This window comes from Actinacidiphila epipremni, from assembly GCF_012034175.1.
GTDB lineage: Bacteria > Actinomycetota > Actinomycetes > Streptomycetales > Streptomycetaceae > Actinacidiphila > Actinacidiphila epipremni.
In genome coordinates this window covers 57,672-114,712 of the sequence record NZ_JAATEJ010000023.1, presented here as the reverse complement: position 1 = coordinate 114,712, position 57,041 = coordinate 57,672, and the positions used below count along the sequence as shown (strand labels likewise).

The following is a 57,041-nucleotide window of genomic DNA, read 5'->3' as shown; positions in this document are numbered from 1 at the left end:
GGTCGCGCCAGTAGTGCTCGGTGAAGACGTCGCCGGGCTCGAAGCGCACAAAGCCGAAGTCCCGGGTGTGCGGCAGCGACCAGGGCGCGGTGACGGTGACGCGCACGCCGTCGTCGGCGGTCACGGTGGCGGGGTAGCGGACCTTCTCCCGGCCGGCCTTGACCAGGCGGACGGACGCCGGGGTGCCGGGCGGCAGCGGGGTGGCGGAGGCGGCTGAGGTGGTGGGCATGGCCCCACCCTGGCCGATGCCGCGCGCCCGCGGCCACCCCATTACCGGCGTGCCGCCCGGCTTCCCCGGCCGTGCGCGCCGCCGGTCAGACGCGGGCGATGAGGTAGCGGAAGACGTTGTCCATGCGGATGGTGCCGTCAAGGCGCCGGTAGGGGTGCAGGGCCTCGGCGATCTCCTTGTCCACCTGCTGCCGGTCGGTCGCCGCGACCGCGGCGTCGAACAGCCCGGTCGCGACCAGGCCGCGCACCGCGGCGGCCTGGTCCGGGTAGCCGAACGGGCAGGACACGCGACCCGAGCCGTCGGGCCGCAGCCCCGCGCCGGCGGCCAGCTCCTCCAGGTCGTCACGGCCGCTGAGCCGCGGCAGCGGGCCCGTGGCGCCGCGCGGTTCGGCGAGCCGGGCGGCGACCCGCAGCACGCTCGCGGTGGCGCAGCGCTCGGGCGGGCCCCAGCCGGCCAGGACGACCGCGCTGCCGGGGCGGGCGGCCTCGGCGACGGCGGCAAGAGCCGGCCGCAGCGCGTCGGCGGGCGCCGCCGGGTCCAAGGCGGTGACCAGGTCGTAGCCGCGCAGTTCCGCCGCCGCCGGGATGCCGAGCCGCAGCCGTACCGGCGGGGCCTGGGGCATCGGCGTGGCCATGTACGACGTGCTCGGCAATGTGCCGAGCCGCGCCTCGGCCAGCCGCAGCCGGTCGCGGTCGGTGTCGTACCCGGTGACGGCTGCGCCTCTTGCCGAGGCGAGCAGCAGCGCCAGCCCTGTGCCGCAGTTCAGGGCCAGCAGGCGGGTGCCGGCGCCGACGCCGAGCCGGTCGAGGACGCTTGCGTAGAGCGGGACGAGCATGCGCTCCTGGATCTCCGCCCAGTCGCGCGCCCGGTCGTCGGTACGGGTACGGTCGGGCCTGGTCCCGCGGTAGAGGGTAGGTGCCATCGAAGCCCCAATCAGCCACGCTTCGCCGTGTGCCCCCCGTGGGGAGGACGGGTGTGCCGCTTTCGTCCCCGACAGCCAGACAACTGCGGTTCGCGGGCCGCGTCCAGGGGCCGGGGAGGCCGTTTTCGGCTTGTTCGGCGGCCCGTCGGGCGCAGGTAACCGATTCACGCTGCGGGGGCCTCGCCACGTACCATCGCCTTCATGGCAAAGGCTCCCGTTCTCACCCCCCAGGCGGACGACTTCCCGCGCTGGTACCAGGACCTGATCAACAAGGCAGAGCTGGCCGACAACGGCCCGGTCCGCGGCACCATGGTCATCCGGCCGTACGGCTACGGCCTGTGGGAGCGGATGCAGCAGGGCATGGACGCGCGGATCAAGCAGGCCGGGGCGCAGAACGCGTACTTCCCGCTGTTCATCCCGCAGTCCTACCTGACGCGGGAGGCCGAGCACGTCGAGGGCTTCGCGCCGGAGCTGGCGGTCGTCACGCACGCGGGCGGCAAGGAGCTGGAGGAGCCGGTCGTGGTGCGGCCGACCTCCGAGACGATCATCAACGAGTATTTCTCCAAGTGGGTGCAGAGCTACCGGGACCTGCCGCTGCTGATCAACCAGTGGGCGAACGTGGTGCGGTGGGAGATGCGGCCCCGGCTGTTCCTGCGCACCAGCGAGTTCCTGTGGCAGGAGGGCCACACCGCGCACGCCACGCAGGAGGACGCGCGGGACTACGCGGCCAGGATCCACCGCGAGGTCTACGAGGGCTTCATGACCGACGTCCTGGCCATGGACGTGGTGCCGGGCCGCAAGACCGCCAAGGAGCGCTTCGCGGGCGCCATCAACACCCTCACGCTCGAAGGCATGATGGGCGACGGCAAGGCCCTCCAGCTGGGCACCAGCCATGAGCTGGGCCAGAACTTCGCGAAGGCCTTCCACACGCAGTACCTGTCGGCGGACGGCGAGCAGGAGTACGTCTGGCAGACGTCGTGGGGCAGCACCACCCGCATGATCGGCGCGCTGGTGATGATGCACGGCGACGACAACGGGCTGCGGGTGCCGCCGCGGCTGGCCCATGTGCAGGTCGTGGTGCTCGCGATCAAGGGCGACGACGAGGTCGTGGCCAAGGTGCGCGAGGTCGGCGAGCGGCTCAAGGCGGTCGGGCTGCGGGTCGTGGTCGACGACCGCACCGACACCCCGTTCGGGCGGCGGGCGATCGACTGGGAGCTCAAGGGCGTGCCGGCGCGGGTCGAGATCGGCCCGCGCGACCTGGAGGCGGGCACCGCGATGCTCGCCCGGCGCATCCCCGGCGGCAAGGAGCCGGTGGCGCTGGACGCGCTCGCCGAGCTGCTGCCGAAGCTGCTGGAGGAGGACCAGGCGCAGCTGCTGCGCGAGTCCCACGAGCGCCGGGTGTCCCGCACTGTGGACGTCGCCACCGTGGGCGAGGCGGCCGAGGCCGCGGCCACCGGCTGGGCGCGCATCCCGTGGGCCGACCTCGGCGTGGCGGGCGAGGCCAAGCTCGCCGAGCAGGGCGTCACCGTGCGCTGCCTGGTCGGTGAGGACGGCGGAGTGCCGGACGCGGACGACGCCCCGGGCGCGCTGGCGATCGTGGCGCGGGCCTACTGACCCGGCCCCCGGTGTTCGCCCGGCGTCCATCGGGCGTCCGCTGACCGAAAACGCACGTTCGTTATACGAGGTTCGTCCGTCCGTGGGGCGGGTGCGGAGGTTCTCCGGAGTTCACCGGTGTCCTCCGCACCCGCCCTGCGTCATGCCCATCCCATGCGCATCATCCGTCATCATCCGCACATCAACCGGAACTGACCGATCAGTGCAAATTAATTGGGCTGGCCCGGAATCGGAACACCGGGAGCGCCCGGCTCGTTGTCACGGCGTGAGCACGACACCACCTGTTCTCGCCGCCGAGCTGGCAGTCGCATGGGCCGATATTCAACGGCACCACCCCGAGCTGCCCGATCTGGCCGCCCCCGAGTCCCTCATCGGAGAGTCGTCGTCCGCCTGCGGCAACGAGCTCTCGTTCGAACGGCTGCTGCACGAGGCGGTGCACGGCGTGGCCGCCGCGCGCGGCATCCGTGACACCTCCCGCGCGGGCCGCTACCACAACCGCCGATTCCTGGCCATCGCCGACGAAATGGGGCTCGACCACGCCGACGAGCCCCATCCCAGCAGCGGCTTCTCGCTGGTCGTGATGCGCCCCGACACCCGTAAGCGCTACCGGGCGACCATCGACCGGCTGCAGCGCGCCCTCAAGGCGCACACGGTGGCGACCACGGCGGACACCGCGCGCTCCTTCCGGGGCCCTGCCGCGCGGCACGGCTCGTCCGGCGGCGGGGTGCGCGTCAAGGCGGTCTGCGACTGCGGGCGCAATGTACGCGTGGTGCCGTCCGTGCTGGCCCAGGCGCCGATCATGTGCGGCGCGTGCGGGCAGCCGTTCCGCATTCCCGAGGTCGTGGGCGCCGCCTGAGTGTGGCAGAATGGCCAGCTGAGAACTCGACAGCCGTGCAGGAACCCTCTCTCCTTCGGCTGACGCGTCCACCGGGCGCGCGACTCCCACAACCCCACGTGGAAGCCTGCCGTGCCCAAACACGTCAACACCAGGAGAACCCACTCCCGTGGCAGTCAAGATCAAGCTGAAGCGTCTGGGCAAGATCCGTTCGCCTCACTACCGCATCGTCGTCGCCGACTCCCGCACCCGCCGTGACGGCCGGGCGATCGAGGAGATCGGCCTGTACCACCCGGTGCAGAACCCGTCGCGTATCGAGGTCGACTCGGACCGCGCCCAGTACTGGCTCTCCGTCGGCGCGCAGCCGACCGAGCCGGTGCTCGCCATCCTCAAGCTCACCGGCGACTGGCAGAAGTACAAGGGCCTTGAGGCCCCCGCGCCGCTGCTGGTCGCCGAGCCCAAGGCCGACAAGCGCGCCCTCTTCGAGGCCGCGGCCAAGGACACCGCCGACGAGCCGAAGGGTGAGGCGATCACCCCCAGGGCGAAGAAGGCCGACAAGGCGGAGAAGAAGGCCGACGACACCGCCGAGGCCCCGGCCGCGGCTGAGTCCACCGAGGCCTGAGCGTGCTTGAGGAGGCTCTTGAGCACCTCGTGAAGGGCATCGTCGACAACCCCGACGATGTGCAGGTGGACATGCGCACCCTGCGCCGCGGCAACGTGCTGGAGGTCCGGGTCCACCCCGACGACCTCGGCAAGGTGATCGGCCGCAACGGCCGTACCGCCCGTGCGTTGCGTACGGTCGTGGGCGCGCTCGGCGGGCGCGGCATCCGCGTCGACCTGGTCGACGTCGACCAGGTGCGCTGACCGCCGGCCAAACCGCACGGAACACCGGCTCGGGCCGGGGGTGGCGCTGCCGCTCCCGGCCCGAGCCGTCTGACGTACAAGAGACGTACAAGAGGTGAAAGGGCTCCATGCAGCTGGTAGTCGGCAGGATCGGCCGCGCCCACGGCATCAAGGGCGAGGTGAGCGTCGAGGTGCGCACCGACGAGCCGGAACTGCGGCTCGCGCCGGGCGCGGTGCTCGCCACCGACCCGGCCTCCGCAGGGCCGCTGACCATCGCCACCGGGCGGGTGCACAGCGGACGGCTGATGCTGCGCTTCGAGGGCGTCGCCGACCGCAGCGCCGCCGAGGCGCTGCGCAATACGCTGCTGATCGCCGAGGTGGACCCGGACGAGACGCCGGAGGACCCCGAGGAGTTCTACGACCACCAGCTCATCGACCTGGACGTCGTCACCGTCGACGGCGAGGAGGTCGGGCGGATCGGCGAGATCAGCCATCTGCCGTACCAGGACCTGCTGGTGGTGGTCCGGCCCGACGGCAGCGAGGTGCTTGTGCCGTTCGTCGCCGAGATCGTGCCGGAGATCGACCTGGAGGAGCAGCGCGCGGTCATCGACCCGCCGCCGGGGCTGCTGGGCGAGCCGGAGTCCGGCGAGGGGCTTGGCGATGGCGAGAGCGGGGGCCCGGGTGCGGCTTCCGGCGGTGCGGCGGACGGCGGCTGAGATGCGGATCGACGTCGTCACGATCTTCCCCGAGTACCTGGAGCCGCTGAACGTCTCGCTGGTCGGCAAGGCCCGCGCGGCCGGCCGGCTCGACGTGCGCGTCCACGACCTGCGCGACTGGGCCCACGACCGGCACAACACCGTCGACGACACCCCGTACGGCGGCGGCCCCGGCATGGTCATGATGACCGGGCCCTGGGGCGAGGCCCTCGACGACACCCTCGCCGACGGCTACGAGGCCGGCGCCGGCCGGCCCGCGCTCGTCGTCCCCACCCCCAGCGGGCGGCCCTTCACCCAGCAGCTCGCCGGTGAACTCGCCGAGCGGCCCTGGCTGGTCTTCGCGCCCGCCCGCTACGAGGGCATCGACACCCGCGTCACCGACGAGTACCGCACCCGGCTGCCGGTCTACGAGGTCTCCATCGGCGACTACGTGCTGGCCGGCGGCGAGGCCGCGGTCCTGGTCGTCACCGAGGCCGTCGCCCGGCTGCTGCCCGGCGTCCTCGGCAACGCCGCCTCCTACCGCGACGACTCCTTCGCACCCGGCGCGATGGCCGACCTGCTGGAAGGCCCGGTCTACACCAAGCCGCCCACCTGGCGCGGCCGTGGCATCCCCGAGGTGCTGCTCAGCGGCCACCACGGGAAGATCGCCCGCTGGCGCCGCGACGAGGCCCTGCGCCGTACCGTCGCCCACCGCCCCGACCTGATCCGGCGCTGCGACCCCGCCGCCTTCGACAAGCGCGACCGGGAGATGCTCAGCATCCTGGGCTGGATGCCGGGCCCGGACGGGCGATTTGGGCCGAGCCCCCACGTCATGGAAGAATGAGCGGCTGCTGCCGGTCCGGCCCGCGCCCCTGCCACAGGGGGAACGACGCCCGCCGCCCCCGGCCGCGCACCCTGACACCCGACCTCATGTTCCGTCGATGACCTGTGGCATCGGCGAGGAAGCAGACACCGATATGACCAACCTCATCGAGAGCGTCAACAGCGCGTCGCTGCGCACCGACGTCCCGGCCTTCCGCCCCGGCGACACCGTCAACGTCCACGTGCGCGTCATCGAGGGCAACCGCTCCCGTGTGCAGCAGTTCAAGGGCGTCGTCATCCGCCGCCAGGGCGCGGGCATCAGCGAGACCTTCACGGTCCGCAAGGTGAGCTTCTCCGTCGGTGTCGAGCGGACCTTCCCGGTGCACACCCCGATCGTGGAGAAGATCGAGGTCGTCACCCGCGGCGACGTGCGCCGCGCCAAGCTCTACTACCTGCGCGAGCTGCGCGGCAAGGCCGCGAAGATCAAGGAGAAGCGCGACAACTGAGCGCTTCCCGCGAGGACTCCCGGCGCCGGGCCCGTGGCGAGCGCCTCTCGCGGGGCGCTCGTCGCGGGCGGTCCGCAGCGGCCGGATAAGCTCTGGCCCCGATGGACACCGAAGCAGCAGCCGTACCGGAACGCGACCGTTCCCCCGACACCGCAGCCGAGCAGGCGCGGCCGGAGGAGCGGTCGCGTTCCGCTGTGCGGTCGCGGTCGGCCGTGCTGCGCGGGCGGGTCGCGGACACCGCGGCCGTCGTGTGGGCCGAGTGGCGGCGCACGATCCTGCTGGTGGCCGCCGCGGTGGCCGCGCTGCTGCTGGTCAGTACCTTCGTGGCGCGGCCCTACCAGGTGCCGAGCCGGTCGATGGAGGGCACGCTGCGGGTCGGCGACCGGGTCCTGGTCGACAAGCTCGCCTACCGCTTCGGCGGCACACCGCGGCGCGGGGACGTGATCGTCTTCGACGGCGAGGGCTCCTTCACGCAGCAGAGCGGCACCGACTTCGTCAAGCGCGTCATCGGCGTCGGCGGCGACCGCGTCACCTGTTGCGACGCCCGCGGGCGGCTGATGGTCAACGGCCACCCGCTGGACGAGACCTACCTTTATCCCGGGGACACACCGTCCCAGGTACGGTTCGACATCGTGGTGCCGGACGGAAAGCTGTGGGTGATGGGCGATCACCGTGCCGACTCGCGTGACTCACGCGACCACCTCGGCGACCCCGGCGGCGGCAACGTGCCCGTCGACCGGGTGATCGGCCGTGCCGACGCGGTCGCCTGGCCGGTCGGCCGCTGGACCCGGCTGCGCCGCCCGGCCGCCTTCGCCGACGTGCCCGCCCCGGCCGGCGCGCATGGGTAACCGCGGCAGGGCCCGCAGGACGCTGTTCGGCGGTGTCGTCGGCGTCGAGCCGGCCGGCGAGCAGGGCGGCGCCGATCTCGGCGAGACCCCGCGGCTGACCGGCAACACCCGGGTGGAGCGGCGCCGGCTCGCCCGCAAGGTCCGCCGCAGACGGCGGCGCTCGCTGGCCAGGGAGGTGCCGCTGCTGGTCATGGTGGCGCTGCTGATCGCCCTGGTGCTCAAGACGTTCCTGGTGCAGGCGTTCGTGATCCCGTCCGGATCGATGGAGCAGACCATCAAGATCGGCGACCGGGTGCTGGTGGACAAGCTCACCCCGTGGTTCGGCGCCGAACCGCACCGCGGCGACGTCGTCGTCTTCAAGGACCCCGGTGGCTGGCTGCAGGGCGAGCCGCCGCCCAAGAAGGACCCGGTCGTCGTCAAGCAGGTCAAGCAGTTCTTCACCTTCATCGGGCTGCTGCCGGCCAGCAGCGAGCAGGACCTGATCAAGCGGGTGATCGCGGTCGGCGGCGACACGGTGCAGTGCTGCGACGCCCAGGGGCGGATCCTCGTCAACGGCACGCCGCTGGACGAGCCCTATCTGTACCCCGGGAATCCACCCTCAATGATGAAATTCACCGAGCACGTGCCGCCCGGCCGGCTGTGGGTGATGGGCGACCACCGCTCGGATTCCGCGGACTCGCGGTACCACACCGACAAGCCGGGCGGCGGCACCATCCCGGAAAGCCTGGTGGTCGGACGGGCTTTCGTCATCGGCTGGCCGCTCGGTCACTGGCAGCGGCTCAAGGAACCGGCGACCTTCGCCGGCGTGGCGGATCCGCGGTCCGCCGCAGCGGCGGACACAGCGACGCCGACTAGTGTGGGCTCGGCCAAGAACGGTCAAAGGACGGACCGGCCCACGACCCCCGCGGAACTCTCGCTCGTTATGGGTGTGGCAGGCCTGCGCCGATGGCGTGGCAGACGGCGGTCCGAAGTGAGGAGTGGATGTGGGGGACCTGGTGGTCGGCGCACGATCTGGACCCGGCGAGCCCGAGAAGCGGAATGCCGAGGTGCCCCAGACCGATGCCTCGGCGGCAGATGCCGCGGTCCCCGGACGGAGCCCGGCGCCGCCGCCGTACGCGGAGGGCCCCGGCGTGACGCAGCCCTACGCGGACGGGCCCGGGCTGCCGCCGTACGCAGACGGTCATGGCGGGCCGGCGGCGGGCGAGCAGGGCACGGCACCGGGGCACCCGGGCGTCGCGCCCGGCACGGTGCCCGTGGCGGGCGGCATCCCGGCGATGGCCGGTGGCGCCCCCGGCGACCCGGTGGGCCCGGTGGGCCCCGCCGGTCCTGACCCGGCCGACGACGAGGAGGACGCCGACGAGCGGCCCGGCCACGGCGGCCGGGGCAAGCCGCGGTCGTTCTGGAAGGAGCTGCCGCTGCTGGTCGGCATCGCGCTGGTGCTGGCGCTGCTGATCAAGACCTTCCTGGTCCAGGCGTTCTCCATCCCCTCGGACTCGATGAACAACACCCTGCTCAAGGGCGACCGGGTGCTGGTCGACAAGCTCACGCCCTGGTTCGGCTCCGAGCCGTCCCGCGGCGAGGTGGTGGTCTTCCACGACCCGGGCGGCTGGCTGCCCGAGAACCCGCCGGCGAGCAACAATGTGCTGGTCAAGGGGCTGCAGAAGGGCCTGAGCTTTATCGGCCTGATGCCCTCGGCCGATGAGAAGGACCTGATCAAGCGGGTCATCGGGGTGGGCGGCGACACGGTGTCGTGCAAGGGCACCGGCCCGGTGATGGTCAACGGCAAGCCGCTCGACGAGCCGTACGTCTATCCCGGCAATACGCCCTGCACCCCCGAGGTGCCGTTCACCGTGCATGTGCCCAAGGGCCGCATCTGGGTCATGGGCGACCACCGGCAGGACTCGCTGGACTCGCGCTTCCACATGACGCTGCCCGGCGGCGGCACCGTGTCCGACGGTGACGTGGTGGGGCGCGCCATCGTGGTGGCCTGGCCGGTGAACCGCTGGGACGTGCTGTCCATCCCGGGAACGTTCTCGCAGCCCGGCATCAACGCCGCCGGTGCGGCGGCGCCGGTCGCGGCCGGGTTCGCGGGCGCGCTGCCCCTGGTGATGTGGCGCCGGCGCAGGCTGCTGACGGCCGCGGTGGAGCGGGCGGCCTCCGCCGTGCCCACCGAGCCGCCGGTGCGGGGCGGGCCCGGCCGGGAGAGCGCGGAGCAGGGCTGACCGGCGCGCGTACCGCCCGGTAGGGTTCCGGTCCATGAGCAGCAGCAGCGGTGCGACGACCACCGGCACCACGGGAAGCGGAAGCGGCGCCGGAGCCGGGCGGCGCGGTGCGGGAGCCGGTGGCGGCGGGCTCGGGCACCGGCTGTCCGGCATAGCCGTCGCTCTCGGCTGCGTGCTCTTCCTCGGCTCCTGCGTGTGGGGCGCGCTGGTCTACCGCCCCTACAGCGTGCCGACCACGTCCATGGTGCCGACCGTGCAGTCGGGCGACCGGCTGCTCGCGCAGAAGGTGTCCGGGTCGCAGGTGCACCGCGGTGACGTGGTGGTCTTCAAGGACCCGCTGTGGGGCGACGCGCCGCTGGTCAAGCGGGTCGTCGGGGTCGGCGGGGACACGGTGGCCTGCTGCGACGCGCAGGGCCGGCTGACCGTGAACGGCACCCCGGTCGACGAGACGTACCTGAACGGCGGCGCGCCCTCCGCGCAGGGCGGGGACCAGGCGTCGGCGGAGCGGTTCAGCACGAAGGTGCCGGCGGGCAAGCTCTTCCTGCTGGGCGACAACCGCGCGATCTCCGAGGACTCCCGGGTCCACCTCGCCGACGCCGAGGGCGGCGCGGTCCCGGCGAGCGACGTCAAGGCCCGGGTGGACGGTATCGCCTGGCCGTCGTCCCGTATCGGGCTGCTGCACCGCACCTCGGCCTTCGCCGCGATCCCGGGCGGCGGTTCCCCCGGACGGGGGCCGCTGGGCCTGCTGGTGGTCGCGGCGCTGGCCGGCGTGGTGCTGATCCTGGGCGGGGCGGCCTGGGACCCGCTGGCCAAGCTGCTGCGGCGCCGGTGATCACGGTGGGCGTGCGGGGCGGTTCCGCAGTGCGGGCGGACCGCGTGACGCACAATGGGGGTCACGTACGGCTGAAGGGGAACACACGATGAGCGCCGAGGACCTCGAGAAGTACGAGACCGAGATGGAGCTGAAGCTCTACAGGGAGTACCGCGACGTCGTCGGGCTGTTCAAGTACGTGATCGAGACCGAGCGGCGTTTCTACCTCACCAACGACTACGAGATGCAGGTGCACTCGGTCCAGGGCGAGGTGTTCTTCGAGGTCTCGATGGCCGACGCATGGGTCTGGGACATGTACCGGCCGGCGCGCTTCGTCAAGCAGGTGCGGGTGCTCACGTTCAAGGACGTGAATATCGAGGAGCTGAACAAGGCGGATCTGGATCTGCCCTCGGACGACTCGGGCTTCAACGGCTGAGCTGAGGCTTGGGCTGGGGCTTGGCCTGAGGGTGGCTGCGGATGGCCTGCGGCTGGGCCGGGGCTCGGGGGGTCGGGGCTCGGGGGGTCGGGGCTCGGGTGCCGGGCTCGGGGGTCGGGGCTCGGGTGGGGCTCGGGTGGGTCGGTCGAGAAAGTTATCCACAGGCCGGCGAGCAAGATCATCGGCGGTGGGCCGCGCTCTGTCACAGTGAGTGACGGAGGTGGTACGCATGAACGAGCGAAGTGCGCTGGGGCGGTACGGCGAGGACGTCGCGGTCCGGGCGCTGCAAGCCGCGGGCCTGAAGGTACTGGGGCGCAACTGGCGGTCCGGCCGCCGCGGTGAGATCGACATCCTCGCGTCCGAGGGCGACGCTCTGGTGGTGTGCGAGGTCAAGACCCGGCGGGCCGGGCCCTTCCAGCACCCGCGGGAGGCGCTGCCGGAGGCCAAGCTGGCCCGGCTGCGCTCGCTGGCCGAGCGATGGACCGCCGAGCACGGCGGCGCCCCGCCGGGCGGGGTGCGGATCGATCTGGTGGGCGTCATCCTGCCCGACCGCGGGGCCCCCGAGGTCGACCATGTGCGGGGGGTGGCGTGATGGGCTTCGCCCGTACGTGCTCGGTCGCGCTGGTCGGCGTCGAGGGCGTGGTGGTCGAGGTCCAGGCCGACCTGGAGCCGGGCCTGGCCGCCTTCACGCTGGTGGGGCTGCCCGACAAGAGCCTGGTCGAGAGCCGGGACCGGGTGCGGGCCGCGATCGTCAACAGCGGCGAGGTGTGGCCGCAGAAGAAGCTCACCGTGGGGCTGAGCCCGGCGTCGGTGCCCAAGGGCGGCTCCGGTTTTGACCTGGCGGTGGCCTGCGCGCTGCTCGCGGCGAACGAACGGATCGCCCCGTCCTCCATCGCCGACCTGATGATGATCGGCGAGCTGGGCCTGGACGGCCGGGTGCGTCCGGTGCGGGGCGTGCTGCCCGCGGTCCTGGCCGCCGCCGACGCCGGGTACCGGCATGTGGTGGTGCCCGAGCGCACGATGGCCGAGGCGTCGCTCGTGCCGGGTGTCGCGGTCCTGGGGGTGCGCAGCCTGCGCCAGCTGGTGGCGGTGCTCAACGACGAGCCGGTCCCCGAGGAGGAGGACGACTCGGCGGCGGCCCGCGGCCGGCCCGACCCGATGCTGGCCGGGCTGACGCTGCCGGGCGGCGGGGCGGTGGGCACCGGCTTCGCCGCGGGCCTGGGCGGCGCCGCGTCCGGGGAGGGCGGCGAGGCGCACCCGCCGCTCGCGCCGGACATGGCGGACGTGGCCGGGCAGCGCGCCGCCCGGCTGGCCCTGGAGGTGGCGGCGGCGGGCGCCCACCACCTCTACCTGAAGGGTCCGCCGGGCGCGGGCAAGACGATGCTGGCCGAGCGGCTGCCGGGCATCCTGCCGCCGCTGAGCCGGCAGGAGTCGCTGGAGGTCACCGCGGTCCACTCGGTGGCCGGCATCCTCCCGGCCGGCCGCCCGTTGGTGGACGCCCCGCCCTTCTGCGCGCCCCACCACTCGGCGACGATGCCGGCGCTGGTCGGCGGGGGCAGCGGGCTTCCCCGGCCGGGCGCGGTCTCGCTGGCGCACCGGGGCGTGCTCTTTCTCGACGAGGCGCCGGAGTTCTCCGTGCAGGCGCTGGAGGCGCTGCGGCAGCCGCTGGAGTCCGGCCATGTGGTGGTGGCCCGGGCGGCGGGCGTGGTGCGGCTGCCGGCCCGCTTCACCCTGGTGCTGGCCGCCAACCCCTGCCCCTGCGGGCGGTATTCGATGCTGGGCGCGGGGTGCGAGTGCTCGCCGTCGGCGGTGCGGCGCTACCAGGGCCGGCTGTCGGGTCCGCTGCTGGACCGGGTGGACCTGCGGGTGGACGTCGAGGCGGTCGGCCGGGCCGAGCTGGTCGGGCGCGAGCGCGGGGAGTGCACCGCCGTGGTCGCCGCCCGGGTCCGGGAGGCCAGGGAACGCGCCGCCGCGCGCTACGCCGGTACGCCCTGGCGGGCCAACGGCGATGTGCCGGGCCATGAGCTGCGCACCCGCTGGCCGGTCGCCCCCGGCGCCATGCACGCCGCCGAGCGCGACATGGAGCGCGGCCTGCTCACCGCCCGGGGCCTGGACCGCGTCCTGCGCGTCGCCTGGACCCTCGCCGACCTCGCCGGCCACCCCCGCCCGGACGCGGACGACGTGCGCACCGCCCTCCAGCTGCGCACGGGCGTCGCCCATGGCCTCACCTCGGTGGGGAGGGGCTGATGGCCACCGGCGAGCGGGAGCCGCGGCCTGCGCTGCCGCGGCCGGAGGCGGAGGTGGGGGCGGCGCGTCCGCCGGGCACGGGGGAGCGCGCTGATGGCCGCCGGTGAGGGTGAGCTGCAGCCCGGGCCGCCGTGGCTGGGGGCGTGGGAGCCGCAGCAGCCGCCGGGCGCGGGGGAGCGGTGCCAGCCGCCGCCGGGCTTGCCGCCGGGGCCGGGTGGTGGGGCGCCGCCGGGACGGCTGCCGGGACCGCCGCCCGGGCCGCCGCCGGGACCGCTGCCCGGGGCGACGCCGGGGGTCGATGAGGAGGCGCTGAGGTGGGCGTACGAACCCGGCGGGGCGGGGGATGTCACGGCGGGGCTCGGGGAGTGCGCCGGGTGGGGCGAGCGGCTGGCGCGGGCCGCGCTGACGAGGGTGGCGGACCCGGGGGACGAGGTGATGGGCCGGGCGCTGCGGGAGCGGGGTGCGCAGGCGGCGCTGCGGGCCGTACGCGCCGGGCAGGTGCTGCCGGGGGCGAGCGCGGACCGGACGGCGCGGTACGCCCGGCGGTCGGCCCGCGCGGACCCGGTGGCCGATCTCGGCGCCGCTTACCGGGCGGGGGCCCGCTTCGTCTGCCCGGGGGACGGCGACTGGCCCGGCCAGCTCGACGACCTCGGCCTGCAGCGCCCGCTCGGGCTGTGGGTGCGCGGGCGGCCGTCGCTGCGGCTGTGGGCGCTGCGCTCGGTCGCGGTGGTCGGGGCCAGGGCCTGCACCGACTACGGCTCCCATATGGCGGCGCTGCTGGGCGCGGGGCTCGCGGAGGCCGGCTGGGTGGTGGTCTCCGGCGCCGCCTACGGGGTGGACCGGATGGCGCACCGCGGCGCGCTCGGCGCGGGCGGCGCGACGATCGGGGTGGTGGCCTGCGGGGTGGACGTGCCGTATCCGCCGGGCAACGCCGAGCTGATCGGGCAGATCGCCGCGTGCGGGCTGCTGGTCGGCGAGCTCCCGCCGGGCGACCATCCGACGCGCAGCCGCTTCGTGCTGCGCAACCGGGTCATCGCCGCCCTGACCCGCGGCACGGTGGTGGTCGAGGCCCGTTACCGCAGCGGTTCGCTCATCACCGCCCGCCGGGCGGCGGCGCTGGGCCGGATCACGATGGGGGTGCCGGGCCCGTGCACCAGCGGGCTGTCCGAGGGGGTGCACGAACTGCTGCGCGGCGGGGCCGCCGTGGTGACCGACGCGGCGGAGGTGGTCGAGCTGGTCGGCGAGATCGGCGCCGACCTCGCGCCGCCGCGCCGCGGCCCGGTGCTGCCGCGTGACCTGCTGGCTCCCGCCGCGGCCCGGGTGCTGGAGGCGCTGCCCGGGCGAGGCGCGGCCGGCGAGCGGGAGATCGCCGACGCCGCCGGGACCGGCCGCGACGACACGCTGAGCAGGCTCTACGAATTGCAGGCCCTCGGCTTCGTCGAACGGCTGGACGAGAGGTGGCAGTTGGTCCGTACCGCGGGCGACGGCCCGGCACAGCGCGCCGGTTGACGCCGGCGGCACACCATCAGGTGACAGCGCGGGCCCATGACCTGGGGCGATTGCGGGGTGGGCCGAGCGGGGCGCGGCGGCGGCCCATCATGGCCGGTGCGGGCGCGAGGCGGCGCCTGTGCCGGACGCCGCGACCGGCCCGGCGTCCACGTACTCGCAGAGGAACGTATCTGCGTATGCCCGATCACGACGATGTAGCAATAAGCGACAGCATGGTCACGCTACGCTTTCAGGGGGCCTCCTTTTCAGCCATGGCTCCTTCGCCGCCCACCTCCCCGCAGCCTCCGTCCCCCTCCCCACCGCTCCCATCCACGTCACGGCAGAACGGCGCACCACGACGCATGCCCCAGTACACCCCCGGGTCCGAACGGGCGACGGCGACCACCGCCCCCGCCACCGCCCGGCCCGCCGCTCCCACGTCGCTCGACGAGCTGTGGCGGACCTACAAGTCCACGGGGGACGCCCGGTTGCGCGAACAGCTGATCCTGCACTACTCGCCGCTGGTCAAATACGTGGCGGGCCGGGTCAGCGTAGGGCTGCCGCCCAACGTCGAGCAGGCCGACTTCGTGTCCTCCGGGGTCTTCGGGCTGATCGACGCGATCGAGAAGTTCGACCCGGACCGCGCGATCAAGTTCGAGACCTACGCGATCACCCGGATCCGCGGCGCCATGATCGACGAACTGCGCGCCCTGGACTGGATCCCGCGCTCGGTCCGGCAGAAGGCCCGGGCGGTCGAGCGCGCCTACGCCACCTTGGAGGCCCGGCTGCGCCGCACCCCCACCGAGCCGGAGGTGGCCGCCGAGATGGGCGTCGGCCTGGAGGAGCTGCACGGCGTCTTCAGCGCGCTGTCGCTCGCCAACGTCGTCGCCCTGGAGGAGCTGCTGCACCCCGGTACCGACAGCGGCGACCGGCTCAGCCTGGTCGACACCCTGGAGGACACCGGCGCCGACGACCCGGTCGAGGTCGCCGAGGACCGCGAGCTGCGCCGGCTGCTCGCCCGCGCCATCAACACCCTCCCCGAGCGCGAGAAGACCGTCGTCACCCTCTACTACTACGAGGGCCTGACGCTCGCCGAGATCGGCCAGGTACTCGGCGTCACCGAGAGCCGGGTCAGCCAGATCCACACCAAGTCGGTGCTTCAACTGCGGGCAAAGCTCGCCGACGTCGGCCGCTGACGGCGGTCCGGCAGTGTCTACAGTGGTGTGATGCCCAGGATTCGAGCGGCCTCGGTGGCCGAACACCGCACGATGCAGCGCCGGGCCCTGCTGGACGCCGCCCGCTCGCTGCTGTCCGAGGGCGGCACCGACGCACTGACCTTCCCCGCGCTCGCCGAGCGCACCGGGCTGGCCCGCTCGTCGGTCTACGAATATTTCCGCTCGCGCGCCGCGGTCGTCGAGGAGCTGTGCGCCGTCGACTTCCCCGTGTGGGCCGCCGAGGTCGAGGCCGCGATGCGGGCCGCCGACACCCCCGAGGGGCGCATCGAGGCATACGTCCGCAGCCAGCTCGCCCTGGTCGGCGACCGCAGGCACCGGGCCGTCGTCGCCATCTCGGCCGGCGAGCTGGACGCCGGCGCCCGTGAGCGGATCCGCGCCGCGCACGGCGGCCTGGTCACCCTGGTGGTCGCCGCGCTGTCCGAGCTCGGCCACGACCAGCCGCGGCTCAGCGCGATGATGCTCCAGGGCGTCGTCGACGCCGCCGTCCGCCGTATCGAGCTCGGCGCCGCGGAAGACCCCGGGGCCATCACCCGCGCCGCCGTCACGATGGCCCTGCACGGCGTCACCGGCTGACCCGCGCGCCCCGCCCGTCCGATCGTGCCCCGCGCCCCTCACCCCGGCGCCGGGACCCCGGCGACCGGCAGCAGCCGGGACGGCCCCGAGCGCAGTATCCGGCGCGGCAGCAGTGACAGCGGGTTTAGATAGACGTCACCGCCCGGCGTGCTGCGCAGCAGCCCCCAGTGCAGGCACCAGCCGGGGCAGTGCGCGAGCCCGCCCTCCAGCACCCCGACCTGCCCGCCCGCCGCCACTCGGGCGCCCACGGCCACCGTCGCCCGCACCGGCTCGTAGCTGATCCGCAGGGCCGGCGCGATCCGCAGCACCACCACGCCCGCGCCTCCCACCCGCCCGGCGAAGACCACCTCGCCCGGCGCCGCCGCCCGTACCGCCGCGGCCGGGCCCGCCCGCAGGTCCACCCCGCGATGGCCGGCGCCCCACCCCGTCGCCGGCGGCTCGAACGCACGCAGCACCACCGGCCGCCCCCGCGCCCCCTGCCCCGCCACCGGCCAGCTCCGCCCGCCGCCCGGCACGCCCGGCCCGCCCGGCGCCGCACCCGAACCGCCGGCCGGCGCACCGCCCGTACCCTGCACCGCGCCGCCGCCCGCAACCGTCAGCAGCGCCGCCACCACCACCGTGAACCACATCGCCGTGAACGCCATGACACGACGATCCCGCATTCCGCCGGCAAGAGATGATCATGGTCCCGGCCTGTGGATAACTCGGGTGTCGCCCGCCGCTCCGCGGGTCCCGTACAATTTCTCTGGCGATCCGGGTCACCGGGTCGACTTCGCACGCCCCGCCACCGACCCCCTCTCCGGGGCGGTGGCCGCGCCCCTCGGTCCCTCGTGGCACGGCGCGCCGGGGCGTCAGGCGCGACGGCCGTCCGGCCGTCGCGGTAACCGAGCACTTCAAGGAGTACGGCCATGGCCGTCGTCACGATGCGGGAGCTGCTGGAGAGCGGCGTCCACTTCGGGCACCAGACCCGCCGCTGGAACCCGAAGATGAAGCGCTTCATCTTCACCGAGCGCAACGGCATCTACATCATCGACCTGCTCCAGTCGCTGTCGTACATCGACCGCGCCTACGAGTTCGTCAAGGAGACCGTCGCCCACGGCGGTTCCATCATGTTCGTCGGTACGAAGAAGCAGGCGCAGGAGGCCATCGCCGAGCAGGCCTCGCGCGTCGGCATGCCCTACGTCAACCAGCGCTGGCTGGGCGGCATGCTCACCAACTTCTCGACCGTCTACAAGCGCCTGCAGCGCCTCAAGGAGCTCGAGGAGATCGACTTCGAGGACGTGGCCGCCTCCGGCCTGACCAAGAAGGAGCTCCTGGTCCTCTCCCGCGAGAAGGACAAGCTGGAGAAGACCCTCGGCGGCATCCGCGAGATGCAGAAGGTGCCCAGCGCGGTCTGGATCGTCGACACCAAGAAGGAGCACATCGCCGTCGGTGAGGCGCGCAAGCTCCGCATCCCGGTCGTCGCGATCCTGGACACCAACTGCGACCCCGACGAGGTCGACTACAAGATCCCGGGCAACGACGACGCGATTCGTTCCGTCACGCTGCTCACCCGCGTGATCGCCGACGCCGTCGCCGAGGGCCTGATCGCCCGCTCCGGCGCCGCGCTGGGCGACAAGAAGGCCGAAGGCGCCTCGGAGCCGCTGGCCGAGTGGGAGCGTGACCTGCTGGAAGGCGAGAAGAAGGCCGACGACGCGACCGAGGCACCCGCCGAGGCCGCCGCGACCGAGGCGCCCGCCGCCCCGGCCGAGACGCCCGCCGAGGCTCCGGCCGCGGACGCTGCGGACGCCGCCGCGGACGCGCCGGCCGCCGAGGGCGACGCCCCGCAGGCCTGACCCGAGGCCGGCCGCCCACGGCCGCCGGCCCCACGCGTGACGACGGCGGGGGCGCGAGCCCCCGCCGTCCACCCGTCGATCCACCGACCATTCGGGAAGAGACTCACACCCATGGCGAACTTCACCGCCGCTGACGTCAAGAAGCTCCGCGAGCTGACCGCCGCGGGCATGATGGACTGCAAGAACGCCCTCACCGAAGCCGAGGGCGACCTGGACAAGGCCGTAGAGATCCTGCGGGTCAAGGGCCAGAAGGGCGTCACCAAGCGCGAGGGCCGCTCGGCCTCCAACGGCGCCGTGGTGTCCCTCATCGCCGCCGACAACTCCGAGGGCGTCCTCGTCGAGCTCAAGTGCGAGACCGACTTCGTCGCCAAGGGCGACAAGTTCGTCGCCGTCGCCGACGCGATCGCCGCCCACGTGGCGAGCACCAAGCCGGCCGACATCCAGACCCTGCTCGGCTCCGAGATCAAGCCCGGCCAGACCGTGCAGGCCTTCGTCGACGAGGCGAACGCCACCCTCGGCGAGAAGATCGTCCTGGACCGCTTCGCGCAGTTCTCGGGCGCCTACGTCACCTCCTACCTGCACCGCACCAGCCCGGACCTGCCCCCGCAGGTCGGCGTGCTGGTCGAGCTGGACAAGGCCGACCCGCAGACCGCCAAGGACGTCGCCCAGCACATCGCCGCGTTCGCGCCGAAGTACCTCACGCGCGACGAGATCGACGCCGAGACCGTCGAGAACGAGCGCCGGGTCGCCGAGGCCACCGCGCGCGAGGAGGGCAAGCCCGAGGCCGCCCTGCCGCGTATCGTCGAGGGCCGCGTCAACGGCTTCTTCAAGGAGAACGTCGTTCTCGAGCAGTCCTTCGCCAAGGACGCCAAGAAGACCGTGCAGAAGGTGCTGGACGAGGCCGGCGTGACGCTGAAGTCCTTCGCCCGCTTCCGCGTCGGCGTCTGACCGCGGCCTGCGCCGTGTCCGGGTGCCGCCGGGGGAGTAATTGTCCGGCGGCCCCGCTAGGGTCGGCCCATAGGGTCGTACGCAGGCCGCCGGCCGCCGGCCGGCCGCAGATGTGACAAGGAGGCCATTGCCGTCACGGGAACCCACAAGGACCCACGGCAGTGGCCTCCTTTGTACGTGCACGAGGAGATCCCCATGAACGAAGCCGCCGCACCCGCCACGACCGGCACGCCCGGCGCCGCAGGCCCGGCGAGCGCCGGCCGCCGCTTCCTGCTCAAGCTGTCCGGCGAGGCGTTCGCCGGTGGCGGCGGACTCGGCGTCGATCCCGATGTCGTGCACGCCATCGCCCGCGAGGTCGCCGCGGTCGTCGCCGACGGCTACGAGATCGCCCTCGTCGTCGGCGGCGGCAACTTCTTCCGCGGCGCCGAACTGCAGCAGCGCGGCATGGACCGGGCCCGCTCGGACTACATGGGCATGCTCGGCACGGTCATGAACTGCCTGGCGCTCCAGGACTTCCTGGAGAAGGAGGGCGTCGAGACCCGGGTGCAGACCGCCATCACCATGGGCCAGGTCGCCGAGCCGTACATCCCGCTGCGCGCGGTACGGCACCTGGAGAAGGGCCGGGTGGTGATCTTCGGCGCCGGTATGGGCATGCCGTACTTCTCCACCGACACCACCGCCGCCCAGCGCGCGCTGGAGATCGACGCCTCGGCGCTGCTCATGGGCAAGAACGGGGTGGACGGCGTCTACGACTCCGACCCCAAGCACAACCCGGCAGCGGTCATGTTCGACGCACTGGACTACGGCGAGGTCATCGCCCGCGACCTGCGGGTCGCCGACCTCACGGCGATCACTTTGTGCCAGGACAACAAGCTGCCGATCCTGGTCTTCGAGCTGCTGGCCGAGGGCAACATCGCCCGCGCGGTCAAGGGTGAGAAGATCGGCACACTGGTCAACACCCACGGCACGAGGCAGTAGCCGTGCAGCCGCCCGCGCCCGCAAGGCCCCGCCTTCTGAATACCAGGAGCACATGGTGATTGAAGAAACCCTCCTCGAAGCCGAGGAGAAGATGGAGAAGGCCGTCGTGGTCGCCAAGGACGACTTCGCGGCGATCCGCACCGGCCGCGCGCACCCGGCGATGTTCAACAAGATCGTGGCCGAGTACTACGGCACCGTGACCCCGATCAACCAGCTCGCGTCCTTCTCGGTGCCCGAGCCGCGGATGGCGGTGATCACCCCCTTCGACAGCAGCAGCCTGCGCAACATCGAGGAGGCGATCCGCAACTCCGACCTCGGTGTCAACCCCAGCAACGACGGCCGTATCATCCGGGTGGTCTTCCCGCAGCTCACCGAGGAGCGGCGGCGCGAGTACATCAAGGTCGCCAAGTCCAAGGGCGAGGACGCCAAGATCTCCATCCGCAGCATCCGCCGCAAGGCGAAGGAGACCCTGGACAAGTTCGTCAAGGACGGCGACACCGGCGAGGACGAGGTGCGCCGCGCCGAGAAGGAGCTGGACGACACCACTGCGAAGTACGTCGCGCAGGTCGACGAGCTGCTCAAGCACAAGGAGGCGGAGCTGCTCGAGGTCTGACGGGCCCCGCTCAGTGCCGCACCTCCCCGGGCCCGGCCGCGACCGCCCGACCCGGGCCACCACCACCGTCCCTCCGCAACCCCCGACGACGACGCGAGGCGAAGCTCAGTGAACGACTCTTCCTGGGGCGCTTCGCCACGCGCCGGACACTGGGGAGCGGCCGAGGACACGGTCACCGCAACGGCGGGTTCCGCCACGGAAAGCCGGAGCAGAGGGAAGACTCGTCCTATGCCGCCCTCGCCACCGGCGTCCCAGCCGACGCCGCCGCAGCCCGCCCCCGCGAAGAAGTCCGCCGGGCGTAACCTGCGGGCGGCGATAGGCGTCGGCCTCGGGCTCGGCGTGATCGTGCTCGCGGCGCTGTTCCTGGTCAAGGCGGTCTTCGTCGGCGTCGTCGTGGTCGCCGTGGCGGTGGGCCTGTGGGAGCTGACCTCCCGCCTGGCCGAGCGCAAGGCCGTCCACGCGCCGCTGATCCCGCTCGTGGCGGGCGGCACCGCCATGGTGGTCTCCGGCTACACCGCGGGCGCGGACGGGGCGTGGATCGCGATGGCGCTGACCGCGCTCGCGGTCCTGGTCTGGCGGATGGCGCAGCCCCCGCACGACTACCTCAAGGACGTCACCGCCGGTGTCTTCGCGGCCTTCTACGTGCCCTTCCTCGCCACCTTCGTGGTGATGATGCTCGCCGCCGACGACGGCCCGCGCCGGGTGCTGGTCTTCCTGCTGCTGACCGTGATCAGCGACACCGGCGCGTACGCCGTCGGCTGGCGTTTCGGCCGCACCAAGCTCGCCCCGCGCATCAGCCCCGGCAAGACCCGTGAGGGCCTGCTCGGCGCGATCACCTTCGCCATGGTCGCCGGCGCCCTGCTGATGGAGTTCTTCATCGACGGCGGCCACTGGTGGCAGGGCCTGCTCCTGGGCCTGGCCGCCGCCGTCAGCGCGACCCTCGGCGACCTCGGCGAGTCGATGATCAAACGCGACCTCGACATCAAGGACATGGGCACCCTGCTCCCGGGCCACGGCGGCATCATGGACCGCCTCGACAGCCTCCTGCCCACCGCCCCGGTCGTCTGGCTCCTCCTGGTCGCCTTCGTCGGCCAGGGCTGATTTTTTTGCCGCCGGCTCGCCCTTCGGCTCGCCGGCTACCCGGCTGCGCCGCTGCCGTGGCCGGACCGGCCGCCCGGCCGAAGGACCTGCGCGGGGATGCGACACTGGTAGGCATCATGCCTGCACCCGGAGAACTCACTTTCGCCGTGCCGCGCGGGGCCAAGAAGCCCCCGCGGCATCTTGCCGACCTCTCGCCCGCGGAGCGACGGGAGGCGGTGGCCGCGCTCGGGGAGAAGCCGTTCCGGGCCAAGCAGCTGTCGCAGCACTACTTCGCGCGGTACGCCGACGACCCCGGCGCCTGGACGGACATCCCGGCCGCGGCCCGGGAGAGGCTCGCCGGGGACCTGCTGCCGCAGCTGATGACCGTGGTGCGGCACGCCTCGTGCGACGACGGGGACACCCGCAAGACGCTGTGGCGGCTGTTCGACGGCACCCTCGTCGAGTCGGTGCTGATGCGCTATCCCGACCGGGTCACGATGTGCATCTCGTCACAGGCCGGCTGCGGCATGAACTGCCCCTTCTGCGCGACCGGCCAGGCGGGCCTCGACCGGAACCTGTCGACCGCCGAGATCGTGCACCAGATCGTCGCCGGCATGCGGGCGCTGCGGGACGGCGAGGTCCCCGGCGGCCCGGCGCGGCTGTCGAACATCGTCTTCATGGGCATGGGCGAGCCGCTGGCCAACTACAACCGGGTCATCGGCGCCATCCGCCGCCTCACCGACCCCGAGCCGGACGGCCTGGGCCTGTCGCAGCGCGGTATCACCGTCTCCACGGTCGGCCTGGTCCCGGCCATTTACCGCTTTGCCGACGAGGGCTTCAAGTGCCGCCTCGCGGTCTCGCTGCACGCCCCGGACGACGAGCTGCGCGACACCCTCGTACCGGTCAACACCCGCTGGAAGGTCCGCGAGGTCCTGGACGCCGCCTGGCACTACGCCGACGTCTCCGGGCGCCGGGTCTCGATCGAGTACGCGCTCATCCGGGACGTCAACGACCAGGCGTGGCGGGCCGACCGGCTGGGCCGGCTGCTGAAGAACCACCGGGTGCACGTCAACCTGATCCCGCTCAACCCGACGCCCGGCTCGAAGTGGACGGCCTCCCGGCCCGAGGACGAGCGCGCCTTCGTGGCCGCGCTGGAGGCCCACGGCGTGCCCGTGACCGTACGCGACACCCGTGGCCAGGAGATCGACGGCGCCTGCGGCCAGCTCGCCGCGTCCGAGCGCTGACCTGCGCCGCAGGCCCGGCGCTGACCTGCTGCTATCGTACGGTCGGCGACCACCGGGCCGACGGGACGACAAACGCCGGGCCTACGGTCGTACAACAGAACATTCCGACAGGGGAGCGCCTGCGACGGCGCTGAGAGTGCGGCGAGTGACCCGGTAGGGGGTCTCAGGCCGCAGACCCTCCCACCTGATCCGGGTCATACCGGCGTAGGGAGTCACACGATGAGAACCACCGCTCGGCGTGCTGTGAGCGCGCTCGCCCTCGCCACGGCCGCGACGGCCGTCCTGGCCGCCTGCGGCAGCAGCGGCAGCAGCGGTACGGACGACGGCAAGGCCACCGGCTCCGGGGGCGGTTCGAAGACCGTGACCCTGGTCAGCCACGACTCGTTCGCCGCCTCCAAGTCCGTGCTCGCGCAGTTCACCAAGGAGACCGGCTACACGGTCAAGGTGCTGCGCGGCGGTGACGCCGGCGCCGCCGTCAACCAGGCGATCCTCACCAAGGACCACCCGCGCGGCGACGTGTTCTTCGGCGTCGACAACACGCTGCTCTCCCGCGCCCTCGACAACGGCCTGTTCGAGCCCTACACCGCCAAGGACCTCGCGCACGTCCCCCAGGACGTCCAACTCGACGCGGGCAAGCACCGGGTGACCCCGATCGACTCCGGGGACGTCTGCGTCAACTACGACCGCGGCTACTTCACCGCGCACCACCTGGCCCCGCCGCAGACCTTCGCCGACCTGGTCAAGCCCGCCTACAAGAACCTGCTGGTCACCGAGAACGTCTCGACGTCCTCGCCGGGCCTGGCCTTCCTGCTGGGCAGCGCCGCCACCTACGGCGACGGGGGCTGGCAGGACTACTGGAAGCAGCTGAAGTCCAACGGCGTCGAGGTCGTCGACAGCTGGGAGCAGGCCTACAACGACCGCTTCTCCGGCTCGTCGGCGGGCAAGCAGGCCAAGGGCGACCGGCCGCTCGTCGTCTCCTACGCCTCCAGCCCGCCCGCCGAGGTCGTCGGCGTCACCCCGGAGCCCGCGCAGTCGCCCGTCGGGGTGGCCACCGGCACCTGCTTCCGGCAGATCGAGTTCGCCGGCCTGCTGCACGGCGCGAAGAACACCGCGGGCGGCAAGGCCCTCATCGACTTCATGCTGAGCAGGACCTTCCAGCAGGACATGCCGCTGCAGATGTACGTCGACCCGGTGCGCGACGACGCCGTGGAGCCGCCGGTCTTCGTCAAGTACGGCGCGAAGGTCGACCACCCGGCCACGCTGTCGCCCGACACGATCGCCGCCAAGCGCGACGACTGGGTCGGCGCGTGGAACGGCATCGTCCTCAAGTGAGCCCGTCGTGAGCGTGCTGCGGACCGGACACGGCCGCGGCGCCGGCACCGGTGACCGCCGCGGCGTCCAGGACGGCGCGGCCAGGGCCGCCCGGACCCGCGCGGCCCTGGTCCGCGGTGCGCTGATGGCGCTGCCGCTGCTCTTCTTCGCCGCCTTCTTCGGCTACCCGGTGGCGGCCATCGTGGGCCGCGGGCTGCACCAGGGAGGCCGGTGGCAGTTCGGCCGGGTCGGCGACGTCCTCGGCGACCCCGCCGTCCGGCACGTGCTGTGGTTCACCTGCTGGCAGGCCGCCGCCTCCACCGCCCTGACGCTGCTGCTGGCGCTGCCCGGCGCGTACGTCCTGGCCCGGCTGGACTTCCCCGGGCGGCGGCTGCTGCGCGCGGTGGTGACGGTGCCGTTCGTGCTGCCGACCGTCGTCGCCGGCTCGGCCTTCCTCGCGCTGCTCGGCCGCGACGGCTTCACCGACTCGCTGCTCGGGGTGCGGCTGGACACCAGCGTGTGGGCGATCCTCATCGCGCACGTCTTCTTCAACTACGCCGTCGTCGTCCGCACCGTCGGAGGGCTGTGGGCGCAGCTGGACCCGGCGCAGGAAGAGGCCGCGCGGATGCTGGGGGCGGGCCGGCTGGCCGCCTGGCGCCGGGTCACGCTGCCGGCGCTGCTGCCCTCGGTGGCCGCGGCGGCGCTGATGGTGTTCCTGTTCACCTTCACCTCCTTCGGCGTGATCCAGATCCTCGGCGGGCCCACGTACTCGACCCTGGAGGTGGAGATCTACCGGCAGACCGCCGAGGTCTTCGACCTGCCGACCGCCGCGGTGCTGACGCTCGTGCAGTTCGCCGCCGTGCTGGCGATCCTGGCCCTGCACGGCTGGACGGTACGGCGGCGCGAGTCCGCGCTGCGGCTGGTGGACCCGGCCCGCACCGCGCACCGGCCGGGCGGCCCGGGCGAGCGCGCCCTGCTCGGCGCGGTCCTCGCCGTCGTCGCCCTGGTCGTCCTGCTGCCGCTCGGCGTGCTGGTCGCCCGCTCCTTCGACACCCCGAACGGCTACGGCCTCGCCTTCTACCGCGCCCTGGGCTCGACCGACGGCGGGACGTTCAGCGTCGCGCCCTGGCAGACCGTGGGCAATTCGCTGCGGTTCGCCGCCGTCGCCACCGTCATCGCCCTGGTCGTCGGGGGACTGGCCGCGGCGGCGCTGGTACGCAGGTCGGGGCGGCTGCTCCGCGGCTTCGACGCGCTGCTGATGCTGCCGCTGGGCACCTCCGCCGTCACCATAGGCTTCGGATTCCTCATCGCGCTGGACAAGCCGCCGCTGGACCTGCGCGACTCCTGGCTGCTGGTGCCGCTCGCCCAGGCACTGGTCGGGGCGCCCTTCGTCGTACGGGTGATGCTGCCGGTGCTGCGGGCGGTCGACGACCGGCTGCGGGAGGCCGCGGCGGTGCTCGGGGCGTCGCCCTGGCGGGTGTGGCGGGAGGTCGACCTGCCCATGGTCTCGCGGGCCGCGGCCATCGCCGCCGGATTCGCCTTCGCCGTCTCCCTCGGCGAGTTCGGCGCCACCGTCTTCATCGCCCGCCCCGACGACCCCACCCTGCCGGTCGCCGTGGCCCGCCTGCTGGGCCGCGCCGGGCCCATGAACTACGGGCAGGCGATGGCCCTGAGCACCGTGCTGATGGCGGTGTGCGCCGCGTCCCTGCTGGTGCTGGAAAACCTGCGCACGCCCAGCGCCGGAGAGCTGTGACCGAGATCCGGAAAGCCGTGACCGAGATGACGACGACGAACCCGACGGCGGATCAGACGAATCCGACACATATGGCCAAGCCCTCGGCAATGGGCAGCGCCTTGCTGCGCCTGGAAGCCGCGACCGTGCGCTACGGCGAGCGCGCGGCACTGGACGCCGTCGACCTGGCGGTCGCCGAGCACGAGATCGTCAGCGTCCTCGGCCCCAGCGGCAGCGGCAAGTCCACCCTGCTGCGGGCCGTCGCGGGACTCCGGCCGCTGGACGCCGGCCGGGTGCTCCTCGACGGGGCCGACCAGCGCGGTGTGCCGCCCCACCGGCGCGGCGTCGGGCTGATGTTCCAGGACCATCAGCTCTTCCCGCAGCGCGACGTCGGCGGCAACGTCGGCTTCGGGCCGCGCATGCACAAGGCGCCGCGCGAGCAGCGCGAGCACCGGGTGGCCGAACTGCTGGAGCTCGTCGGCCTGCCCGGCGCCCAGGGCCGCGCCGTCGCGGCGCTGTCCGGCGGCGAGCAGCAGCGGGTGGCGCTGGCCCGCGCGCTCGCGCCCGAGCCGCGGCTGCTGATGCTGGACGAGCCGCTCGGCCAGCTCGACCGCAGCCTGCGCGAGCGCCTGGTGGTCGAGCTGCGGCAGCTGTTCGGCCGGCTCGGCACCACTGTGCTGGCCGTCACCCATGACCAGGGCGAGGCGTTCGCGCTCGCCGACCGGGTCGTGGTCATGCGGGACGGCACGATCGCCCAGACCGGCACCCCGCTGGAGGTCTGGCAGCACCCGGCGGACGAGTTCGTCGCCCGCTTCCTCGGCTTCGACAGCATCACCGACGCCGTGGTGGCCGGCGGCGCCGCGACCACCGAGTGGGGCACGCTGCCCGTGCCGCCCGGCACCCCGCAGGGCCCCTGCCGGCTGCTGGTCCGCCCCACCGGCGTCCTGCTGTCCGCCGCCCCCGCCCCTGCCCCCGCCCCCGCCTCCGCCGCCGACGAGGGCGCCCTGCGCTGCGAAGTGGTCGCCCGCACCTTCCGCGGCGGCCATGTGGCCGTCACGCTGCGCCCCGAGCGCGGGCCGCGCCTGGAGGCCGAGTGCGCGCTGCGGGCCGCGCCGCGCGAGGGCGACACCGTCGCCGTGACCTTCGACCCGCAGGACGTCGTCGCGCTGCCCGCCTGACGGCCGGCCGGGCCCCGTCCCGGGCCCGCGGGCCACACGGATGGGCACCGATGAGTTTCGCGGACCCGGTCCGTCCTATCTGCTGGAGGCGCGAAGGACGCGCCACCGGCCGACGAGATCGGAGCCCGCCATGCAGAAGATCACCACATTCCTCTGGTACGACGACCAGGCCGAGGAGGCGGTGGCCCTGTACACCTCGCTGTTCCAGGACTCCCGCGTCATCAACGTCCAGCACTACGGCGAGGCCGGCCCCGGCACGCCCGGCAGCGTGATGATCGTGGAGTTCGAGCTCGGCGGGCAGCGCTTCCTCGCGCTCAACGGCGGCCCGGAGTTCACCTTCAACGAGGCCGTCTCGCTGAGCGTCGACTGCGACTCCCAGGAGGAGGTCGACCGGCTGTGGACGGCGCTCACCGCCAACGGCGGCGAGGAGGGCCCCTGCGGCTGGCTGAAGGACCCCTACGGCCTGTCCTGGCAGATCGTCCCGGACCGGCTCAACCAGCTGATCGCCGACCCGGACCAGAACCGGTCCCAGGCCGCCGTCAAGGCCATGCTGGGCATGAAGAAGCTGGTGATCGCGGAGCTGGAGGCCGCCGCCGACGCCGCCTGATCAGCGGCCCGGGCGGCAACGCCCGGCTGCCGCCCCCGGGCCGCCCGGGGTCACTTCTCCTCCAGCCGCGCCAGCGCGCCCGGCACCTCGGTCACCGACTCCACCAGCGTGATGCGCCAGGCCATCGCGTGGTCGCGGGCCAGCGCGCTCAGCAGCGGCCAGGCCGGCAGCTCCTCGGTCCAGTGGTGCCGGTCCACCAGCACCATGGGCGTCGGCTCGCCCCGCGAGGCGTAGTAGTTCGGTGTCGCCGCCTCGAAGATCTCCTGCACCGTGCCCGCCGCGCCCGGCAGGAAGACCACGCCGGAGTTGCAGCGCGCCAGCAAGGTGTCCTCGCGGACGGAATTGGCGAAGAACTTCGCAATATGCGAAGCGAAGGCGTTCGGCGGCTCGTGCCCGTAGAACCACGTCGGCACGCCCAGCGACGAGCCGCCCTCCGGCCAGCGCTCGCGCACCTCGAAGGCCGCCGCCGCCCACGCCCCGACCGAGGGCCGGAAGGACGGCACCCCGGCGAGCACCGACAGCGCCTTGCCGAGCATCACGTCCTCGTGCGGCGCGGCGTAGGCGCCGAAGTTCGCCGCCTCCATCGCGCCGGGCCCGCCGCCGGTCGCCACCGTCATGCCCGCGCGGGCCAGGTCCCGGCCGAGCCGGGCGGCGCCCGCGTAGGCGTCGGTGCCGCGCTTCATGGCGTGGCCGCCCATCACGCCGACCACCCGCGCCCCGGCCAGGTGCTCGTCCAGGGCGTCGGTCACCGCGTCGTCGTGGATGGAGCGCAGCATCGAGGCGAGTATGTCGCCGCCCGCGGCGGTCTGCGTGAACCAGTCGTACGAGCGGGCGTCCGGGGTGTGCTCGTAGCCGGCGACGGCGAGGTCCGCGTACAGCTCGGCGGGGCTGTAGAGCGTGGCCCGGTAGGGGTCGAAGGGCAGGTGCGGCACCGGCGGGAAGACCAGCGCGCCGCCGGCCCGTACGTGCGCGAGCGCCTGCGGCTCCATCGGGCAGCCGAGGAAGACCGCCTGCGTGGTGTCGGCGACCAGCAGCGCGAACGTACGGTCCGTCAGGTCCACGGCCTGGACGCGGTATCCGGCGAAGGAGCCGGTCAGCGCGATCCGGTCGAACTCCTCAAGGGTCTCGATCTCGCGTGCGGGCGGGGGAGTGCTGTCGGCGGGCATGGCGGCACCATAGCCCGCCGGGCCCCTCACCCGGTCACCGTGTCGCCGGTACGGTCGCGAACGCCGCGACCACCGCCGTCAGCGGCACCGCGACCGCCAGCACCACGCCCGTACGCAGGGCCAGCGCGCCCCGCAGCAGCGCCGGGGAGGCACCGATGTCGCGCAGCGCCGCGACGGACCTGCCGCGGGCGCTCGCGACCTCCACCAGGGCCGTGCCGGCGACGGCCAGCACGCACACCCCGACCAGCGCCGCGGCGAACGTCGTGAGCGGCCCGAGCCGGTGGCCAGAGCCGTGCTGGAGGTCGTACGCCGCGAGCGTCGCGGTCGCCGTCGCGCACAGCAGGCCCAGCGGGCGGCCGATCCTGCGGGCCTCCTGCTGGAGCGCCCGCCCGGACAGCAGCCGCAGTGCGCCCGGCCGGTGCAGGGCCAGCAGCCGGCCGCACAGGAACACCAGCCCCGGCCCCGCGACCACCATCCCCGCGGAGGCGACGACCCAGCCGGCGACTGTCGCCGCGGACACCGAGCCCAGGCCGCTCGGCAGCGGCAGCGCGTCGCCGTGCGGCGCGGCCACCTGCACCGCGAGCCCCACGGCGGTCAGCGCGACACCCCACGGCAGCCCCGCGGGTCCCGCGCCCGGCGCCGGCGCCGGCGGCTGCCACACCCGCGCCGCCACGGCCGCGGCGGCGCCCAGCGGCACGACGGCGAGCAGCGTCCCGGCGCCCGCGGCCGGCAGCCGGTGCCCGGCGCCCAGCACACCGGCGGCGGAGCCGGTGTACGGCACACCGCCGAGGTCGCCGCGCAGGTACAGGAAGAGCAGCAGGGCCAGCGCGGACCCGAGCGCGCACGCCAGGGCGGTGCCCGCCGCGCCGATCAGCAGCGTCGCCTTGCGGCCGAGCCCGACCCCGGCGAGCCCGGAGCCCGGCCAGCCCAGCGGCTGCGCGAGCCCCACCATGGCGGCCACCTGCACCGTCATCGCGACCGGCACCGCGCACCACACCAGCCGCACCTCGGCGCTCGCCCCGGGCTGCGCGTGCCCCAGCGCCCACCCGAGCGCCGAGAGCAGCAGCATCCCCGTGCCGCCCGCGGCGGCCACCACCAGGAGCCACCGCCCCATGGCCCCGATCCGCGCCCCGCGCACCATCCGCCAGCTCAGCACGACACGACCTCCGGTCGGGTACGCAGGATCGAAGCCCGGGCCACGCGGCACATTGCGCCGCCGTCCCGGCGGGAGCGCCTGGCGGCACGGCATGCGGCGGCGGGCGTACGGGCGTGGCGCCCGGCCGCAGGTGCGCCGGTGCGGGGCGGCACGGGTCGGGCGCCGTGTGCGCCGGGCGGAGCCGTCCGGCGGCCGGGGCGGCATGGTGCGGCGGTTGTACGGGCGGCGCGCACGGCCCCGGGGGCGGCTGCGCGGGGCCGGGCCGTGCGGGGGTGGCCCGTCGGTGTCAGGGGGCGGCCGGGGGCGCGGCGGGCGGTCATGCGTTGGCCGGCGTCGGGTCGGTGGGCTCGGGGTCGCGCAGGGGCGCGGGGGTGCCGGCGTGGCCGTCGCGGAGGGTCAGGGCGCGGTCGGTGAAGCGGGCGGTGTCCGGGTCGGTACCGGTCAGGACCACCGTCATGCCGTGGGAGCGGGCCGCGCTGGCGAGGGTCCGCAGCACCTGCGCCCGGTCGGCGTGGTGCAGCGGCGCGGCCGGGTCGTCGGCGAAGACCACCGCGGGCACGCCGACCAGCGCGCGCGCCACCGCCACGCGCTGCCGTTCCGCCTGGAGCAGCGCCCCGGGGTGCTTGCGGGCGGCGGCGCCGATGTCGAGGCGCTCCAGCCACTCCTGGGCCTGGCCGCGCGCCGCCCGCGACCGTACCCCGCGCATCAGCAGCGGCAGGGCGGCGTTCTCCCACGCCGTCAACTCCGGCAGCAGCTGCGGCTCGCTGCCGACCCAGCCGAAGCGCTCGCGCCGCAGCTGGTCGCGGGCGGCCTCGGGCATCGTGTGCACGGGCGCGGCGTCGAACCACACCTCGCCCTCGTCGGGCGTGATCTGCCCGGACAGGCAGCGCAGCAGCGTCGTCTTGCCCGATCCGCGGGGGCCGACCACGCCGAGGATCTCTCCCCGGCGCACGCCGACGGTGACGCCGAGCAGGGCCGGTGAGCCCCGGTACGAGTGGCGCAGGGAGCGGGCGAAGAGCACGTCGTTGTCGGGCGGGGCCACCATGCCGTCGTTCCTCCGCGGGTCGTCCCCGGCGGGCGGGCGGCGGCGGTGCGCCGCGGGCGCCGGGGTGGGCGGTCACTCCCCGGCACGGTAGGCACGCCGCGGCCGGTCAGGCCCGCAGGCGCGGCGGCCGGAGCCGCCGATCCGTCCGTTCGGGTGAGCGGCGCCCGGCGCCCGGTCGCAGGCCGTCCGGGTGAGCGGCGCGGGAGCCCGCGACCTGCGCCCTACCGGCGCCCGGCTCTCACAGCTTCGCCCACGCCTGCGTCAGCACCTCCCGCAGGATCGCCTCGATCTCGTCGAAGAGCCCCTGTTCGGCGATCAGCGGCGGCGCCAGCTGCACCACTGGGTCGCCGCGGTCGTCGGCGCGGCAGTAGAGCCCGTTCTCGAACAGCGCGCGGGACAGGAAGCCGTACAGGACCCGCTCGGTCTCCTCCTCGGTGAAGGTCTCCTTGGTCGCCTTGTCCTTGACCAGCTCGATGCCGTAGAAGAAGCCGTTGCCGCGCACATCGCCGACGATCGGCAGGTCGCGCAGCCGGCTCAGCGTCGCGAGGAAGTCCGCCTCGCGGTCGAGCACCCCCTGGTTGAGCTCCTCGCGGTCGAAGAGGTCGAGGTTGGCCAGTGCGACCGCCGCGGAGACCGGGTGGCCGCCGAAGGTGTAGCCGTGCAGGAAACTGGTGCCGGCGCGGTAGAAGGGCTCGGCCACCCGGTCGGAGACGATGCACGCGCCGATCGGGGAGTAGCCGGACGTCATGCCCTTGGCACAGGTGATCATGTCCGGCACATAGCCGAACTTCTGGCAGCCGAAGGTCGTGCCGAGCCGGCCGAAGGCGCAGATCACCTCGTCGGAGACGAGCAGCACGCCGTACCGGTCGCAGATCTCCCGCACCCGCGGGAAATAGCCGGGCGGCGGCGGGAAGCAGCCGCCGGCGTTCTGCACCGGCTCCAGGAAGACCGCGGCGACGGTGTCGGGGCCCTCGAAGAGGATCTGCTGCTCGATCTGGTCGGCGGCCCAGCGGCCGAACGCCTCCGGGTCGTCGCCGTGCACCGGCGCCCGGTAGATGTTGGTGTTGGGCACCTTGAACGCGCCGGGCACCAGCGGCTCGAACGGCGCCTTGAGCGCGGGCAGCCCGGTGATGGACAGCGCCCCGTGCGGGGTGCCGTGGTAGGCGACGGCCCGGGAGATGACCTTGTACTTTCCCGGGTTGCCGGTGAGCTTGTGATACTGCTTGGCCAGTTTCCACGCCGTCTCGACGGCCTCGCCGCCACCGGTGGTGAAGAAGACCTTGTCCAGGTCGCCCGGCGCCAGGTGCGCCAGCCGCTCGGCCAGTTCCACGGCCCGCGGGTGCGCGTACCCCCACACGGGGAAGTACGCCAGCTCCGCGGCCTGCCGCGCCGCGGTCTCGGCGAGCTCGCGCCGCCCGTGCCCGGCGTTGACCACGAACAGCCCGGACAGCCCGTCGATGCAGCGCCGCCCGCGGTCGTCGTAAATGTACGCGCCCTCGCCGCGCACGATGGTCGGCACGGGGGTGTCCGCCCAGTCCGCCATCCGGGAGAAGTGCATCCACAGGTGGTCGTACGCCGTCTTCGACAGATCTGCGCTCATGGCTATCTGGTTCCCCAGGTGTAGGTCTGCTTGCGAAGCTTGAGGTAGACGAAGCTCTCGGTGGACCGCACGCCCGGCAGCGCGCGGATCCGCTTGTTGATCAGCTCCAGCAGGTGGTCGTCGTCCTCGCAGAGGATCTCCGCGAGCAGGTCGAAGGAGCCCGCGGTGACGACCACGTACTCGACCTCGTCGAACTCCGCCAGGGCGTCGGCGACCGGGTCGATGTCGCCCTCGACCTTGATGCCGACCATGGCCTGCCGGCAGAAGCCGATGGTGAGCGGGTCGGTCACCGCGACGATCTGCATGACGCCCTGGTCGAGCAGCTTCTGCACACGCTGCCGCACCGCCGCCTCGGACAGGCCCACGGCCTTGCCTATGGCCGCGTACGGGCGCCGCCCGTCCTCCATCAGCTGCTCGATGATCGCCTTCGACACCGCGTCTATCGCCGGGTGCCCGCCGGTCGTGTCACGTGTGGCCACCCGACCACTGTGCAGGACAGGTCGTCGGTCCCGCAAGCTTCGTACGATGAAATCCGTGGCTATGCCGAGCATTGTTCACTGATTCGGTTGTCATCGGGGGGCGGGTATGTCGGATCCCGCAGTGCTCCGGTTAGGCTGGGTGGTGTCTCGACACGTGGACAACCGACACAGCAGCACGATCCGGACGACCAGGGAGCAATCGTCGTGACCGACCTGCGAATTCTGCACAACCACATCGACGGGGACTTCCGCCCGGCCGCCGACGGCCGGACCACCCAGGTGGTCGACCCGACGACGGGCGAGGCGTACGCGACCGCCCCGCTGTCCGGCGCCGCCGACGTCGACGCGGCGATGGCCGCTGCCGCCGCCGCGTTCCCCGGCTGGCGGGACACCACGCCGTCCGACCGGCAGAAGGCGCTGCTGAAGATCGCCGACGCGGTCGAGGCCCGCGCCGAGGAGCTGGTCGCGGCGGAGAGCCGGAACACGGGCAAGCCCGTCGGCCTGACCATGAGCGAGGAGATCCCGCCCATGGTCGACCAGATCCGCTTCTTCGCCGGCGCCGCCCGCATGCTGGAGGGCCGCTCCGCGGGGGAGTACATGGACGGCCTGACGTCCTTCGTGCGCCGCGAGCCGGTCGGGGTGTGCGCCCAGGTCGCGCCGTGGAACTACCCGATGATGATGGCGGTGTGGAAGTTCGCCCCGGCCATCGCCGCGGGCAACACGGTCGTGCTCAAGCCCTCGGACACCACCCCGGCCTCCACCGTGCTGCTCGCGGAGATCATGGCCGAGTTCCTGCCCAAGGGCGTCTTCAACGTCATCTGCGGCGACCGCGACACCGGCCGCCTCATGGTCGAGCACCCGGTGCCCGCGATGGCCTCCATCACCGGCTCGGTGCGCGCCGGCATGGAGGTCGCGGAATCGGCCGCCCGCGACCTCAAGCGCGTCCACCTGGAACTGGGCGGCAAGGCCCCGGTCGTGGTCTTCGAGGACGTCGACATCCCGCGCGCCGTCCAGGACATCGCGGTCGCCGGCTACTTCAACGCCGGCCAGGACTGCACGGCCGCCACCCGCGTCCTGGTGCACGAGTCGGTCCACACCGAGTTCGTCGCCGCCCTCACCAAGGCCGCGGCGGAGACCAAGACCGGCCTGCCCGCCGACGAGGACGTGCTCTACGGCCCCCTCAACAACGCCGGCCAGCTGGAGCGCGTCGCCGGCTTCATCGACCGGCTGCCCGCCCACGCCAAGGTCGAGACCGGCGGCTTCCGGGTCGGCGAGATCGGCTACTTCTTCGCCCCCACCGTCGTCTCCGGCCTGCGCCAGGACGACGAGATCATCCAGCAGGAGGTCTTCGGCCCGGTCATCACCGTCCAGTCCTTCACCGACGAGGACCAGGCCGTCGGCTGGGCCAACGACACCGACTACGGCCTGGCGTCGTCGGTCTGGACCAAGGACCACGCCCGCGCCATGCGCATGTCCAAGCGGCTGGACTTCGGCTGCGTGTGGATCAACACCCACATCCCGCTGGTCGCCGAGATGCCGCACGGCGGCTTCAAGAAGTCCGGCTACGGCAAGGACCTGTCCGGCTACGGCTTCGAGGACTACACCCGCATCAAGCACGTGATGACGTCGCTGGACTGACCCCCCGGCGGTGGCGCGCCCGTGTCCGTACGAGAACGGCGGCGGAACGGGCGCGCCGGGTCCTCAGCCTGGGCCGCGGCGGGCGACGACCTTCTGCAGCGCGGTGAGGCGGTTGGTGGTGATCGAGTCCACCCCGAGCGCCAGCAGCCGCCGCATCGAGGGCGGCCAGTCCGCCGTCCACGCCGCCACCAGCAGGCCCTGCTCGCGCGCGAAGCCCACGACAGCGGCGTCCACAAGACCGAACCGCAGGTTCAGCCAGCGCGGTCCGACCGCCGTGAGCACCTTCGGCGCCGGCCGCGCCGACGTCTTCCACGTCAGCGCGATCTCCGCGGCCGGGTCGGCGGCGCGCACCGCCCGCATCGCGGTGCTCTCGCCGCAGTAGTAGACCCGCTCCCGCAGGCCCGCCGCCTCCACCGCGGCGAGCGCCGGGGCGGCCTGCCCGGGCTCGGTCAGGTCCAGCAGCATCCGGCCGTGCCGGTGCCGGGCCAGCTCCGCGAGCGCGTCGGCGAGCATCGGCAGCTGCCCGCCGGTGCGCTCGAAGACCTCGTCGAAGGTCATCGCCCGCACCTCCCGGGCATGCCCCCACAGCCGGTCCAGCGTCGCGTCGTGCAGCAGCACCGGCACCCCGTCGCGGGTCACCCGGACATCCACCTCGACCGCGTCCGCGCCCTTCAGCAGCGCCGAGCGCACCGACGGCAGGGTGTTCTCGCGGTGGACGTACGGGTCGCCGCGGTGGGCGACGAGCGTCACCATGCGGCGGCGTACGCGTCGATCTCGGCGGCCAGCCGCGCCTTGCCGGGCGCGTCGAGGAAGGACGCCTCCACGGCGTTCTTCGCCAGCGCCGCGACCCCGAGGTGGTCCAGCTCCAGCAGCCGCGCGGCCACCGCGTACTCGGTGTTGAGGTCGGTGCCGAACATGGGCGGGTCGTCGGTGTTGACGGTCACCAGCACGCCCGCCTCGACCATCCGCCGGATCGGGTGCTCCTCCAGCGTCGCGACCGCCCGGGTGGCGATGTTGGACGTCGGGCACACCTCCAGCGGGATGCGGTGCTCGGCCAGGTGCTCCAGCAGCCGCGGGTCGCGCGCCGCGCTCGTGCCGTGCCCGATGCGCTCGGCGCCCAGCTCGCGGATCGCGTCCCACACCGTCTCGGGCCCGGTCGTCTCGCCGGCGTGCGGCACACTGTGCAGCCCGGCCGCCCGCGCCCGGTCGAAGTACGGCTTGAACTGCGGCCGGGGCACCCCGATCTCCGGACCGCCGAGCCCGAACGACACCAGCCCCTCGGGCCGCAGGTCCACCGCGAGCCGCGCCGTCTCCTCCGCCGAGGCCAGCCCCGCCTCGCCCGGTATGTCGAAGCACCACCGCAAGGTCACGCCCAGCTCGGACTCCGCCGCCTTGCGGGCGTCCTCGATCGCCGCCATGAACTCCCGGTCCGGGATGCCGCGCCGGGTGGAGCTGTACGGGGTGACGGTCAGTTCGGCGTACCGCACGTTCTGCCGGGCCATGTCGCGGGCCACCTCGAAGGTGAGCAGCCGTACGTCCTCGGCGTCGCGGATCAGGTCCACCACCGACAGGTAGACGTCGATGAAGTGCGCGAAGTCCCGGAAGGTGAAGTAGTCGGCGAGCGCCGCCGGATCGGCCGGCACCGCCGAGCCGGGGTGCCGTGCGGCCAGCTCCGCGACGATCCGCGGCGAGGCGGACCCCACGTGGTGGACGTGCAGCTCGGCCTTCGGCAGCCCGGCGATGAACGCGTCGAGCCCGCCCGCGGCGGCACTGTCGGTCATGCGGGGTTCCTCCTCCTGGAAGGTTCGTGCGCGGCAGCGGACGCCCGCGGCGCCGCATCATCGTAGAACGCCCGCCCCCGGCCCCCTCGCCGCACACCCGGAAAGCGGCCCGTGACCTGCGTGAACGCGGCGGCTGCGACGGTTTCGCCGCGTAACCAAAAGGCAACACGCGGTCCACTTGTTGGCGGAACCGGCGTCTGCCAGGATCAGCCACCGATCCGGGCAATGGGCCACGCGTCGGGCGACCGGAACGTGTCCGGCGCGGCGGACGGTCACGGCAGTGCGGGCACGACACGACCGGAGGGCGGCACCCATGGAGCAGTACGGGCGGTTCCCGCCCCTGTCCCCGGCGCAGGCCGCGGCCCTGCGGCGCAGCGCGGCGAACGGCCGTGCCGCGCTCGGCCGGCGCACCTTGCTGCGGGCCGCCGGGCTCGGCCTCGCCGGCGCCGCCGGGCTGACCGCGTGCGGCATACCCGCCGCCGGGCGCACCGCCGACGGTACCTCCTCCACCGACCACTCGGCCGAGGAGAAGACCGTCGACTTCTCCAACTGGACCGAGTACATCGACGTCTCCGACGACGGCAAGCACCGCCCCACGCTGGAGGCGTTCACCAAGGCCACCGGCATCACCGTGAAGTACACCGAGGACATCAACGACAACGTCGAGTTCTTCGGCAAGATCAAGCCGCAGCTGTCCGCGGGCCAGGACACCGGCCGCGACCTCATGGTGCTCACCGACTGGCTGTGCGCCCGGATGATCCGGCTCGGCTGGGTCCAGAAACTGGACCCGTCCCACCTGCCGCACGCCTTCGCCAACCTGGAGCAGCGCTTCCGCAGCCCCGACTGGGACCCGGGCCGCGCGTACACCTACCCGTGGCAGGGCATCGCCACCTGCATCGCCTACAACAAGAAGGCCACCAAGGGCCGCGCGGTCACCTCGGTCAGCCAGCTGCTCGACGACCCCGCGCTCAAGGGCCGGGTCGCGATGCTCTCCGAGATGCGCGACACCATCGGCATGACGCTGCTGGACATGGGCCACACGCCCGAGACCGTCACCGACGACACGTTCGACGCCGCGCTCGCCCGCGTCCAGAAGGCCGTCGACAGCCAGCAGATCCGCAAATTCACCGGCAACGACTACACCGACGGCCTCAGCAAGGGCGACATCGCCGCATGCCTGGCCTGGGCCGGCGACCTGGTGCAACTGCGGGTCGACGACCCCGACATCGGCTACGCCTTCCCCGACGCCGGGTTCCTGTTCTCCACCGACAACCTGCTCGTGCCCGCCGGCGCCCGCCACAAGACCAACGCCGAACGGCTCATCGACTACTACTACCAGCCGCAGGTCGCCGCGCAACTGTCCGCGTACATCGCCTATGTGTGCCCGGTGGCCGGCGTCAAGCCGTACCTGGCGAAGATCGACCCCGAGCTGGCCGGCAACCCGCTGATCCTCCCGGACGCCGCGATGGACGCGAAGTCGCACACCTTCCGCTCGCTCACCGAGGCCGAGGACTCGGCGTACGAGGAGAAGTTCTCCAAGCTCATCGGCGCCTGACCGGAGGAGACGCGCCCGCCATGACCGCACCCCGCACCGACCCGCCGGCCGCCGCGCCCGACGACGCCGCCCCCGGCACCGGCCCCGACGCCGCCGGGGCCGCGCCCGACGCCGTCCGGCTGACCGGGCTCGGCAAGAGCTACGGCTCCTTCACCGCCGTCCACCCGCTCGACCTCGCCGTCCCCGCCGGCTCCTTCTTCGCCCTGCTCGGCGCGTCCGGCTGCGGCAAGACCACCACCCTGCGGATGATCGCCGGCCTGGAGGAGCCCAGCACCGGGACCGTCGCGCTCGGCGGCCGGGACGTCACCGCCCTGCCGCCGTACAAGCGCCCCGTCAACACCGTCTTCCAGCACTACGCGCTCTTCCCGCACCTCGACGTGCACGAGAACGTCGCCTTCGGACTGCGCCGACGCGGCGTCAAGGGCGTCAAGGAGCAGGTCGCCGAGATGCTGGAGCTGGTCCAGCTCGGCGGCCTGGCCCGCCGCAAGCCGCACCAGCTCAGCGGCGGGCAGCAGCAGCGGGTCGCGGTCGCCAGGGCGCTCATCAACAAGCCCGAGGTGCTGCTCCTCGACGAGCCGCTCGGCGCCCTCGACCTGAAGCTGCGCCGCCAGATGCAGCTGGAGCTCAAGCGGATCCAGACCGAGGTCGGCATCACCTTCATCCACGTCACCCACGACCAGGAGGAGGCCATGACGATGGCCGACACCGTCGCGGTGATGAACGCCGGCCGGGTCGAGCAACTCGGCGCGCCCGCCGACCTGTACGAGAACCCCGGCTCCACCTTCGTCGCGAACTTCCTCGGCACCTCCAACCTCATCGAGGCCGAGGTCACCGGCACCTCCGGCACCGACCTGACGCTGGTCTCGGCGGGGCAGCGCCTCACGCTGCCGGCCGCCCGGTGCCGTACCGCGGTCGGACCCGGCGGCCGGGTGCTGGCCGGGGTGCGGCCGGAGAAGATCACCCTGGTGCACGGCGACGACGCCGCCGCGATACCCGAGGGACGCAACCGCGTACCAGGGCGCATCACCGGCTCCGGCTTCACCGGCGTCGCCACCGGCTACGTCGTCGACAGCCCGGTCTGCCCCGAGCTGGAGGTCGTCGTGCCCAACGTCGAGCGCGACAGCCGGCTCGTGCCCGGCGCGCCCGTCGTGCTGCACTGGAACCCCGCCCACACCTTCGGCCTCGACGCCGCCCAGGACATCGACGCGGGGCTCGACGCCGGGCTCGACGCGGGACTGGAAGCGGAGCCCGCCGCGTGAACCCCGCCCGCCGCCGGCTGACGCCGTATCTGCTGCTGCTCGCCGGCGTCGCCTGGCTGCTGGTCTTCTTCGTCGCGCCGATGGTCTACCAGGCCTCCACCTCGGTGCAGACCGGCTCGCTCGACAAGGGCTTCCGCGTCACCTGGCACTTCGCCACCTACTGGGACGCGCTGCGCGAATACTGGCCGCACTTCGTGCGCTCGCTGCTCTACGCCGGCATCGCGACCGCCGCGTGCCTGGCGATCGGCTACCCGCTGGCCTACATGATCGCCTTCCGCGCCGGCCGCTGGCGCAACGTCGTGATGGTGCTGGTCGTCGCGCCCTTCTTCACCAGCTTCCTGATCCGCACGCTGGCGTGGGAGACGATCCTGGCCGACCAGGGCCCCGTGGTGCGCTTCCTGGACGCCGTGCACGTCCTGGACGTCACCTCGTGGCTGCATGTGACGCAGGGCCACCGGGTCCTGGCGACGCCGCTGGCGGTGGTGTGCGGGCTGACGTACAACTTCCTGCCGTTCATGATCCTGCCGCTCTACACCTCGCTGGAGCGGGTCGACGCCCGGCTGCACGAGGCCGCCGGCGACCTCTACGCGACCGCGCTGACCACCTTCCGCACCGTGACCTTCCCGCTGTCGCTGCCCGGCGTCGTCGCCGGCACGCTGCTGACGTTCATCCCCGCCTCCGGCGACTACATCAACGCCGAACTGCTGGGCTCCACCAACCAGAAGATGATCGGCAACGTCATCCAGGCGCAGTTCCTGCGCGTGCTGGACTACCCGACGGCCGCCGCGCTGTCCTTCATCCTCATGGCGGCGATCCTCGCGATCGTCACCGTCTACATCCGCCGGTCCGGGACGGAGGAACTGGTATGACGCGCACGACGCGAACCGCCGCGACGCGTACGCCCCCGGTGCGTACGTCCCCGGTGCGGTGGCTGCGCAGGAACGCCGTGGTCGTCGCGGGCACCCTGGCACTGTGCTACCTGATGCTGCCCAACGTGGTGGTGCTGGTCTTCTCCTTCAACCAGCCCAAGGGCCGCTTCAACTACACCTGGAACCACTTCTCCACCGACGCCTGGCAGCACCCCTGCGGGGTCGCCGACATGTGCGGCTCGCTGGGCCTGAGCCTGCGGATCGCCGTCTACTCCACGATCGGCGCCACGCTGCTGGGCACCCTCACCGCCTTCGCGCTCGCCCGCTACCGCTTCCGCGGCCGGGGCGCCACCAACATGCTGATCTTCCTGCCGATGGCCATGCCCGAGGTCGTCATGGGCGCCTCGCTCGGCACCCTCTTCCTCAACATGCGCATCCGGTTCGGCTTCTGGACGATCCTCATCGCGCACGTCATGTTCTGCCTGAGCTTCGTCGTGGTCGCCGTCAAGGCACGGCTGGCCAGCATGGACCCGCGGCTCGAAGAAGCCGCGCAGGACCTCTACGCCACACCCCTGCAGACCTTCTGGCGGATCACGCTGCCGCTGGCCGCGCCCGGCATCGCGGCCGGCGCGCTGCTGTCGTTCGCGCTGTCCTTCGACGACTACATCATCACCAGCTTCAACGCCGGCAGCGCCGTGACCTTTCCGATGTTCGTGTGGGGCTCGGCGCAGCGCGGCACCCCGGTGCAGGTCAACGTGATCGGCACCGCGATGTTCGTGCTCGCCGTACTGCTGGTGGTCGCCGGGCAGTTCGCCGGCGGCCGGCGCAGGTCGGCCCGCAGGACCGTGTGAGCCGCATCACTACCGACCGGTAGGAAAAGCCGCGTAAGAATCTCCCGCCTGCCCGCTCTCCTCCCGTGACGGCAGTCGTCACGCGTGGAAGGAGGGCCGCGGCATGGGCAGCGCCGGAGCAAGCAGTGCGGTCGAGTGGCTGGTCTCGGCGGCGGGCGACCCCGAGGGCGTCCGCCGGGAATGGGAGCGCAATCCGCTCGGGGTGGCGCTGCTGCCCGCCGGGCGGCTGTGGGACGTGCTGATCCTCGGCGGGGAGCTCGGCTACCCGACGCTGGACGTCCTCACCCTGCTGGCGGAGCGGCCGGGCCCGGTGCTCGCCGACTTCGCCGACACCCGGCTCGGCTTCTTCGTGCCGCCGGGCACCACCTCGCACTGGCTGGCCCGCGGGGTGCGCGGGGTGGGCCGCGGCACCTGGATCGTCGTCCCCTACCCGGGCCGGCCGACCGGCGGGGTGCGCTGGCTCATCCCGCCCGACGGCACCGGCCACCTCAACGACCCCGGCCGGCTGGAGCTCGCGATGCACGAGGCGGCGGCCCGGCTGGCCGGCGGATAGGGCCGCTGCCCGGACCGTACGACCGCCGCCTGGACCGTACGCCGCCGCCCGGACCGTACGACCGCACGGCCGCCTTCCGGCCGCGCGTGGTGCTTGAGCCGCGGTGCCCCGGGTGGGGAGACTGGCCGGACGACGACGGAAAGGCCGGCCCGTGACCACCGAGCAGCGCATCACCCACTGGATCGCCGGCCGCCCCTGGACCGGCACCGCGCCACGCAGCGGCGATGTCCACGATCCCGCGACCGGCGCCGTCACCGCACGCGTCGACCTTGCGGGGCCCGACATCGTCGACGCGGCCGTCGCCGCGGCCCGCGACGCCTTCGCGCAGTGGCGGCACGCCTCCGTCGCCCGCCGCACCGCGGTGCTCTTCGCCTTCCGCGAGCTGGTCCACGCCCGCCGCGAGGAACTCGCCGCGACCATCGTCGCCGAGCACGGCAAGGTGCACTCCGACGCCCTCGGCGAGATCGCCCGCGGCCTGGAGGTCGTGGAGTTCGCGTGCGGCATCCCGCACCTGCTGCGCGGCGGCTACACCGAGCAGGCGTCCACCGGCGTCGACGTGTACTCGCTGCGCCAGCCGCTCGGCCCGGTCGCCGTCGTCTCGCCGTTCAACTTCCCCGCGATGGTCCCGATGTGGTTCTTCCCGCTCGCGATCGCCGCCGGCAACACCGTCGTCGTCAAGCCGTCAGAGAAGGACCCGTCCGCGGCGAACGCGCTGGCCGCGCTGTGGCGCGAGGCGGGCCTGCCGGACGGCGTCTTCAACGTCGTGCACGGCGACGCCGCCGCCGTCGACCGGCTCCTGGAGCACCCCGACGTCAAGGCGGTCTCCTTCGTCGGCTCCACGCCCGTCGCGCGGCACGTCCACGAGACCGCGACCCGGCACGGCAAGCGCGTCCAGGCGCTCGGCGGCGCCAAGAACCACATGCTGGTGCTGCCCGACGCCGACCTCGACCTCGCCGCGGACGCCGCCGTCAACGCCGGCTACGGCGCCGCGGGGGAGCGCTGCATGGCGGTGTCGGTGCTGGTCGCCGTCGAGCCGGTGGGCGACGAGCTGGTCGCCAGGATCGCCGAGCGCATCGCCCGGCTCACCGTCGGCCCCGGCAGCGCGCCCGAGTCGCAGATGGGCCCGCTCGTCACCGGCGCCCACCGCGACCGCGTCACGTCCTACCTCGACGCGGGCGTGGCCGCCGGGGCCGAACTCGCCGTGGACGGCCGCAAGCACCCGCTGTCGCCCGCCGCCGACACCGCCGGCTTCTGGCTCGGCCCCACCCTCTTCGACCATGTGCGCCCCGGCATGTCCGTCTACGACGACGAGATCTTCGGCCCGGTCCTCTCCGTGGTGCGGGTGCGGTCCTACGACGAGGGCCTGGCGCTGATCAACGCCAACCCGTACGGCAACGGCACCGCGCTGTTCACCCACGACGGCGGCGCCGCCCGGCGCTTCCAGCACGAGGTCGAGGTCGGCATGGTCGGCATCAACGTGCCCATCCCGGTGCCGGTCGCCTACTACAGCTTCGGCGGCTGGAAGTCCTCGCTGTTCGGCGACACGCACGCCTACGGCGAGGACGGAGTGCGCTTCTTCACCCGCGGCAAGGCCGTCACGCAGCGCTGGCCGGAGCCTTCCGGCACCTCACGCCGGGGGATCGACCTCGGGTTCCCCACCCACGACTGAGCCGGCCCCGGCCGGCTCCGCCGCCGCGAGCCCGGCGACCACCCGGGCCGCCGCGACCGCCGACAGCAGCGCTGCGGCCAGGCACCAGCTCGCCAGCACGTCCAGCGGCCAGTGGTAGCCGTGCCACACCAGGCCCGCGCCCACCGCCGCCGCCAGCAGCAGCGCCGCCGCGGCCAGGCACCGGCGCAGCACCGGGCGGGCCACCAGCGGCAGCACCAGCAGCGCGGCGCCGCCGATCGCGACCGAGGACGTCGCCGTATGGCCGGAAGGGAAGAAGCCCGCGTAGCCGTGCGGCGCCAGATGCCTCTTGCCCGGCGCCGGCCGCGCCACCGCCGACTTCACCGCGCCCACCACGACCGGCACCGCCGCCATCGCCAGCACCGCCGCGAGCGGCGGCAGCCACCACAGCCGCGTCCCGCCCGCCCGGCCGCGTACCCCCGCCAGCACCACGGCCGCCAGCAGCAGCGGCACCGCCACCTGCACATTTCCCACGTCGGAGAGCACCTGGGCCGGCCCGGTCAGCGCCGGATGCGCCACCGCGGCGCGCTGGAACCAGCCCAGCACCGCCCAGTCCCGCGCCACCGGCCAGCCGCCGCCGGACACCTGCACGGTGAGCCAGACGAAGAGCGCGACACCGGAGGAGAAGACCGCGGCGAGCGCGCGCAGCCGCACGGCAGCAGAACGCCGCCCCGGAACAGGGGGGATAGTTCCGGGGCGGCCAGGGCGATCGCCGCACCGTCCGTCCCGGGGGGTGTGGGACGGACGGCCGACCGATCGGCGAGGTGTGCCGGGGCCACCTTCGGACCCGGCGGTTGCGTGCGCGAGGGCACTGCCGTGCCGGTGACGGGGAATCACCGGGACGTTGCCGCCCGACGCCGGCTCCACCAGAACCGGCCGCGAGCGGGGTGTTCGTCTGAAACCGTAGGGCACGGCGACCGGCGCCGGGAGGCCGATCACCCGTCCGCCATGAGGCCCGCACACGTTCTTCACGACCACCTGTCTCCCGCCACCGCCCGGCCACCGGGCACCGCCGCGCCGCCCCGGGACGGCGCGGCGGGATCACCCGCCGATCACGCCCCGGCGAAGGCCTCCTCGATGATGCCGAGGCCCTCCTCCAGCAGATCCTCCCCGATGACCAGCGGCGGCAGGAAACGCAGCACATTGCCGTACGTCCCGCAGGTGAGCACGATCAGCCCGCGCGCGTGGCAGGCCTTGGCCACCGCCGTCGTCAGGGCCGCGTCCGGCTCCTTCGTGCCCGGCCGCACCAGCTCCACCGCGATCATCGCGCCGCGCCCGCGCACCTCGCCGATCGCCGGGTACTTCTCCTGCAGCGCCCGCAGCCGCGGCGTCATGACCTCGCCGATCCGGCGCGCCCGGGCCGCGAGGTCCAGCTCCTTCATCGTCTCGATCGCGCCCAGCGCCGCCGCGCACGCCACCGGGTTGCCGCCGTAGGTGCCGCCGAGGCCGCCCGCGTGCGCGGCGTCCATGATCTCCGCCCGGCCGGTCACCGCCGCGAGCGGCAGCCCGCCGGCGATGCCCTTCGCGGTCGTGATCAGGTCCGGGACCACGCCCTCGTCCTCGCACGCGAACCACTGGCCCGTACGGCAGAAGCCGGTCTGGATCTCGTCCGCCACGAAGACGATGCCGTTGTCCTTCGCGAACTGCGCCATACGGGGCAGGAAGCCGCGGGCCGGCACGATGAAGCCGCCCTCGCCGGCGATCGGCTCGATCACGATCGCGGCGACGTGCTCGGCGCCGATCTGCTTGGTGATCATGTCGATCGCCTGCGCCGCCGCCTCCTCGGCCGCGTGCTCGGGCCCGGTCAGCCACCGGTAGCCGTACGCCAGCGGCACCCGGTAGACCTCCGGCGCGAACGGCCCGAAGCCCTCCTTGTACGGCATGTTCTTCGCCGTCAGGGCCATCGTGAGGTTGGTGCGGCCGTGGTAGCCGTGGTCGAAGACCACCACCGCCGGGCGCTTGGTGTACGCGCGGGCGATCTTCACCGCGTTCTCCACCGCCTCGGCGCCGGAGTTGAACAGCGCGGACTTCTTCGCGTGCGTGCCCGGGGTGAGCGCGTTGAGCTGCTCGGCGACCGCCACGTAGCCCTCGTACGGGGTGATCATGAAGCAGGTGTGCGTGAAGTCCGCCAGCTGCTCCGAGGCCCGCCGCACCACCGCCGGCGCGCTGTTGCCCACCGACGTCACCGCGATGCCCGACCCGAAGTCGATCAGCCGGTTGCCGTCCACGTCCTCCACGACCCCGCCGCCGGCCCGCGCGACGAAGACCGGCAGCGTCACCCCCACGCCGTCGGCGACCGACGCCGACTTCCGCTCCAGCAACTCCCGCGACCTCGGCCCCGGCACCTCCGTGACCAGCCTGCGCTCCTGCGGCACTTCGCCCATGACGCCCATTCTCCTCAATTCCCTCACCCAAGCCCCATCCGGACCCTCCCTGCGAGGCTAGGCTCCCCCCGCCCGCCCCCGCATACGCCGAACGGTCACCTTCCCCGGCGAGTCTTCGCCGCAACGGCCAGTGCCGCACCCGCACCCGGCGGGCCGGGCCCGGCGGGGCGGAGCCGGAGGCGCGGCCAAGATCCTTTCGTCGGGCGTAGCGGTGCGACTACATTGTGCGCATCGGCGGCGACGAGGGGCAGGCGCGCCATGGAAGCCATGGACTACGAGGGCACGCAACGCTTCGGCCGAGGAGGGCCCGGCGGGCAGGCACCACCCCCGCCCGGCACCCCGCCGCGCCCCGCGGGCGCCCCGGTGCCCCGCCCCACCGCACCTCCGCCCATGCCGGCCAAGGCCCCGCCCGCCTCCGCCCTGGAGCGCTGGCTGCGCACCCCGCGCGCGGCCGACGCCCCCGGCATCTACGGCTTCGGGCACACCCCGCGGCCCAAGCCCGACCCCAAGCAGCTGCCCGCCCGGCGGCTGCTCGGCGGCGCGCTGCTCACCTTCCTGGTCGGCCTGCTGGTGTGGTCGATGTTCCGCGACGGCTACTTCGGCTTCTGGATCTGGCCGGTCATATGGTTCACCCCCGACCACTGGCGCAGCGGCGTCGGCACCGACACCCACGCCTTCGACCACGCCACCCGCGTCTGGGCGTTCCTGTGCACACTGCTGCTCGCGTGGATCTGCGCCAGGATCGGCAACTGGGGCCAGGTCTGGAAGCGCTACGCCGTCCCGGCGCTGCGCAAGCTCGTCACCGAGCCGGAGGACGCCCCCGCCGCCGCCGACCCCGGCATGCCCGACCTCGCCGAATGGCCCGACCTGCGGGCCGCCGGCCGCCACCCGCTCGCCGACCGGCTCGCCGCCGAGGTGCGCACCGGCCGGATGAACGACGTCGACTTCGTCCGCATCCGGCGCGCCTGGACGCTCTCGCTGGGCGACCCGGCCCGGATCGCCGCCTTCACCGACGGCGTGCTGCGCGAGGGCGCCGAGGCGTTCGGCCACCCCTCGGGCGCGCGCGACCTGCCGCGCCGCGCCGCCCCGCACGACCTGCTGACCCGGCAGGTGCGCATCGGCCGCGGCGCCGATGACGCGCGCAACCCGTACCAGCACCGCGGCTCCGGTATCGCGCTCGACCCGACGCTGCTGGGCACGGGCCTGCTGGTGGTCGGGCCGGCCGGCTCCGGCAAGACCCCCCTGGTGGTGCGGCCGGCCGCCGAGGCGCTGTGCCTGCAGGCGCTCGCCGGGCAGGCCGCCGTGGTCGCGGTGGGCGCCGCCGGCGCCGACCTCGGGCCGGCCGACGCCTACGACGTCGTCATCGCGCTCGCCGACCCCACCTCGCGCTACGACCTGGACCTGTACGGGACCGACGACCCGGACGCGGCGGCCGGCGTGCTCGCCGAGGCGCTGGTCGGCGAGCACACCGGCGGCAGCGTCGAGGTGCGCCGGGCGGCGACGGCGCTCGGCCAGATCCTCGGCCCCTTCCACACCGCACGCGGCCGTTTCCCGGCCGTCGCCGAGCTGCGGGAGCTCCTCGACGGCACCCCGCACGCCTTCGCGGTGCTGCGGGACGCCCTCGAAGCGGCGTCGGCCCCGGCGATGATCAGGGAGCTGGACGCGCGCGAGCGGCAGACCGCGCAGCGCGGCGACATCGGCCCGCTGCTCGCCGAGCGGATCGCGCTGCTGGACCGCAGGGCGTTCGCCGGCTTCTTCGACGTGACCGGCCGGTCCCGGCCGTTCACCATGCGCGCCCTGGAGCATCCGGTCCGGGTCCGTATCGACCTGCCCGAGCGCGGGCACACCGAGGCCTCGCGGATCCTGGTGCGGCTGATCCTGGCGCAGTTCACCGCGGCGGTGGTCGCGCGGCGCGACCGCTCGCTGTTCGCCTGCCTCGTCCTGGACGACGCCTCCCACACCGTCACCGCCGAGTCCGTCCGCGGCCTGGGCCGGCTGCGGTCGGCGAACGCCGGTGCCGTCATGGCGCTGCGGACCTTCGACGACGTGCCCGAGGCGCTGCGCACCGCGCTGGTCGGCGCCATGGGCTGCCGGATGGCCATGTCCGGCATCACCACCTGGGACGGCAAGCGCTTCGCCGAGGCATGGGGCACGACCTGGGTCGAGACCAGGGACGTCACCCGTACCCCCGACCAGTCGGGCGGACTGCCGCGCCGGCTCAGCCGCGGTGTCCGCAAGGTGTTCACCGGGGAGGCGGTCACCACGGAGTCGGTGACGGTCAGGGAGGTGGAGCGGGAGCGGTGGTCGGCGTCGGACCTGGCGCACGGGGTGCCCGCCGGGCACGCGGTCGTGTCGTTCACCGCGACGACGGGGGAGAGCGCGCCGCCGGTGCTGGTGGATCTGCGGGGGTGATCGACCGGGCTGGACGGTGCGGCACAATTGGGGGAGGCGGCCACTCCCGGTCGGCCAAAAGTCCAGCGATTGCCGGTATCTGGTCCGTATGCCGCTCACCCTCGCGTCCCTCGCGCAGCACTCGGCGCTGAAACTCACCGTTCTCGCCGGCAGGGACCGGCTGGAGTCCGAGGTGCGCTGGGTGCACACCAGCGAGCTGGAGGACCCGGGCCCGTATCTGGAGGGCGGCGAGCTGCTGCTCACCACGGGGCTGACGCTGGAGGTCGGCAACCCAGAGGCGCTGCGCGCGTACGTGCGCAGGCTCACCGCCGCCCGGGTGGTCGGGCTCGGCTTCGGCGTCGGGGTGGGGCACGACAGCGTGCCGCCCGCGCTGGTGGACGCCGCCGCGCACTGCGGGCTGCCGCTGCTGGAGGTGCCGCGGAAGACGCCCTTCATCGCCATCAGCAAGACCGTCTCCGCGGCGCTGGCCGCCGACCGCTACAAGGCGGTCACCGCCGGCTTCGAGGCCCAGCGCGAGCTGACCCGCGCCGCCCTCGCCCCCGACGGCACCGCCGCCCTGCTGGCCCGGCTCGCCGCGCATCTGGACGGCTGGGTCGCCCTCTACGACACCTCCGGCGCGGTGCTCGCCGCGGCGCCGGAGTGGGCCGGGCGGCGCGCCGCCAAGCTCACCGGCGAGATCGACCGGCTGCGGGACATTCAGGGCCCGGCGGGCGCCGCCGTGACCGGTCCCTCGGGCAGCGAGGACCGGGTGGAGATCCAGTCCCTCGGCACCGGGCGCCGCCCGCGCGGCTATCTGGCGGTCGGCACCGAGGAGCGCCTGGACACCCCGGCGCGCTACGTCGTCAACGCCGCCGTCGCGCTGCTGACGCTGTCCCTGGAGCAGTCCCGCACCCTTCAGGAGGCGCACGCCCGGCTCGCCGCCGCGGTGCTGCGGATGCTGCTGGACGGCGAGACCGGGCACGCCCGCGGTGTCGCCGGCGTCCTCTACCGGGGGCTGCTGGACAACCCGGTGCGGGTGCTGATCGCCGAGCCCGGCGACGACCGGCTCGGCCCGGAGGCGCTGGCCCGGCTGGCCGAGCGGGTGGAGGCCGCCGCGGCGCGCTCCGGTGAGTCGTGGCTGTCGGTCCAGGACGCCGCCCGGTTCGTCGTGCTCGCCGCCGAGGGCGCCACCGTGCTGGCCGCCGCGGCGGACCTCGCCGAGGCCGAGGACGCGCTGTCGGCGGGGCTGTCGGCGGCGGTACGCCCCGAGGACGTCCCCGAGGCGCACCGGCAGGCCGAACGGGCGCTGGCGGTCGCCGTACGCCGCGGGCGCAACCTCGTCGAGCACGGCGAGGTCGGCCTCGGCTCGGTGGTGCCGCTGCTGGCCGACGACGCGGTGCGCGCCTTCGCCGAGGGCCTGCTGCGCCCGCTGCGCGAGCACGACCAGACCTCGCGCGGCGACCTGGTCGCCTCGCTCCAGGCGTGGCTGTCGCACCACGGGCAGTGGGACGCCGCAGCCGCCGACCTCGGCGTCCACCGGCACACCCTGCGCTACCGGATGCGCCGGGTGGAGGAGATCCTGGGCCGCTCGCTGGACGACCCGGACGTACGGATGGAGCTGTGGCTCGCCCTCAAGACCGAGGCCGAGGGCGACGCCTGAGGCCCCTGTGCGGTCTTACGGCGTCGGCCCCGGGGGCGTGGCGCCGGCGGACGGGTCCGCAGCGCCGGACGCCGAGCGGCGGGAGGCGAGGTCCCAGGACAGCCGAACCGTCAGGCTCGCCTCCGTGCCGGCCTCGGCGATGACGCCGAGCAGCTGGCCGGACTTCACCGCGAGCTTGATGCCGAACTCGACCTCGAAGGAGTCCGGGGAGCCGGCCGCGCCGCCCTCGGTGACGGTCTGCGCGGCCCAGCGCCCGACGCTGCGCACGGTGTCCCGCACCTGGTCCAGGGTGAGCGTCACGGCCGAGCCCACCGCCGCCGCGCGCGAGCGGACGCCGACGTCGCCGTAGCCGCCGCCGGACTCGTCGGGGCGCTGGAAGGGCACCTGCCCGACGACCTCCGCCTGCACCGTGGTGCCGTCGCCCACCGCGATCGTGACCGTCTCCGCCATTCGCGTGCCCCCTCCGCCGTCCGGGCCGCCAGAATAGGCGCAGCGGCGGGTCGCAGGGGGCGGCTTTGCCTGTTCCCCCGCGGCGCCGGGGGCGGCGCACGGGGACGCAGGGGGAGCGGCCGGGCCCGACGCGCTGGCCATGGCGTCACGTACCGGCGTACGGCCACTCCGCCGTGGACAACATGCAGGCGGCGCGGCCGTGCCTACGGTGGCAGCCGACGACACCCCCACACCCTGCGACACCCCCCGACACCCCGTGAACAGGAAGGCGGAACTTGACCGTGACGACCGCGACGACCGCGAAGACGGCAGCCCCGCACGCGTTCTGGCTGGCCGGGAGCCGGGCCACCGGCACGGACGCCTTCGATGTGACCAACCCCTGGGACGGCTCCACCGTCGCCCGAGTGAGCGTGCCGGACCAGGTGCAGGTGGAGGCGGCCGTCGCGGCGGCGGCAGCGGCCCACCACGCCTTCGAGGCGACGCCCGCGCATGTGCGGGCCGCCGCCCTGGACCACGTCTCCCGGCGGCTGGCCGAGCGCGCCGAGGAGGTGGCGCTGCTCATCACCGCGGAGAACGGCAAGCCCCTGAAGTGGGCGCGCGGCGAGGTCGGCCGCGCGGTGTCGGTCTTCCGCTGGGCCGCCGAGGAGGCCCGCCGCTTCAACGCCGGGCAGGCGCAGCGCCTGGACACCGACCCGGGCGGCGTGGGGCGGCTCGCGCTGACCCGGCGCTTCGGGCGCGGGCCGGTCCTGGGCATCGCGCCGTTCAACTTCCCGCTGAACCTGGTGGCGCACAAGGTCGCCCCGGCGCTCGCGGTGGGCGTGCCGATCATCCTCAAGCCGGCGCCCGCCACACCGCTGTCGGCGCTGCTGCTCGGCGAACTGCTCGCGGAGACCGAGGGGCTGCCCGCGGGCGCCTGGAGCGTCCTGCCGGTGCCGAACGACCGGATGCCCGCGCTGGTGCAGGACCCGCGGCTGCCGGTCATCTCCTTCACCGGATCCGACACAGTGGGCCACGCCATCGCCGACTCGGTGCCGCGCAAGCACGTCACGCTGGAGCTCGGCGGGAACGCCGCCGCCGTGGTGCTGGCCGACTGGTCCTCCGACGCCGACCTGGACTGGGCGGCTGCGCGTATTGCCACGTTCGCCAACTACCAGGGCGGACAGTCCTGCATCTCCGTGCAGCGGGTCATCGCCGACGCGGCCATTTACGACGCCTTGGCAGAACGCGTCGTCACCAAGGTCCGCGAGCAGGTGACCGGCGACCCGGGCAACGGCGCCACCGACGTCGGCCCGCTGGTGAGCGAGGCCGCCGCCGTACGGGTCGGGCAGTGGGTCGACGACGCCGTGGCCAAGGGCGCCCGGCTGCTGGCCGGCGGCGAGCGCGACGGCGCCACGTACGCCCCGACCGTGCTCGCCGACCTGCCGGCCGACGCGCTGCTGGCCACCGAGGAGGCGTTCGGCCCGGTGCTGTCACTGCACCGGGTGAACGGCGCCGACGAGGCTTTCGCCGCCGTCAACGACTCCCGCTTCGGCCTGCAGGCCGGCGTCTTCACCCACGACATCCAGCTGGCCTTCCGCGCCCACCGCGAGCTGCAGGTCGGCGGCGTCGTCATCGGCGACGCGCCCTCCTACCGCGCCGACCAGATGCCGTACGGCGGGGTGAAGGACTCCGGCAGCGGGCGCGAGGGCGTCCGGTACGCGATGGAGGACTACACCTACGAGCGGGTCCTGGTGCTCACCGGCCTCGACCTGTGAGACCGGCGGGCGCGGCGGGGACTGCTCGGGCGGGTCGGACGGCCCGGACGGCGAGCCGCTGACGGCTCGTCTGGTGGGGTTGCCGGAAATCGGGTAGTACGGACAGGTAGCACCGGTCGGTAACCGGCTACCCGGAGGTGACGCAACCGTGTCCGCACCCGCCACAGCACCCAAGGTCACAGAGCGCGAGGCCCGTGAGGTGGCCGAGGCCGCCCGCGAGCGGGACTGGCACAAGCCCAGCTTCGCCAAGGAGCTCTTCCTCGGCCGCTTCCGGCTCGACCTGATCCACCCCTACCCTGAGCCGGCGCCGGAGGCCGCCGCCAGGGGCGAGGAGTTCCTGGCCAGGCTCCGGCAGTTCTGCGAGACCTCGATCGACGGGGCCAGGATCGACCGCGAGGCGCGGATCCCGGACGAGACCATCCGCGGGCTGAAGGAGCTGGGCGCCCTCGGCATGAAGATCGACCCGGCGTACGGCGGCCTCGGGCTCACCCAGGTGTACTACAACAAGGCCCTGGCCATGGCGGGCACCGCGAGCCCCGCGGTCGGCGCGCTGCTGTCGGCGCACCAGTCGATCGGCGTACCGCAGCCGGTGAAGATGTTCGGCACCAAGGAGCAGAAGGAGGCGTTCCTGCCGCGCTGCGCCCGCAGCGACATCAGCGCCTTCCTGCTCACCGAGCCCGACGTCGGCTCCGACCCGGCCCGGCTCGCCACCACCGCCGTGCCCGACGGCGACGACTACGTGCTGGACGGCGTCAAGCTGTGGACGACCAACGGCGTCGTCGCCGACCTGCTGGTCGTCATGGCCCGGGTGCCGGCCGGCGAGGGCCACAAGGGCGGCATCTCCGCCTTCGTCGTCGAGGCGGACTCGCCCGGCATCACCGTGGAGAACCGCAACGCCTTCATGGGCCTGCGCGGTATCGAGAACGGCGTCACCCGCTTCCACCGGGTGCGGGTGCCGGCCGCGAACCGCATCGGACCCGAGGGCGCGGGCCTGAAGATCGCCCTGACCACCCTCAACACCGGCCGGCTGTCGCTGCCGGCGGGCTGCGTCGGCGCCGCCAAGTGGTGCCTGAAGATCGCCCGGGAATGGTCGGGCGCCCGCGAGCAGTGGGGCCGGCCCATCGGGCGACACGAGGCGGTCGGCTCCAAGATCGCCTACATGGCCGCCACCACCTTCGCGCTGGAGGCGGTGCTGGACCTGTCCTCGCAGATGGCCGACGAGGACCGCAACGACATCCGCATCGAGGCGGCGCTGGCCAAGCTCTACGGTTCCGAGGCCGCCTGCCGCATCGCCGACGAGCTGGTGCAGATCCGCGGCGGACGCGGCTTCGAGACCGCCGACTCGCTGGCCGCCCGCGGCGAGCGGGCCGTCCCCGCCGAGCAGCTGTTGCGCGACCTGCGGATCAACCGGATCTTCGAGGGCTCCACCGAGATCATGCACCTGCTGATCGCCCGGGAGGCCGTCGACGCCCACCTGTCGGTCGCCGGCGACCTCATCGACCCGGACTCCTCGCTCGGCGACAAGGCCCGCGCCGGCGCCAAGGCGGGCGGCTTCTACGCCAAGTGGCTGCCCAAGCTCGTCGCCGGACCCGGCCAGCTGCCCAATTCCTACGCCGAGTTCGACGGCCTGGCCACGCATCTGCGCTATGTCGAGCGCGGGGCGCGCAAGCTCGCCCGGTCCACCTTCTATGCCATGTCGCGCTGGCAGGGCCGGATGGAGACCAAGCAGAACTTCCTGGCCCGCATCGTCGACATCGGCGCCGAGCTGTTCGCGATGAGCGCCGCGTGCGTGCGCGCCCAGCACCTCGCGGCGAGCACCGACCACGGGCCGCAGGCGCGGCTGCTGGCCGACACGTTCTGCAAGCAGGCCCGGGTGCGCACCGACGAGCTGTTCGCCCGGCTGTGGACCAACACCGACGGACCCGACCGCGCCCTGGCCAAGGCGGTCCTCGGCGGCGACATCCAGTGGCTGGAGGCCGGCATCGTCGACCCCAGCCGGGACGGCCCGTGGATCGCCGACGTCACGCCGGGCCCCTCGCAGGCCGACAACGTGCACCGTCCCGTGCACTGACCGCCCGTCCGCCGCCGGGCCGCCCCCGCTCCGGTCGGTCCGGCGCCCGTACGCCGCCGACCCCCGTCCGCAGCCGGGACCGTACGCCGTCCGGGGGCGCCGCCGTCCACAGCCCCGCCGTTGTCCACAGGGCGCGCGGGGCAGTGGACGGCGGCGCCCTCACGCACGACACAATGGCCCCATGACGGACGCTCTCGCAGACCCGCACTACCGCCCGCACGTCACCGGCGACCCGGCGGACGGCCCCCGCGCCATCGTGATCCTCGGCTCCACCGGATCGGTCGGCACCCAGGCCATCGACGTGGTGCTCCGCAACCCGGACCGCTTCCGGGTCACCGCGATCTCCGCCGCGGGCAGCCGGGTCGCCCTGCTGGCCGAGCAGGCGCACCGCCTCGGCGTGACCACCGTCGCCGTCGCCGACGAGGCCGCCGTCGCCCCGCTGCGCGCCGCGCTCGCCGAGCGGTACGGCCCGGGCGCCGCGCTCCCCGAGATCCTCGCCGGGCCCGAGGCGGCCACCGAGGCCGCCGCCCTGGAGTGCCACTCGGTGCTCAACGGCATCACCGGCTCCATCGGCCTGCGCCCCACCCTCGCGGCGCTGGAGGCCGGGCGGGTGCTGATCCTCGCCAACAAGGAGTCGCTGATCGTCGGCGGCCCGCTGGTGAAGGCGCTGGCCGAGCCGGGCCAGATCGTGCCGGTCGACTCCGAGCACTCCGCGCTCTTCCAGGCCATGACGGCCGGCCGCCGCCAAGAGGTCCGCAAGCTCCTGGTGACCGCCTCCGGCGGCCCCTTCCGCGGGCGCAGCCGCGCCGAGCTGGCGTCCGTCACCCCCGCCGACGCGCTCGCCCACCCCACGTGGGACATGGGCCCGGTCATCACCGTCAACTCCGCGACGCTGGTCAACAAGGGCCTGGAGGTGATCGAGGCCCACCTGCTCTACGACGTCCCGTTCGACCGCATCGAGGTCGTCGTGCACCCCCAGTCGTACATCCACTCCATGGTGGAGTTCACCGACGGCTCCACGATCGCGCAGGCCAGCCCGCCCGACATGCGGATGCCCATCGCGCTGGGCCTGGGCTGGCCGGACCGGGTGCCGGACGCGGCGCCCGCCTTCGACTGGTCCAAGGCCATGTCCTGGGAGTTCTTCCCGCTCGACGAGGAGGCCTTCCCCTCCGTCGCGCTCGCCCGCCATGTCGGTACGCTCGGGGGCACCGCGCCGGCGGTCTTCAACGCCGCCAACGAGGAGTGCGTCGCGGCCTTCCTCGCGGGCAGACTGCCGTTCACCGGGATCGTCGACACCGTCGCCAAGGTCGTCGAGGAACACGGCACACCCCCGGCGGGAACTTCCCTCACGGTGGAGAACGTCCTCGAAGCGGAGACCTGGGCACGCGCCCGGGCGGTGGAACTGGCACAGACCTCGGAGGCAGCAGGCGTATGACCGGTCTCATGACGGTGCTCGGCATAGTGGTCTTCGCCGTCGGCCTGATGGTCTCGATCGCCTGGCACGAGCTCGGGCACCTGTCGACCGCCAAGCTCTTCAAGATCCGCGTGACGCAGTACATGGTCGGCTTCGGCCCGACCGTCTGGTCCCGCAAGAAGGGCGAGACGGAGTACGGCTTCAAGGCGGTCCCGCTGGGCGGCTACATCCGCATGATCGGGATGTTCCCGCCCGGCGAGGACGGCCGGATCACCGCCCGCTCCACCTCCCCGTGGCGCAGCATGATCGAGGACGCCCGCTCGGCGGCCTTCGAGGAGCTCCAGCCCGGCGACGAGACCCGGCTGTTCTACACGCGCAAGCCCTGGAAGCGCGTCATCGTCATGTTCGCCGGCCCGTTCATGAACCTCATCCTGGCCTTCGGCCTCGCCCTGGCGGTCTTCATGGGCATCGGCGTCTACAAGGACACCACCGTCGTCGGCTCCGTCAGCGACTGCGTGATCTCCCAGGCCGACACCGCCAAGCGCAACCCGGACAACCCCTGCCTGGCCAGCGACCCGGTCGCCCCGGCCAAGGTCGCCGGCCTCCAGCCCGGCGACAGGTTCGTCTCCTTCGACGGCCGGCCGGTCAAGGAGTGGTCCGAGCTGTCCCGGGACATCAGGACCGGCGCCGGCACGACCGCCACCATCGTCGTCGAGCGCGCCGGCAAGCTCGTCACCCTGCACCCGAAGATCACCACCAACGTCGTCGCCAAGACCGACAGCGACGGCAACCCCGTCGCGGGCACCGTGACGGCCGGCTTCCTCGGCTTCAGCCCCGCGGGCCACATCGAGCCGCTGACCTTCACCGGCTCGGTCGACCACATGGGGGACATGGCCCGGCAGGGCGTCGACTCGCTGCTGCGCCTCCCGCAGCGCATCCCCGACCTGTGGCGGGCCACCTTCGAGGGCGCCCCCCGCAAGGCCGACTCGCCGATGGGCGTGGTCGGCGCGGCCCGCGTCGGCGGAGAGGTCTTCTCCCTCAAGGAGCCGGCCATCGACCGCATCGCCACCATGGTGATACTCGTCGCCGGCTTCAACCTGTCGCTGTTCCTGTTCAACATGCTGCCGCTACTGCCGCTGGACGGCGGGCACGTGGCGGGCGCGCTGTGGGAGTCGCTGCGCCGGCACACCGCCCGGGTCTTCCGCCGGCCCGACCCCGGGCCCTTCGACGTGGCCAAGCTCATGCCGGTCGCTTATGTCGTGGCCGGAATCTTCGTGTGCTTCACGCTGCTGGTTCTGATCGCGGACGTGGTCAACCCGGTCAAACTCAGTTCGTAATGCCACGAGCCGAGTGAGAGCCGCGGGACCGGTGCCGTAATCTCGAACCGGAGCCCGCCCTCGCCGGGACTTGTGCCACACCTTGGGGA

At 73.6% G+C, this 57,041-nt stretch carries 53 protein-coding genes and 1 riboswitch (1 of these 54 only partly in view); of the genes, 40 read left to right on the top strand and 13 right to left on the bottom strand.

Translation table 11 applies throughout. The features are described from left to right. Positions 1-229 carry the 5' portion of a DUF402 domain-containing protein gene (locus HCN08_RS25265; protein WP_167985531.1) on the bottom strand. Its footprint begins 293 nt before the window's first position, so only the first 229 of its 522 coding nucleotides appear in the window; the start codon lies at positions 227-229; its stop codon lies off the left edge, out of view. A gap of 85 nt (positions 230-314) precedes the next feature. Continuing rightward, a complete protein-coding gene (locus HCN08_RS25260) occupies positions 315-1,151 on the bottom strand; it encodes an SAM-dependent methyltransferase (protein ID WP_240970426.1) in 837 nt (278 codons plus the stop codon). Between the two features lie 201 nt (positions 1,152-1,352). On the opposite strand from HCN08_RS25260, the gene proS reads away from it, so the two are divergent. The 17 genes from proS to HCN08_RS25175 all read left to right on the top strand — a co-directional run bounded on the left by proS (position 1,353) and on the right by HCN08_RS25175 (position 16,326). Next, positions 1,353-2,765: a proline--tRNA ligase gene (proS, locus tag HCN08_RS25255; RefSeq protein ID WP_167985530.1), complete on the top strand. Its 1,413-nt coding sequence runs from the start codon at positions 1,353-1,355 to the stop codon at positions 2,763-2,765. 265 nt (positions 2,766-3,030) lie between these two features. Then, positions 3,031-3,621, top strand: a complete 591-nt coding sequence (locus HCN08_RS25250; RefSeq protein ID WP_167985529.1) for a hypothetical protein — start codon at positions 3,031-3,033, stop codon at positions 3,619-3,621. 148 nt (positions 3,622-3,769) lie between these two features. After that, positions 3,770-4,222, top strand: a complete 453-nt coding sequence (gene rpsP / locus HCN08_RS25245) for a 30S ribosomal protein S16 (protein ID WP_167985528.1) — start codon at positions 3,770-3,772, stop codon at positions 4,220-4,222. 2 nt (positions 4,223-4,224) lie between these two features. After that, a complete protein-coding gene (locus tag HCN08_RS25240; protein WP_031519041.1) occupies positions 4,225-4,464 on the top strand; it encodes an RNA-binding protein in 240 nt (79 codons plus the stop codon). Between the two features lie 107 nt (positions 4,465-4,571). Then, positions 4,572-5,159 (top strand): ribosome maturation factor RimM, encoded by a 588-nt coding sequence (gene rimM / locus HCN08_RS25235; RefSeq protein ID WP_167985527.1) that lies wholly within the window; start codon positions 4,572-4,574, stop codon positions 5,157-5,159. A 1-nt stretch (position 5,160) separates the two neighbouring features. Continuing rightward, complete coding sequence (gene trmD / locus HCN08_RS25230) at positions 5,161-5,982, top strand: tRNA (guanosine(37)-N1)-methyltransferase TrmD (RefSeq protein WP_167985580.1); 822 nt, start codon at positions 5,161-5,163, stop codon at positions 5,980-5,982. Between the two features lie 133 nt (positions 5,983-6,115). Beyond that, positions 6,116-6,466, top strand: a complete 351-nt coding sequence (gene rplS / locus HCN08_RS25225; protein ID WP_167985579.1) for a 50S ribosomal protein L19 — start codon at positions 6,116-6,118, stop codon at positions 6,464-6,466. 101 nt (positions 6,467-6,567) lie between these two features. Further along, positions 6,568-7,314 (top strand): signal peptidase I, encoded by a 747-nt coding sequence (lepB, locus tag HCN08_RS25220; protein WP_167985526.1) that lies wholly within the window; start codon positions 6,568-6,570, stop codon positions 7,312-7,314. Beyond that, positions 7,307-8,644, top strand: a complete 1,338-nt coding sequence (gene lepB, locus HCN08_RS25215) for a signal peptidase I (RefSeq protein WP_167985525.1) — start codon at positions 7,307-7,309, stop codon at positions 8,642-8,644. Before lepB (HCN08_RS25220) ends, lepB (HCN08_RS25215) begins: the two co-directional genes overlap by 8 nt. Next, on the top strand, positions 8,589-9,536 hold the full coding sequence (lepB, locus tag HCN08_RS25210) for a signal peptidase I (protein WP_167985524.1): 948 nt from the start codon (positions 8,589-8,591) through the stop codon (positions 9,534-9,536). The genes lepB (HCN08_RS25215) and lepB (HCN08_RS25210) overlap by 56 nt, the downstream gene beginning before the upstream one ends. A gap of 34 nt (positions 9,537-9,570) precedes the next feature. Next, a complete protein-coding gene (gene lepB / locus HCN08_RS25205; protein WP_167985523.1) occupies positions 9,571-10,368 on the top strand; it encodes a signal peptidase I in 798 nt (265 codons plus the stop codon). An 88-nt stretch (positions 10,369-10,456) separates the two neighbouring features. Continuing rightward, complete coding sequence (locus HCN08_RS25200; protein ID WP_018562949.1) at positions 10,457-10,783, top strand: DUF2469 domain-containing protein; 327 nt, start codon at positions 10,457-10,459, stop codon at positions 10,781-10,783. A 229-nt stretch (positions 10,784-11,012) separates the two neighbouring features. After that, positions 11,013-11,375: a YraN family protein gene (locus HCN08_RS25195; protein ID WP_167985522.1), complete on the top strand. Its 363-nt coding sequence runs from the start codon at positions 11,013-11,015 to the stop codon at positions 11,373-11,375. Continuing rightward, complete coding sequence (locus HCN08_RS25190; protein ID WP_167985521.1) at positions 11,375-13,030, top strand: YifB family Mg chelatase-like AAA ATPase; 1,656 nt, start codon at positions 11,375-11,377, stop codon at positions 13,028-13,030. The genes HCN08_RS25195 and HCN08_RS25190 overlap by 1 nt, the downstream gene beginning before the upstream one ends. Before the next feature lie 93 nt (positions 13,031-13,123). Further along, positions 13,124-14,539 carry a DNA-processing protein DprA gene (gene dprA, locus HCN08_RS25185; RefSeq protein ID WP_167985520.1) on the top strand — a complete coding sequence of 472 codons (1,416 nt, stop codon included), beginning with the start codon at positions 13,124-13,126 and terminating at the stop codon, positions 14,537-14,539. 341 nt (positions 14,540-14,880) lie between these two features. Continuing rightward, on the top strand, positions 14,881-15,714 hold the full coding sequence (whiG, locus tag HCN08_RS25180; RefSeq protein WP_167985519.1) for an RNA polymerase sigma factor WhiG: 834 nt from the start codon (positions 14,881-14,883) through the stop codon (positions 15,712-15,714). 30 nt (positions 15,715-15,744) lie between these two features. Further along, the gene (locus HCN08_RS25175) at positions 15,745-16,326 is read left to right on the top strand and encodes a TetR/AcrR family transcriptional regulator (RefSeq protein WP_206319209.1); all 582 of its coding nucleotides are present in this window, start codon (positions 15,745-15,747) and stop codon (positions 16,324-16,326) included. 38 nt (positions 16,327-16,364) lie between these two features. Here the strand turns inward: HCN08_RS25175 and HCN08_RS25170 are convergent, their stop codons facing one another. Then, a complete protein-coding gene (locus HCN08_RS25170; protein WP_240970425.1) occupies positions 16,365-16,970 on the bottom strand; it encodes a peptidoglycan DD-metalloendopeptidase family protein in 606 nt (201 codons plus the stop codon). Between the two features lie 264 nt (positions 16,971-17,234). On the opposite strand from HCN08_RS25170, the gene rpsB reads away from it, so the two are divergent. The 10 genes from rpsB (at position 17,235) to HCN08_RS25120 (ending at position 27,852) form a co-directional block, all read left to right on the top strand. Next, positions 17,235-18,161, top strand: a complete 927-nt coding sequence (rpsB, locus tag HCN08_RS25165) for a 30S ribosomal protein S2 (RefSeq protein ID WP_167985517.1) — start codon at positions 17,235-17,237, stop codon at positions 18,159-18,161. Positions 18,162-18,272: 111 nt separating this feature from the next. Beyond that, positions 18,273-19,109 (top strand): translation elongation factor Ts, encoded by an 837-nt coding sequence (gene tsf / locus HCN08_RS25160; protein ID WP_167985516.1) that lies wholly within the window; start codon positions 18,273-18,275, stop codon positions 19,107-19,109. 195 nt (positions 19,110-19,304) lie between these two features. After that, positions 19,305-20,087: a UMP kinase gene (pyrH, locus tag HCN08_RS25155; protein ID WP_240970424.1), complete on the top strand. Its 783-nt coding sequence runs from the start codon at positions 19,305-19,307 to the stop codon at positions 20,085-20,087. Positions 20,088-20,142: 55 nt separating this feature from the next. Beyond that, complete coding sequence (frr, locus tag HCN08_RS25150) at positions 20,143-20,700, top strand: ribosome recycling factor (RefSeq protein ID WP_167985576.1); 558 nt, start codon at positions 20,143-20,145, stop codon at positions 20,698-20,700. Positions 20,701-20,808: 108 nt separating this feature from the next. Beyond that, a complete protein-coding gene (locus HCN08_RS25145) occupies positions 20,809-21,801 on the top strand; it encodes a phosphatidate cytidylyltransferase (protein WP_167985515.1) in 993 nt (330 codons plus the stop codon). Between the two features lie 116 nt (positions 21,802-21,917). Beyond that, entirely contained in the window at positions 21,918-23,024 is a 1,107-nt protein-coding gene (gene rlmN / locus HCN08_RS25140) for a 23S rRNA (adenine(2503)-C(2))-methyltransferase RlmN (protein ID WP_167985514.1), read from the top strand. 99 nt (positions 23,025-23,123) lie between these two features. Further along, a riboswitch (TPP riboswitch) is annotated at positions 23,124-23,252 on the top strand. Beyond that, positions 23,244-24,356, top strand: coding sequence for a thiamine ABC transporter substrate-binding protein (locus HCN08_RS25135; protein ID WP_167985513.1), 1,113 nt, complete (start codon positions 23,244-23,246; stop codon positions 24,354-24,356). Its footprint overlaps the riboswitch before it by 9 nt. Positions 24,357-24,480: 124 nt before the next feature. Beyond that, positions 24,481-26,088, top strand: coding sequence for an ABC transporter permease (locus HCN08_RS25130; RefSeq protein WP_167985575.1), 1,608 nt, complete (start codon positions 24,481-24,483; stop codon positions 26,086-26,088). An 89-nt stretch (positions 26,089-26,177) separates the two neighbouring features. Further along, positions 26,178-27,245, top strand: coding sequence for an ABC transporter ATP-binding protein (locus HCN08_RS25125; protein WP_167985512.1), 1,068 nt, complete (start codon positions 26,178-26,180; stop codon positions 27,243-27,245). A gap of 130 nt (positions 27,246-27,375) precedes the next feature. After that, positions 27,376-27,852, top strand: coding sequence for a VOC family protein (locus HCN08_RS25120; RefSeq protein ID WP_167985511.1), 477 nt, complete (start codon positions 27,376-27,378; stop codon positions 27,850-27,852). 50 nt (positions 27,853-27,902) lie between these two features. On the opposite strand, the gene HCN08_RS25115 is transcribed toward HCN08_RS25120, so the two are convergent. From HCN08_RS25115 to HCN08_RS25095, 5 genes are all read right to left on the bottom strand, one after another. Beyond that, positions 27,903-29,018 (bottom strand): LOG family protein, encoded by a 1,116-nt coding sequence (locus HCN08_RS25115; protein WP_167985510.1) that lies wholly within the window; start codon positions 29,016-29,018, stop codon positions 27,903-27,905. A gap of 34 nt (positions 29,019-29,052) precedes the next feature. Continuing rightward, on the bottom strand, positions 29,053-30,174 hold the full coding sequence (locus HCN08_RS25110) for a hypothetical protein (protein ID WP_167985509.1): 1,122 nt from the start codon (positions 30,172-30,174) through the stop codon (positions 29,053-29,055). Between the two features lie 316 nt (positions 30,175-30,490). Next, positions 30,491-31,219 (bottom strand): ABC transporter ATP-binding protein, encoded by a 729-nt coding sequence (locus tag HCN08_RS25105; protein ID WP_167985508.1) that lies wholly within the window; start codon positions 31,217-31,219, stop codon positions 30,491-30,493. A 238-nt stretch (positions 31,220-31,457) separates the two neighbouring features. After that, positions 31,458-32,819, bottom strand: coding sequence for an aspartate aminotransferase family protein (locus tag HCN08_RS25100; RefSeq protein WP_167985507.1), 1,362 nt, complete (start codon positions 32,817-32,819; stop codon positions 31,458-31,460). 2 nt (positions 32,820-32,821) lie between these two features. Beyond that, on the bottom strand, positions 32,822-33,298 hold the full coding sequence (locus HCN08_RS25095; protein ID WP_167985506.1) for an Lrp/AsnC family transcriptional regulator: 477 nt from the start codon (positions 33,296-33,298) through the stop codon (positions 32,822-32,824). Positions 33,299-33,502: 204 nt separating this feature from the next. Here HCN08_RS25095 and HCN08_RS25090 point away from each other — a divergent pair, with 204 nt between their 5' ends. Next, positions 33,503-34,936, top strand: a complete 1,434-nt coding sequence (locus HCN08_RS25090) for a gamma-aminobutyraldehyde dehydrogenase (protein WP_167985505.1) — start codon at positions 33,503-33,505, stop codon at positions 34,934-34,936. Between the two features lie 63 nt (positions 34,937-34,999). Here HCN08_RS25090 and HCN08_RS25085 read toward each other — a convergent pair whose 3' ends face one another. Both HCN08_RS25085 and HCN08_RS25080 read right to left on the bottom strand, forming a co-directional pair. Beyond that, positions 35,000-35,689, bottom strand: a complete 690-nt coding sequence (locus HCN08_RS25085) for a glycerophosphodiester phosphodiesterase (RefSeq protein ID WP_167985504.1) — start codon at positions 35,687-35,689, stop codon at positions 35,000-35,002. Then, entirely contained in the window at positions 35,683-36,717 is a 1,035-nt protein-coding gene (locus tag HCN08_RS25080) for an adenosine deaminase (protein WP_167985503.1), read from the bottom strand. Before HCN08_RS25080 ends, HCN08_RS25085 begins: the two co-directional genes overlap by 7 nt. A gap of 313 nt (positions 36,718-37,030) precedes the next feature. On the opposite strand from HCN08_RS25080, the gene HCN08_RS25075 reads away from it, so the two are divergent. The 6 genes from HCN08_RS25075 to HCN08_RS25050 all read left to right on the top strand — a co-directional run bounded on the left by HCN08_RS25075 (position 37,031) and on the right by HCN08_RS25050 (position 43,473). Further along, positions 37,031-38,272, top strand: coding sequence for a polyamine ABC transporter substrate-binding protein (locus tag HCN08_RS25075; RefSeq protein WP_167985502.1), 1,242 nt, complete (start codon positions 37,031-37,033; stop codon positions 38,270-38,272). Positions 38,273-38,292: 20 nt separating this feature from the next. Further along, positions 38,293-39,531, top strand: a complete 1,239-nt coding sequence (locus tag HCN08_RS25070; RefSeq protein ID WP_167985501.1) for an ABC transporter ATP-binding protein — start codon at positions 38,293-38,295, stop codon at positions 39,529-39,531. Continuing rightward, positions 39,528-40,400: an ABC transporter permease gene (locus HCN08_RS25065; protein ID WP_167985500.1), complete on the top strand. Its 873-nt coding sequence runs from the start codon at positions 39,528-39,530 to the stop codon at positions 40,398-40,400. The genes HCN08_RS25070 and HCN08_RS25065 overlap by 4 nt, the downstream gene beginning before the upstream one ends. Next, positions 40,397-41,251: an ABC transporter permease gene (locus HCN08_RS25060; RefSeq protein ID WP_167985499.1), complete on the top strand. Its 855-nt coding sequence runs from the start codon at positions 40,397-40,399 to the stop codon at positions 41,249-41,251. The genes HCN08_RS25065 and HCN08_RS25060 overlap by 4 nt, the downstream gene beginning before the upstream one ends. Before the next feature lie 103 nt (positions 41,252-41,354). Beyond that, positions 41,355-41,804: a bifunctional DNA primase/polymerase gene (locus HCN08_RS25055; protein WP_167985498.1), complete on the top strand. Its 450-nt coding sequence runs from the start codon at positions 41,355-41,357 to the stop codon at positions 41,802-41,804. A 151-nt stretch (positions 41,805-41,955) separates the two neighbouring features. Next, complete coding sequence (locus tag HCN08_RS25050) at positions 41,956-43,473, top strand: CoA-acylating methylmalonate-semialdehyde dehydrogenase (RefSeq protein WP_167985497.1); 1,518 nt, start codon at positions 41,956-41,958, stop codon at positions 43,471-43,473. On the opposite strand, the gene HCN08_RS25045 is transcribed toward HCN08_RS25050, so the two are convergent. Both HCN08_RS25045 and gabT read right to left on the bottom strand, forming a co-directional pair. Further along, positions 43,432-44,145, bottom strand: a complete 714-nt coding sequence (locus HCN08_RS25045) for a phosphatase PAP2 family protein (RefSeq protein ID WP_322974668.1) — start codon at positions 44,143-44,145, stop codon at positions 43,432-43,434. The two genes, HCN08_RS25050 and HCN08_RS25045, sit on opposite strands and share 42 nt — an antisense overlap. Positions 44,146-44,543: 398 nt before the next feature. Further along, on the bottom strand, positions 44,544-45,875 hold the full coding sequence (gene gabT, locus HCN08_RS25040; protein WP_167985495.1) for a 4-aminobutyrate--2-oxoglutarate transaminase: 1,332 nt from the start codon (positions 45,873-45,875) through the stop codon (positions 44,544-44,546). Positions 45,876-46,142: 267 nt separating this feature from the next. Here gabT and HCN08_RS25035 point away from each other — a divergent pair, with 267 nt between their 5' ends. After that, complete coding sequence (locus tag HCN08_RS25035; RefSeq protein WP_167985574.1) at positions 46,143-48,287, top strand: type IV secretory system conjugative DNA transfer family protein; 2,145 nt, start codon at positions 46,143-46,145, stop codon at positions 48,285-48,287. An 88-nt stretch (positions 48,288-48,375) separates the two neighbouring features. Beyond that, positions 48,376-49,926 (top strand): helix-turn-helix domain-containing protein, encoded by a 1,551-nt coding sequence (locus HCN08_RS25030; RefSeq protein ID WP_167985494.1) that lies wholly within the window; start codon positions 48,376-48,378, stop codon positions 49,924-49,926. 15 nt (positions 49,927-49,941) lie between these two features. Here HCN08_RS25030 and HCN08_RS25025 read toward each other — a convergent pair whose 3' ends face one another. Further along, positions 49,942-50,376 (bottom strand): CU044_2847 family protein, encoded by a 435-nt coding sequence (locus tag HCN08_RS25025; protein ID WP_167985493.1) that lies wholly within the window; start codon positions 50,374-50,376, stop codon positions 49,942-49,944. Positions 50,377-50,657: 281 nt separating this feature from the next. Between HCN08_RS25025 and HCN08_RS25020 the strand changes: the two genes are divergently transcribed. From HCN08_RS25020 to HCN08_RS25005, 4 genes are all read left to right on the top strand, one after another. Continuing rightward, entirely contained in the window at positions 50,658-52,130 is a 1,473-nt protein-coding gene (locus tag HCN08_RS25020) for an aldehyde dehydrogenase family protein (protein WP_167985573.1), read from the top strand. A gap of 148 nt (positions 52,131-52,278) precedes the next feature. Further along, complete coding sequence (locus tag HCN08_RS25015; protein WP_167985492.1) at positions 52,279-54,201, top strand: acyl-CoA dehydrogenase family protein; 1,923 nt, start codon at positions 52,279-52,281, stop codon at positions 54,199-54,201. Positions 54,202-54,382: 181 nt separating this feature from the next. Then, positions 54,383-55,636 carry a 1-deoxy-D-xylulose-5-phosphate reductoisomerase gene (gene dxr, locus HCN08_RS25010; protein WP_167985491.1) on the top strand — a complete coding sequence of 418 codons (1,254 nt, stop codon included), beginning with the start codon at positions 54,383-54,385 and terminating at the stop codon, positions 55,634-55,636. Then, positions 55,633-56,952, top strand: a complete 1,320-nt coding sequence (locus HCN08_RS25005) for a M50 family metallopeptidase (RefSeq protein ID WP_167985490.1) — start codon at positions 55,633-55,635, stop codon at positions 56,950-56,952. Before dxr ends, HCN08_RS25005 begins: the two co-directional genes overlap by 4 nt. Positions 56,953-57,041 lie beyond the last annotated feature (89 nt).

Bases quoted from the DNA above. Each gene is read 5' to 3' on its own strand.
- HCN08_RS25120 (WP_167985511.1), top strand. From the start codon at position 27,376: ATGCAGAAGATCACCACATTCCTCTGGTACGACGACCAGGCCGAGGAG.
- rplS (WP_167985579.1), top strand. From the start codon at position 6,116: ATGACCAACCTCATCGAGAGCGTCAACAGCGCGTCGCTGCGCACCGAC.
- HCN08_RS25195 (WP_167985522.1), top strand. From the start codon at position 11,013: ATGAACGAGCGAAGTGCGCTGGGGCGGTACGGCGAGGACGTCGCGGTC.
- dxr (WP_167985491.1), top strand. From the start codon at position 54,383: ATGACGGACGCTCTCGCAGACCCGCACTACCGCCCGCACGTCACCGGC.
- rimM (WP_167985527.1), top strand. From the start codon at position 4,572: ATGCAGCTGGTAGTCGGCAGGATCGGCCGCGCCCACGGCATCAAGGGC.
- HCN08_RS25025 (WP_167985493.1), bottom strand. From the start codon at position 50,376: ATGGCGGAGACGGTCACGATCGCGGTGGGCGACGGCACCACGGTGCAG.
- HCN08_RS25055 (WP_167985498.1), top strand. From the start codon at position 41,355: ATGGGCAGCGCCGGAGCAAGCAGTGCGGTCGAGTGGCTGGTCTCGGCG.
- HCN08_RS25115 (WP_167985510.1), bottom strand. From the start codon at position 29,018: ATGCCCGCCGACAGCACTCCCCCGCCCGCACGCGAGATCGAGACCCTT.
- proS (WP_167985530.1), top strand. From the start codon at position 1,353: ATGGCAAAGGCTCCCGTTCTCACCCCCCAGGCGGACGACTTCCCGCGC.
- HCN08_RS25100 (WP_167985507.1), bottom strand. From the start codon at position 32,819: ATGAGCGCAGATCTGTCGAAGACGGCGTACGACCACCTGTGGATGCAC.
- rlmN (WP_167985514.1), top strand. From the start codon at position 21,918: ATGCCTGCACCCGGAGAACTCACTTTCGCCGTGCCGCGCGGGGCCAAG.
- lepB (WP_167985525.1), top strand. From the start codon at position 7,307: ATGGGTAACCGCGGCAGGGCCCGCAGGACGCTGTTCGGCGGTGTCGTC.
- HCN08_RS25085 (WP_167985504.1), bottom strand. From the start codon at position 35,689: ATGGTGACGCTCGTCGCCCACCGCGGCGACCCGTACGTCCACCGCGAG.
- HCN08_RS25105 (WP_167985508.1), bottom strand. From the start codon at position 31,219: ATGGTGGCCCCGCCCGACAACGACGTGCTCTTCGCCCGCTCCCTGCGC.
- HCN08_RS25175 (WP_206319209.1), top strand. From the start codon at position 15,745: ATGCCCAGGATTCGAGCGGCCTCGGTGGCCGAACACCGCACGATGCAG.
- HCN08_RS25080 (WP_167985503.1), bottom strand. From the start codon at position 36,717: ATGACCGACAGTGCCGCCGCGGGCGGGCTCGACGCGTTCATCGCCGGG.
- HCN08_RS25075 (WP_167985502.1), top strand. From the start codon at position 37,031: ATGGAGCAGTACGGGCGGTTCCCGCCCCTGTCCCCGGCGCAGGCCGCG.
- lepB (WP_167985524.1), top strand. From the start codon at position 8,589: ATGGCCGGTGGCGCCCCCGGCGACCCGGTGGGCCCGGTGGGCCCCGCC.
- trmD (WP_167985580.1), top strand. From the start codon at position 5,161: ATGCGGATCGACGTCGTCACGATCTTCCCCGAGTACCTGGAGCCGCTG.
- dprA (WP_167985520.1), top strand. From the start codon at position 13,124: ATGGCCGCCGGTGAGGGTGAGCTGCAGCCCGGGCCGCCGTGGCTGGGG.
- HCN08_RS25260 (WP_240970426.1), bottom strand. From the start codon at position 1,151: ATGGCACCTACCCTCTACCGCGGGACCAGGCCCGACCGTACCCGTACC.
- lepB (WP_167985523.1), top strand. From the start codon at position 9,571: ATGAGCAGCAGCAGCGGTGCGACGACCACCGGCACCACGGGAAGCGGA.
- HCN08_RS25030 (WP_167985494.1), top strand. From the start codon at position 48,376: ATGCCGCTCACCCTCGCGTCCCTCGCGCAGCACTCGGCGCTGAAACTC.
- whiG (WP_167985519.1), top strand. From the start codon at position 14,881: ATGCCCCAGTACACCCCCGGGTCCGAACGGGCGACGGCGACCACCGCC.
- HCN08_RS25130 (WP_167985575.1), top strand. From the start codon at position 24,481: ATGGCGCTGCCGCTGCTCTTCTTCGCCGCCTTCTTCGGCTACCCGGTG.
- HCN08_RS25190 (WP_167985521.1), top strand. From the start codon at position 11,375: ATGGGCTTCGCCCGTACGTGCTCGGTCGCGCTGGTCGGCGTCGAGGGC.
- HCN08_RS25125 (WP_167985512.1), top strand. From the start codon at position 26,178: ATGGGCAGCGCCTTGCTGCGCCTGGAAGCCGCGACCGTGCGCTACGGC.
- HCN08_RS25200 (WP_018562949.1), top strand. From the start codon at position 10,457: ATGAGCGCCGAGGACCTCGAGAAGTACGAGACCGAGATGGAGCTGAAG.
- HCN08_RS25135 (WP_167985513.1), top strand. From the start codon at position 23,244: ATGAGAACCACCGCTCGGCGTGCTGTGAGCGCGCTCGCCCTCGCCACG.
- HCN08_RS25005 (WP_167985490.1), top strand. From the start codon at position 55,633: ATGACCGGTCTCATGACGGTGCTCGGCATAGTGGTCTTCGCCGTCGGC.
- lepB (WP_167985526.1), top strand. From the start codon at position 6,568: ATGGACACCGAAGCAGCAGCCGTACCGGAACGCGACCGTTCCCCCGAC.
- HCN08_RS25035 (WP_167985574.1), top strand. From the start codon at position 46,143: ATGGACTACGAGGGCACGCAACGCTTCGGCCGAGGAGGGCCCGGCGGG.
- HCN08_RS25070 (WP_167985501.1), top strand. From the start codon at position 38,293: ATGACCGCACCCCGCACCGACCCGCCGGCCGCCGCGCCCGACGACGCC.
- HCN08_RS25170 (WP_240970425.1), bottom strand. From the start codon at position 16,970: ATGGCGTTCACGGCGATGTGGTTCACGGTGGTGGTGGCGGCGCTGCTG.
- pyrH (WP_240970424.1), top strand. From the start codon at position 19,305: ATGAACGAAGCCGCCGCACCCGCCACGACCGGCACGCCCGGCGCCGCA.
- tsf (WP_167985516.1), top strand. From the start codon at position 18,273: ATGGCGAACTTCACCGCCGCTGACGTCAAGAAGCTCCGCGAGCTGACC.
- gabT (WP_167985495.1), bottom strand. From the start codon at position 45,875: ATGGGCGAAGTGCCGCAGGAGCGCAGGCTGGTCACGGAGGTGCCGGGG.
- rpsB (WP_167985517.1), top strand. From the start codon at position 17,235: ATGGCCGTCGTCACGATGCGGGAGCTGCTGGAGAGCGGCGTCCACTTC.
- HCN08_RS25060 (WP_167985499.1), top strand. From the start codon at position 40,397: ATGACGCGCACGACGCGAACCGCCGCGACGCGTACGCCCCCGGTGCGT.